Genomic DNA, 57,671 nt, shown 5'->3' on the forward strand with positions numbered 1-57,671 from the left:
GCCCCACCGCCCCCCCCGCCGCGCCCGCCCCCCCCCCCGGCCCCACCCGCCGGCCCCCCCGCCCCGCCGCGGCGGCCGGCCGGGCCGAGCCGGCCGTGACCGGGGCTGTCGGTGCCTACGGCGGCGGTGCCGACGGCGGTGGGGCGGACGGCGGTGGGGCCGGTGCCGGCGGGGTGGCGGCCGGTGTCGTGCCGCGGCGTACCGAACTGCTCGCGGCGCTGCTGGTCGACCTGACGGGCGCGCTGGCGAGGTTCGACGCCGACCCGGCGGGCGCGCGGCCCGCCTACCGGGAGGTGTGCGCCACCCTCGGCCGGGACGTCCGGGTGGAGCTGCCCGGCGGCGAGACGGTCGTCGGCACCGCCACCGACGTCGACGAGGCCGGCCGGCTGGTCGTCTCCGGGCGCGCCTTCAGCGCCGGTGACGTCGTCCACCTCCGCCCGGCGCGCGAACGGTGAGCCGGTCCCGGCCCGCGCGGGAGCCGGGGCCCGGGCACGTCTCGAGCGGCGGCGGACAGGGATCAATCCCGACGAAACGGTCGGTAGGGGGCCTTGTCCGCCGCGCATCGGTGCGATGATCGGCAGGTGGGCTTTCCCGAGGACATCCTGACCGACGACGAGATCGTCGTGCTCGACCTGCACCCACACTGGATCCGGCTGGTCCGTCCGGCGGTGTGCGCGGTCGGAGTGCTCGGCCTCGCCGTGCTCGGCGTCTTCTTCGCGCCGAACGGGGCGGCGCAGAAGCCGCTCCAGTACCTGGTGCTGATCGTCGCGGTCGTCGCGCTGGTCTACCTGAGCGTGCTGCCCTGGCTGCGCTGGATCACCACCCGCTACGTCATCACCAACGAGCGGGTGCTGCTGCGGACCGGGGTGCTCACCAGGGCGGGCCGGGACATCCCCCTGGTCCGGCTCAACGACGTCTCCTTCCAGCACACGCTGTTCGAGCGGCTGGTCGGGTCGGGCACGCTGACGATCGAGAGCGCCGGCGAGCGCGGCCAGGTGGTCCTGGCGAGCGTCCCGCACGTCGAGCACGTGCACCAACGCCTCTACGAGCTGCGCGAGGGCTCGCCCGGCCCCACCGGTTTCTAGCGCTCGGCCGTCCGCGGTCGCCGGTCGCCGTCGCCGGTCGCCGGGACGCGTCCCTAGGGCTTGGTGAAGTCGCGCCACCAGGCGATCAGGCCGGCGGGGTCGGTGGACGAGGCGGACAGCGCCGTCTGGTCGGCCGTGACCGTCCAGTAGATCGCGAACGTGCCCGCGGGCGTGCCGGCGGCGCCTCGGTCGCACAGGAACGTGCCGAGCCGCCTGGTCGAGCGGCCCCAGGTCTCCGTGCTCGGCTCGCCGGCGGCGCAGCTGCCGACGTCGTCGACGGCGCCGGCTCGCCGGTCGGCGTCCGCGGTCAGCGTGGCCGCGTCGCGGTAGTGCCGCGCGACGACCTGGGCGGGCCCCGGCTCACCGTCGACGACGAGGGTCTGGCAGACCACCGCCGCGTCAACGCCCTCGTCCGGGCCGAGGCCGTCACCCGGGGGCTCGGTCACCCGCTCGGCCGGCGCCGGCACGCAGTCGCGCACCCGCAGCGGTCCGAGCGTCGCCACCAGCGACCGCTGCGCCGGGGTCAGGCCGTCGCCCGGCGACGTGGCGGCGGCCGACGGCGGGTCCGCGACCTCGCCGGTCGCCGTCCCGGCGGCGCCAGGAGAGGCCCCGGAACCGTTCCCCCCGCCGGCGAGCACCCCGGCCGTGACGCCGGCGGCGACCAGCACGGCCCCACCGGCCGCCAGCGCGACGACGTGGCCACGTCGCATGCCCTTCCCCCTCGCTCTCGCCGCCGGACAGCTCTCGGCCCGTGCGACGCTCGCCGACCGGAGTTCGTTGCGCGAGGCGCCGTCCCAGGCCGGCCGCGGCGCCGCCCCAGGGCGCGTCCTACGCGGCCCTGGGCGGGGCGCTGGGGCCGTCGCCGCCTGGGAACGGCTGGAAGTCGGTCCACCAGTCGTACAGCGCCCGCGGGTCGCGGTCGTAGGCGAGGAAGGCGACCTCGTTGGCGTCCATGCTCCAGAACAGGAACTGGTAGCCGTCGCGCGGGTGGCAGATGACCGTCCCGCCGGGCCGGGACCCGGCGCCGGTGTCCCACTGGAAGACCTCGCTCCCGCCGCGTTCGCACCGCCCGCCCTCGGTGATGCCGCCGACCCGGGTGGCGACGTCATCGCGCAGGGCCCCCCGGTCCCCGTAGCCGTAGGCGGCGATCGTCCGGCCGTCCGCCGTCTGGCAGAACACCGCCGCCGTGATCCCGGCGCCCGCCGGCTCGGGGTTCGGCTCGCAGGCGCGCAGCTGCGCGGGGTCGAACCGGCTGACGAGGTCGCGTTGCTCCGTGGTCAGGTTCGGGCTGCCCGGCTGACCGGGTCCGGTCGGGGTGGGGGCGGCGACCGTCGCGGGGGCCGGCGCCTCACCGCCGGACGAGAACGTGACCGTCGCGAGGCCCGTGATCGCGGCGGCGGCGAGCACGGCGGCCGTGACTACGAGCGCCACGGTCCTGCCGCGGCGGGGACGCCTGCCCGGCGAGCCGGGCGCGCGCGGCGGCGTGGCCGCCGTGGGGGTCATCGGTGGCGGACCTGGCCAGGGCGACGAGCCGGCGGACGGCCAGGCGTGCCTGCTCGGCCCGCCGGGCCACGCGGCGGGAGCGGGCGGCACCGGCGTGGGCGCGGGCGGCCCACCGGCCGGTGGGCCTGGGCGGACCGGCGGAGCCGGGCTGGCCGCCGGGGTCGGACTCACCGTCGAACTCGAACCCGGTCTGGCGGCTGAACCCGCTCTGGCGGCCGGTGGGGGCGCGCCGCCGGCCGGCGGCAAAGGCCGGGGCTTCGGATTCAGGTCGCCCCGCCCGGGTGGCGGCGTGATGTCGGCCCAGTCGCCAAGGGCGGTCCCGGCGCTCGGGTCGTCGAACCGGGGAACGCGGTGGTCGCTGGCTGGGCTGGCGGGCCCCGGGGCGTCGCCGGGGCCGGCTCGGCCGTCGGGCCGGGGCGGCTGGTCGCCGGACTGAGCTGGCACCGTTCCTCCCGCGGGTCACCCGCGGCCGCGCGCGGTGGCGAGTCAGGGCTTCGGCCGGGCCGGCCGGGCGTCCGGCCCAGCCGGCGCCGGCCAGGTCACGTTGTCGCTGGCAGCGGTCACGCCGGTCCTGGTGGCCGCCGCCGATGCTGGCCGGCGGCCACCGGCTCCGGTCTCACCGGAGCATGACCTTCGTGGCACGGGCTGTCAGCCCATTCCCTCGAAGTTGGTCCACCAGCTGTAGAGGGTGGCCTCGTCGGAGTCCTGGGCGTAGAAGCCGGTCAGCTGGTCGTCATACGTCCAGTACATGAAGTAAGTGCCGTCGTTGAGGTGCCCGCACAGCAGGGCGCCCTCGTCCACGTCCGGGGTGTCGTCGTAGTTCCAGGTGCCGACCCGGTCCATGCCGTCCTTGCAGTCGCCGGTCTCCGAGATCTGCGCGCCGCGGGCCTCGACGTCCCGGTTCAGGGCGTCGGCGTCGAAGAAGCCGAGGGCGTAGACGCCGCGGCCGTCGTCGGTGGCGCTGCACAGCACCGCGGCCTCGATGTCGGCGTCCTCCTGTTCGGAGGCGCTCTCGCAGTCCTCGAGCGAGTCGGAGTTGAGCCGGTCGACCAGGTCCTGCTGGGCGAGGGTGAGCCCGCCCGCCGCCGTGGGCGGCGGGGTCGTCGGCGGCCTCGTCGTCGGCGGCGCGACGGTCGTCGGCGGCGCGGTGGCCGGCGCGGTCGACCCCACCGGCGGCGTCGGGCCCACGACGTTCTTCTTGTCGTCGCCGCCGGACAGCGTCACCACCAGCACCACGACGAGGATGACGAGGACCACGCCCGCCGCGATGCCCCCGATGAGCAGGTTGCGGCGGCCGTTGTTCCCCGGCGGCTGCGGCGGCTGGCCGCCCTGGTAGCCGCCGGCGTAGCCCTGCTGCTGGCCGTAGCCAGGCTGGTTGTAGTCGTAGCCGGGCTGTTGGCCGTACCCCTGCTGGTCGTAGCCCTGCTGCTGGGGCTGCCCGTAGGCGCCGTAGCCGGGCTGGGCCTGCTGGCCTTGGCCGTAGTCGTAGCCGGGCTGCTGGGGGTAGCCCTGCGTCTGCTGGTAGCCGGGCGCGGGGGTGTAGCCGGGGGCGGGCGTGTAGCCGGGCTGCTGGTACCCCTGCCCGCCGTAGCCACCCGGGTCGGGGGCCTGCGGCGGCGAGTAGCCGGGCGCCGGGCTGTAGCCACCCTGCGGGTAGGCGGTGGTCGGCGGGTAGCCGGGGGCCGGCGTGCCTGGGCCGCCGGGCCGGTTCGGGTCGGCGGCGCCGCCGCCGGCGAGCCTGGTGACCTCGTCCGCGTTGTCCGCCGGCGCTCCGCCGGCACCGGGCGCGGGTGGGGTCGGCCCATAGGGCGACCGGCCCGGCGCGGATCCGCCGACGAGCTGGGTCTCGGCGTCCGAGTTGTCCGGCCCGTAGCCTGCTGGATGCATGACTTTTCCTCCCAAACGGTCCCCGGATGCCCACTCCCCAATCCGGGGCCGGTGTCCGATGTTAGGAGGTCCTGCTGGCTTGTGGCACCTCGCGGTCGCTTGTCGGACATGGAAGGTCGCTCGTCCGACAGAGCTGGCGGCGATTTTCCGAGTTGATGACGTTTCCGCCGGCCGCGGCTGCCCGGCGACCGGAGAGCGGGTGAACATCGTTTCGCTGGGTTTCGGGACCCGCGTGGGCGACTCCGGGGCGCCTGAGGTGGCAGGGTGTCGCACCCCTGGTCGGCACGTGGACGGTCCGGCGTGGGGTAGCGCCGGTAGGTGAGCGTGCCGACGAGAACGCGGATCCGGTTGGTGACGCGTTATCCGACCGATTGCGCGGCCGTCGCCTCGTGACGGCGATCGGCACGGCCCCGGGGCCGCTCGCCGAGAATTTGGGGCCTGTTATTTTCCTCACGCCGGGATGTTCTCTCGTTGCGCCGGATGTGATTTTTCCGCGAAGTGTGGCGGGGGTGAGCACCGCGGTCGCGGCCGGGAACGCCGACGGCCCGCCGGCCAGGTGGGCCGACGGGCCGGTGGGTGGGCGAGCGTGGTCGGGACGAGCGTGGCCGGAAGCGGCCCGATGGATGGGCCCGCCAGTGGCCAGCAGGCCCCGACGCGAGGTCGAGGTGCCCGGCCGGCCGCCCGGCGACGTCGTCACGGAGCCGTGTCATCGGGAGCCATGTCACCGAAGCTCCGTCATCGGGAGCCACTTCGTCGGCCGCGCCGACGTCATCGGTCACGTCATCGGTCACGTCGACGGGACCGTGGGAACGGGACGGTGTCGTCCGTGGGCGACGCCGTCAGTGGCTGGCTGGCTCCGGAACGCGGGCCGGCCGCGCGGCGGCGGTCTCGGCCACGCGCGGGTGGTCCGGGTGCAGGAAGACCCAGCGCTTGTAGGCCCAGAAGCGGAACACGGTGCCGAAGCCGGTGCCGAGTACGTTGCCGAAGAGGTTGAACGCGAGCGGTCCCTCTAGATGCAGCACGTACTTGGCAAAACCGAGGCAACCGAGCGCGATGCCCAGACCAATGGCGTTCAGAATGATGAACAGAACGTACTCACGCCGTACGCCGCTGCGGGCCCGGTGGTTGAAGGACCAGTTACGGTTCCCGATGTAGGCGACAGTCGCCGCCACGATCGTCGAAATGATCTTCGATGTGAACTGGCCCATCTCGAAGTGCGAGTGGCACAGGTTCGACACCAGGAAGTCGACGGCGTAGGCGACCGCGCCGACGATGCCGAACTTGCTCATCTCCCGAACGAGCGTCTGTAGCCGGGAGGGCCGTGCCCGATGCCTCACCGCACGCGGCCTTGGTCGATTTTTCCCACCAGCCGAGACTACCGACGCCGTCCGGCGGGCCATCGACTGCCCCCGGCGGCGCGGCGGCGCGGTGGTCCCGTCCGATACAGAGCTGATCGGATCAAGAGCGGACGGCAAGAATCCTCCCGGTCATGGGGGCGGGTGGTGTCCAGAACGGTGTGCCCTTCCTTGCTGTCGGTGACACTGCTCCCCTCGTCCCGAACCGGGCCCTCGGTCCGCGCCTCCTCGGGCGCTTTGCCCGGACTTACCCGCTCCGGCCGGCGCGCCGCGGGCGCCACCGGTCCTCGGAGGTTGCCACGGGCTCGTCCTTCTCGCGGGCATCCACCCCCGCGGCGCATGAGGGCCCGGCGCGTCGCCGCGCCGTTGGCCCCCGGGTTCCTGAGACCAGAATCCAGCTGTGTCAGCGTGACAATGAGCACCCCGCGTGGCAACCCCGGGCGCTGTCCTGGGGACGCGTCGCCGGGGCATCCTCGGGTGAGGCTCGCCGGGGCATCCTCGGGTGGGGATGGAAGCAGACCGGCGCCGGCCAGCCGACGGAGAGACGGGAGGCCTGATGACCACCGCCGACCAGACCACTGCCGACCAGAGCACCGCCGCCCAGAGGGCCAAGGAGATCGTCCGTACGGCGCCGGCCCAGGGCGCGGCGGCGTCCCCGGCCGTGCCGGCGGCGGCGGTCACCGGCCCGGAGACGACGGCGACCGACGAGCTCGTGCGGCGGGCGCGCGGGTTCGCCAGCCGGCGGGCCGCGGCCGGCCAGGGCGAGGTCCTGCCCGCTCCGCCCGCCCTGCGGGTGGCGGTGCTCGCCTGTATGGACGCTCGCCTCGACGTCGCCGCCGTGCTCGGCCTGCCCGAGGGTGCCGCGCACGTGATCCGCAACGCCGGCGGGGTGGTGACCGACGACGCGGTGCGCTCGCTCGCGATCAGCCAGCACGAGCTGGGTACCCGCGAGATCGTGCTGATCCAGCACACCCGGTGCGGCATGCAGACCATCACCGACGAAGGCTTCCGCGACCTGATGGAAAGCAGGACCGGCAGCCGCCCGGAGTGGCCGGTGCTGGCGTTCCGGGACCTCGAGGAGAACGTCCGCGAGTCGGTCGAGGCCCTGGCCGCCTCGCCCTACCTGCGCCAGTCGACCTCGGTCCGCGGCTTCGTCTACGACGTCGCCGCCGGCTCCCTGCACGAGGTGGCGGCGGCGCGTCCCGCCGCGGCGGGCGACCGCCAGACGGCCGAGGGCTGACTCCGCGACGCGGTTCAGCTCTCGGCGGCCGCGTCGAAACGCAGCCGGCGCACGCCGGCGGGTACCGGCCGCGCGGTGCCGCAGACGGCCGTCACCCGTTCCGTCGCGATCCGCCGGGCAAGCGCCGCGTCGTCGAGGTTGCCGTCGAGGTGGCGGCACAGCACCACCGAGGCGCCGGTCACCAGCGGCCCGAGCACCGCGCTCAGCAGACCCTGGGCGCTTGCCGGGCCGGCGGTGGCCAGCAGGCGGTCATCCGGGCCGAGCCCGGCGGTGACGGCGGCCAGAGCGGCGTGGGCGAGCAGCGCGGTCTGCGCCGCGGGCGGCCTCGGCGCGGCGAACCGGTCGCCGTGCGCCGGCACCTCGGTGGCGAAGTCGAGGACACCCGCGACCGGGTGGGTCATCCGCGCGCCGAGCGGGCGCAGCGACAGGGCGATGACCTCGTCCGCGCCCAGGGCCAGCGCCGCCTCGATCCGGCTCTCCGCGACGAACAGGGCCGCCAGGTCGCCGGCGGGCTCGTCCGTGGCGCCGGCGGGCTCGTCCGCGGCGGCCTCGGTCCCGACCAGCACGTCGAGACCGGCCGACCAGGCGGCCAGCAGGACGACGACGGTGAGCCAGTGCGCCGGCAGGTCCACCCCGACCCGGTCACCCGGCCCGAGCCCCAGGGTGTCGACCAGCAGGTTCGCGGTCTTGGCGACCCAGTTGTCCAGGGTCGCCCCGGACAGCTCCACCCGCTCCCCGGTGGCGTCGTCGTAGAAGGTGACCATCGGGCTCGCCCCGTCGGTCCGCAGCCGGGCCGCCAGTGCCGCCGCCACCCCCGGGTACGGCGCCGCGAGGCCCGACCCGTCCACTCCGGGCGGCACCAGCAGCGTGTCGGCCGGTGTCAGCCGGAGCTCGCCGCCCGTCACGGCATGCCCGCCGCGCACGGCGACGGGGCGGGCAGCGGGCGCGGCGCCGGCTCATGGACCGCCGCCCGCGCGGGAAGCCCGTGACAGCACTGGTACGGGACCGGAGAACCTGGCATCGCTCGAACGTATCGGGCGCCCCCGGTTCCGGGGTCGTCAGGCCAGTGGCACGCCGTCAGGCCGGCGCACGGCGCGTGGCCGTCCGTGCCCCGTGCTCGGCGTCCCGGTCTCGTTCCCCCGGTCTGGCCGCGTGTCGGGTCAGTACGTGCAGGAGGTGTCCGTTCCGGGGCCGGGTCCCGCCGGTGCGGTGGCCGCCCCCCCGCCGGTGGCCGCCCCGGCGGCCGGGGCCGCGCCGGCCGGCGCCGCGGACGCGGCCGGGCCCACCGCGGGCGCGGCGGCCGCGGGGCCGGCGCCCTGGACGCCGGTGAACGAGGAGCCGATGACGAGACTCAGGCCGCCGCCGGACAGAGCGGCGTCCTCGACGGCCAGCGCGCCGGGGATCCGGGTGACCAGAGCCTTGGCGGCGCCCTCCTGGCCGGCCGGGTAGCGCACTTCGGTGGCGGCCTGGGTGGCCTCGCCGGTGCTGGCCTTCATGACGCCGCCGAAGCCGAGCGCCTTCAGGTCGGTGACGGTCTGGCCGGCGAGCCCGTCGCGGCCCGACGAGTTGACGACCGTCGCGACGCTGACCTGGGCGGGCTCGACGACGGGCGCGTCGGCGAGCGCCGGATCATCCTCGGGCGCCGGGCGCATGGGCGCGAGGATGGTGTTCAGCTCGTCGGTGTTCACGAACAGCACGTTGCCGTGGTAGCCGATGGTGCCCTTGTCGTCGGAGGCACCCTCGGACGGCAGCGGGACGTGGGTGGGCACGGTGATGAACTTGACCTTGCCCGGCCCCAGCTGGCTCGCCCGCTTCGCGAGCGCGAGCATCGTCTTGTTGTCGAGGTCCCACTGCAGCGACTTGCCCACCGCCGCGACCAGAGAGTTGATCTTGACTGGGTTGCTCAGGACGCCGGAGCTGGTGGCCTTGGCGAGCAGCTTGGACAGGAACTGCTGCTGGCGCGCGATGCGGTCCTTGTCGCCGTCGGGCAGGCCGTGGCGCTGGCGGACGAAGGCGAGCGCCTGCTCGCCGTTGACGTGGACGGTTCCCGGCCCGCCGACCCAGCCGCTCATCGGGTCGTTCGTGTTGGTACTGACCCGCAGCCGCCCGGAGTCGTCGTTGAAGCGTTCCTTGTGGGTCGACGGAAGGACGCAGACGTCGACGCCGCCGATGGCGTCCGTCATCTGCTTGAAGCCGGCCAGGTTGACGGTGATCGTGTGGTCGATCTTCAGCTGGGTCAGGTGCTCGAGCGTCCTGATCAGGCCGGGCACGTCGGCGTAGTTCAGGACGTTGGTGACCTTGTCCTTGCCGTCGGCGGGTGTGCCCTGGTAGCGGGTGCCGTCCTCCTTCGCCGGGACCGTGACCAGCGTGTCGCGGGGGAACGACAGCAGCGTCACCGAGCCGTCCTTGTCGAAGTGCGCGATGATCGTCGTGTCGGACCGGATGCCGACGACGGAGCTGCCGCCGTACTGGTCACCCGTGCCGTCCCTGCTGTCGTCACCCAGGAGCAGGATGTTGAGGTTGCCGGGCACCTCCGCCGGCCGGTCTCCCTCGACGTCCCAGTCGCGCTGGGTGACGTTCTTGTCGAACTGGTTGTAGAGGAACCAGCCGACCGAGCTGAGTCCCAGCACCAGTACGGAGAGCAGGGAGAAGCTCGCCAGCGACAGCCGCCGCAGTGAGGAGCGGCGTCGCCTCGGGCCGCGCGGGTCGAGTTCCGGAGGCAGGGTGGGGCGATCCAGGGTTGCGCGGCTCACCGCGGTGCGGCCCTCCTCGACGGTCGGGACACCAGACGGACCTGGTGGATCGGTTCGGGTCGGGGCAGGCCGGCTGATCGGGCCGGCGGGCATGCCCACGGGCGGCCGCGTGCCCCCAGCGCGCGCGGCGCGGCCCCCGTTCCGGCGCGACGTGGGCGGAACGGGCCCAGCTCAGTGTCTTTCCGGCCTTCTGGGCCGCCGCCCGCTGCGTGGGCGGCCCGGGGGCGGTCTTGCGAGCTTAGTAACAACAGATGAAGGTTGCGTTGTCGATACGCAACGTGACGGTCTGGGCGCGGTGGTGGCCTCCCGTGCGCATCGGACCCGTGCGCGCAGGTGGGCGGGGTGCGCGGGGGTCCGGGAGGCGGCGGCTCTCGGTGGTGGCGCTCGCCGTCCGCGCGCGAAGCCGGGTAGGGGCAAACGTCCCGGACTCCACGCTCTGTTGTTGCCGGCTGGTTGGTAGCCGGATTTGTGGTTCCAATTGTGTGCCATCGTCGGGTGCTTCGGCGGGTGGCGGTGGTAACAGTCTTCCGCGCCAATCCCGGATCCGGTGGCGCGCCAGATGCTGGCGGTTGGCCGGCCGCCCGGCCCGGGCGGCGCTCAGTACGTGCAGGAGGTGTCGTTCCCGGCGTCCGGGGGCGGGGTCGTGGCGGTGGGGCCCGCGCCCGCTCCGGGCTGCGCGGACGAGGTCGCGCCGGGTGTCGCGGTGCCCGCGCCGGCGCCGGTGGCGTCGTCGACGCCGGTGAACGAGGACCCGAGCACGAGCTTCAGCCCGGTGCCCGCGAGGGCGGTGTCGGGGACGGCCCGCGCGCCGGGGATCTTCCCGGCGAGGGTCTTCGCCGGGCCCTCCTGGCCGGTGGGATAGCGCACCTCGGTCGGGGCCTGGAGGGTGGTGTTGCCGGTCTCCATGGCGCCGACGAAGCCCAGTGCCGCCAGGTCCTTCGCGGTCTGGGCGGCGAGCCCGGAACGGCCGGAGGCGTTGACCACGGCCGCGACGCTGACCTGGCTCGGGTCCACCGGGGGCGCGCTGGCCAGCGTCGGGTCCTCCTCCGGCTCCGCACGCATCGGGGCGAGGATCGTCTCCAGGTCCTCGGTGTTGAGGAGCAGCACCTCGCCGTGCGGGGGGATGTTGCCCCGGTCGTTGGTGGCCCCGCCCTCCGGCGGCATCGGCACGTGCGTCGGCACGGTGATGAACTTGATCTTCCCGGCGTCGAGCCCGCTGGCCCGCTTCGCGAGCTCGACCAGGCCTTCCGCGTCGAGGTCCGTCTGCATCGACTTGCCGACCGCGCCGAGCAGAGAGTTGATCTTGACCGGGTTGCTCAGGACGCCGGAGCTGGTGGCCTTGGCGAGCAGCTTGGACAGGAACTGCTGCTGGCGGCGGATCCGGTCCTTGTCGTCGTTGGGCAGGCCGTGGCGCTGGCGGACGAAGGCGAGCGCCAGTTCGCCGTTGACGTGGACGGTTCCCGGCCCGCCGACCCAGCCGCTCATCGGGTCCTTCGTGTTGGTGCTGTAGGCGTTCGCCTCCTCGACCCACTCCTTCTTGTTGCCGGGAAGAACGCAGACGTCGACGCCCCCGATGGCATCCGTCATCTGCTTGAAGCCGGCCAGGTTGATCGTGATGACGTGATTGATCGCCAGGCCGGTCAGGTCCTGCATGGTGGAGACCAGGGTGGGCAGGCCGCCGTAGTTGAGCACCTCGGTGAGCTTCAGCTTCCCGTCCCGGGGGATGCCCTCGGCGCCGTCACCACCGACCGTCACCAGCGTGTCGCGAGGAAACGACAGCAGCGTGAGCGAGCCGTCGGCGTCGAAGTGGGCGATGATCGTCGTGTCCGAGCGCATGCCCTGGACCGCGTCGCCGCCGTACTGGTCGCCGGTGCCCTCACGGCTGTCGTCACCGAGCAGGAGGATGTTCAGGTCGCCGGGGACCTCGGCGGGCTTGTCGCCACCGCCGTCCCAGTCCTTGAGCCGGGTGATGTTGCCGTCGAGCTGGTGGAAGAAGTACCAGCCGACCGAGCTGAGCAGGAACACCAGCACCGACAGCAGCCCGAAGCTGGCCAACGAGATGCGCCGCAGCGATGAGCGGCGCCTGGTGCGAGGGCTCAGCCCCGGCGGCAGCGGACGTTCCATGGTCACGCGGCTCACCAGCTGCAGCCCTCCTCGCTGGGTCAGGACGACCCGACGGGCGGGGCACCGGCGGGTACCGCGCCCGGCGGGGCGCGGGCCCGGCCCGTCGGGTGGGCACGAGGTCGCCGTGTCCGCCTGGCCTGGGGTCGCTCCCGGATGGGCGAAGCCGGTCCGGGAGGTCGGGTCGCGCCGTCCGCGTGGTCGTCATCGAGATAGACGCCTCGCGTCGCCTGGACGTTGGGTTTGGTGGGGTCTGCTTAGTAATAGCGGACACATGCGGCGTTGTCACCGCATACGGCGCCGTAATGGCGCGCACTGGGCGTCACCCGCGTGACACCCGTCGCCGGAGACGCGCGGCCGGCGCGGCGGTGAACGCCGGCGGCGGGCCGCCGGCCAGGCTCACCGCGGCGCGGCTTCCGGCGTATGGCGGCGCGCGGCCGGGCTCACGGGCGGAGAAGCGGGCGTCCTTCGCGTGTGGGCAGTGGGGCGGGCGGGCGTGCCCGGCCGGGCCGGTCCCTGGCTGCCACGTCGGTGGGCGCGGCCGCTGGGCCTGGCGGCAGCCGGGTCAGTAGGTGCAGCTGCTGGTGAGCTCCGCGGCGGTCTGCCCGGAGCGGACCGGAGGCGCCGTGCCGGCGCGGCCGCCGGCCGTCGCCGAGGGACCGGTCCCGACGCCCGTCGCGGAACGGTCGAGGCCGGCGAAGCCGGTCCCCAGGATCAGCGTGACCCGGCCGGCGCGCAGCGTGGGGTCGACGGCGATCCTGGCCCCTGGGACGACCGCGGCGACCGCGCGCGCGTCGGCCTCCCGGCCGGGCGGGTAGCGCACCTCGCTGCCCCTGAGCGCCGCGCCTGTCCAGGTCTGCGCGGTCGTGGCCGCGAAACCGGCCGTGGCCAGCCCGTCGGCGGTCTGGTCGGCCTGGCCCGCGACACCGGTGCCGTTGTAGACGTCGACCCGTACCGCCGAGCGATCCGACACGGGTCCGGCGGGGACGCCGGCGGACGGAGGCGGCGAGCTTTCCGGCGCCTTCGCCCCGCGCAACGGGGCGAGGAAGGCGTCCAGCGTCCGCTGATCGTAGATCTGGACGGAGCCGTACACCGGCAGTTCGCCGAGCTTGTTCGCGCCCTCGGCCGGGGTCGGGGGTCGGACCGGGATCGTCTCGAACCGGATCTGGTCGGCGCGCAGTCCGCGCAGCCGGAGCGCGAGCCGCTGCAGGTCGTCGATCGTCGTCGAGTTGTCGACGGTGAGCGACCCCAGCGCCGCCCGCAGGAGCGCGTCCAGACGGGCCGGGCTGGTCAGCACCCCGGAGCTGGTGGCCTTCTCGAACACCGCGCCGATGAACTGCTGCTGGCGGTGGATCCGGTCGAAGTCGCCGTTCGGCAGCCCATGGCGCTGGCGGACGAACGCGAGCGCCTGGTCACCGTCGAGATGGTTGACGCCGACGGTCCCGGACCACCGGGACCACGGGTCGCGCAGGTTCGAGGTGCGGCCGTCGGGGAGCGCCCGTACACACACGTTCACCCCGCCGAGGGCGTCGGTCATCTGACGGAAGCCCTCCAGGTCGACCGACACGTAGTGGTCGATCCGCACGCGGGTCAGCCGCTCGATCGTCATGGTCAGCAGCGACGGGCCCCCGGTGGTGATCGCGGAGTTCAGCTTGCCCCGGCCGTGGCCGGGGATGGCGACGAGGGTGTCGCGGGGGAAGGAGACCAGCGTCGTGGTCCCGTCCGGGGCCAGATGGGCGATCATCGTCGTGTCGGACCGCTCGCCCTCGACGTCGCCCTGGTTCTGGAACTCGTCGCCCGTGCCGGTGCGGCTGTCGGAGCCCACGAGCAGGAAGTTCACGGCGCCGGCGTCGTCGTCGGCTGGCCGCTCGCCGTCCAGGTCGAGCTTGATCCGGGAGATCTGGCCGTCGAAGTACCGGTAGACCGTGTATCCACCGACGGCGACGACGAAGAGCAGCGCGGACAGCACTCCTGCCAGCACGGTGAACGTGCGCCGCCTGGCGCGGCCGGCGTTTCGGCGCGGAGCGCGGGGATCGAGTTCGGGGGGCAGCGTCGCTGAGGACTCCGCGGGGGGCCTTGGCGGTGCTTCCGTCACCGTGGCAGCACCTCCCGCTCCGCACGGGTGAATCCCCGAGCAGCGTTGTAGCCCTACGAACTCATGTTGACACTCAACGTACCCGTTTGCGGTCGCGCGTATCCGCCGCCCCCGCCTCGATGAGGGCGACGGTTCCATGTGAGGACGCGTGGGCACGGAGCAGACGCGCGGGAGCGCGGGAGCGCCCCAACGCGCGAGCCCGCGAGGGGCCTGCCGGCCCGCCGAACCCCTAGGACGAGACCGCCGGCTCGGGAGACCCACCGGCGGCCGCGACGGCCGGCTGGGAGACGGCCGCCGCCGGCGGCTCCCGGTGGTCGCCGTCGCCCGGCCGCCCCGGCCAGTCCCGGCCCGCGCCACGGGAGACGGCGACCAGCGTCAGCGCCACGAGCGCGGCCGTCACGATGAGGATGGCCCAGGTGACGCCGACGGGGAACGGAGCCCAGCGGGCGATCGCCGCGGCGGCGTCGGGGACGCGGGCGGGAGTGAAGGCGACCTCGCGGCCGAGCCAGTAGTAGCTGACGATCGCGAGCAGCGCGAACGCCTGCATGAGCACGGCGCCGGCCAGCATCACCAGCGGCGTCCAGCGCGCCCGCCGGCCCAGCAGCCAGGCCAGCCCCGCCGCGGCCACGACCGCGAGGCCGACGATGCCGAGATAGAGGTAGCGGCCCTGCACCGCGATGCCGCGGGTGTACCGCTCGTACTCCGCCCAGCTGCGCTGCCCGACCGTCATGTACGCGAACGCGGCCGGCAGCAGCAGTACCGCGGGCGTCAGGAGCCGGGCCAGCCGGGCACGCCGCGCCGGCCGGCTCGTGGCCGTGGGCTGGGCCGGAATGGCCGGAATGGCCGGGACGGCTGGGTCCGGCGGCCCTCCCCGCCCGGCGAGGCCAGTGGCGAGGCCCGTCCCGGCGAGGACCAGGACGACGACCGTGGCCGCGACGATCGCGACCGGGGTCAGCTGTGGCGGCTCGAACATGCCCAGCCCGGCCCAGAACCGGTTGAACATCGTCTGGACGAAGTACCACAGCCAGGTCCAGAACGAGTCGGGCAGCAGCAGCGGCTCGCGACGCGGCGGGTTGGTCGCCCAGCCGTTCGGCTGGAGCGCCCCGTAAAGCACCACGTTGCGCACCCACCACCAGCCGCCGGCGACGGCCCCGATGCCGAGCGCGACAAGCGCCGGCGTCCAGGGAAGCGACGCGGCGACGGCACGCAGCCGCCCGCGCGCCGTGAGATCCCCGGCCGGCGCCGGTCGCCCCTCGCGGGTCCGCCACCACCCGGCCAGGTACGCGGCGACGACCATCGCCGGCAGCGGCAGCGCGGTCCCCTTGGACAGCAGCGCCACCGTCAGCCACGCCCCGGCGAGGGCCGCGGTGCGCAGCCGGCGGTCGCCGCCCAGCACGCCCGCGAGAACGAACGTCAGCGCGGCGGTGGACAGCATCAGGATGCCGTCGTTGTTGAACGACGAGCCGACGCGCGAGAGCCCCGGAACGGCCAGCGGCAGCACCGCCGCGCCCCGCGCGACCGCCTCCGACAGCCCCAGCCGGCGCGCCGTCGCCCAGGCCAGCAGGGGCAGCGGCGCGACCAGCAGCATGTTGAGGACGCGCAGGACGTAGACCTGCTGGTCGTAGGCCCAGTCGTCGGCGGACAGCGCCCACAGCAGCCCCGCGCCGGCCGCGTAGACCAGCGGAGGGTGCTGCACCATCTGGTTCGACAGCCGGCCGTCGGTCACCCCGTCGGGGCCGCCGAGCTCGTCGAACGAGCCGCGGTCGGGGCGCGCGGTCGGGGTGATCTCGGCGAAGGACTCCGCGCCCCGCCGCTTGCCGCCGGACTGGAACATGTCCTGGTACGCGCCCCGGTCGAAGTCGTCCGAGGTCGCGGCGACACCCTTGGACAGCATCTTCTCGCCCGGCCCCGGCCAGCCGTCGCCGTTCTGCAGCCCGTAGACCATGTCGACGTGCTGCGCCTCGTCGTAGCCGGCCCAGGTCGGATAGATCACCGAGTAGGTGGCGAGCAGCGCGACGTGCAGTGCCGTGATCAACAGCACAATGGCGGGCAGCCGGCGGGCGAGGCCGCCCACCGCCGCGAGCGCCCGGCGTGGCCGGGGCGGTTCCTGGGGCATGCCGATCTGGCTTACGCCGTCCGGGTGGCTTGCGCCTGGGGCCGGCGCGCTCCGGTTCGGAGCTGGCGCCGCCGCCGCGTCGCGTTGGCCGGCGCCGTCAGGGGCGGCCTGCTCCGTGTCGTCGGCCGCCCGGTCGGCGGTGTCGGTGCTTTCGCTGATCGTCGGCTCCGTGGTTGCCTGCTGCCGCGGCCAGGGTGTGGCCCGCGCATCCAGGTTCGGCCTCTGGACCATGTCTGGTAATGACCGTGTCTGGCGCTGACCGTGTCTGGTTGGCCTGGTATGGACCGCACCCGCCTGCCCAGCCTAGACGAACGGATCCCGCGCTCCCGTCGGCGGGCGGTGGGCTCCGCGTCACCCCCTCCCGGCGATGTGCCGCCGCCTCCCGGCGATGCGCCGCCGGCTCCCGGCGATGTGCCGCCGCCTCCCGGCGATGTGCCGCCGCCTCCCGGCGATGTGCCGCCGCCTCCCGGCGATGTGCCGCCGGCTCCCGGCGATGTGCCGCCGCGGCCGGCGGGTGGCCGGGAAGACCGGCCGCCGCGCCGTCAGGTCGGGCGAAGCCCGGCATCGGGGGGTCCTGGGACCCGGAGTCCGCGCCAGCGGATCCTTGGGAGAGGTTTCGCGGGCGGCGTCGCGGATCGTCGGGAAGCCACCGGTGGGCAAACGGGACGGCCCGTCTCGGTGCCGAGCCGAAACCTGACGTGGATGCCGGGTTGTGCGCCGGTCTGCCAGACTGCGAACCGTGCGCGTACTCGTGATCGGTTCTGCTGGCCAGGTCGGCTCCGACCTGTGCGGGCTGCTCGCCGCTGATCCCCGGCTGCCGGCCACCGCCGGGCTGACCCGGGTCGAATGCGACATCACCGACCCGGCCAGGGTCCGGGCGGTCATCCGTGACCAGGCAAGGCCGGCGAAGATCCAGGGCGGGCTGACCGTCGTCAACACGGCCGCCTGGACCGACGTCGACGGCGCCGAGTCCGACGAGATGGGCGCCTACGCGGTCAACGCCGCCGGGCCGGCCCACCTGGCCGCCGCCTGCGCGGAGGCCGGCGCCACGCTCATCCACCTCTCGACCGACTACGCCTTCGACGGCACCGCCGACAAGCCGTACGAGGTCGACGACCCGACCGGGCCGGTGTCCGCCTACGGGCGCACCAAGCTCGCCGGCGAGCAGGCGGTCCTCGCGCTGTGCCCCTCGGCGTTCGTCGTCCGCACCGCCTGGGTGTACGGCGCGACCGGGAAGAACTTCGTCAAGACGATGGCGCGGCTCGCCGCCGAGCGCGACGTCCTCACGGTCGTCGACGACCAGCGCGGCTCGCCGACCTGGTCGGCGGACCTGGCCGGCGGGCTGATCGAGCTCGCGCTCTCGGACGCCTCGCCGGGCATCTACCACTACACCAACGGTGGCGACACCACCTGGTTCGGCTTCGCTCGGGCGATCATGGAGGAGCTGGGCGAGGACCCGGCCAAGGTCCACCCGACGACGACGGCGGCGTTTCCCCGGCCCGCGCCCCGGCCCGCGTACTCGGTGCTGTCCACCCGCCGGTGGATCGACGCGGGGCTCACCCCGCCGCGGCCGTGGCGCGACGCGCTCGCCGCCGCGTTCGCCGCCCACCGGGCCGAGCTAGGGCGGTCGGCTCAGGGTCGCTAGCGCGACCCGAACCTCCCAGATCGCTGACCTCCCAGATCGCTGACCTCCCAGATCGGCTCCGCCGATCCGGCAGGAACCCTGTCGCCGATCCGGCAGGAACCCTGTCGCCGATCCGGCAGGGACCCCGGTCGGGGCGCTGAGCGACCCGACCATTCTGGTACCGGGTCGGCCTGTGAGACCGGGGTCGGTCCTAGTCCCTGGTCGGGATTATGGGCGGGTTCCGCCGGCCGTCCTGGAGCGGCCGGCGGGGCGGCGTCGCGCTGGGAAACGGGTTTGCCCGTGCGGAGTAACGTCATGGTCGTGACCGCGCAGACCGAGAGCCCGCTCCCGTCGGGCCGTCCCACCCTGGTGGCGGTCGCCTGGCCGTATGCCAACGGCGCACCGCACCTCGGGCACATCGCCGGCGCCTACCTGCCGGCCGACATCTTCGCGCGGTATCAGCGAATGGTCGGCAGCCGGGTGCTGATGGTGTCGGGCTCGGACGCTCACGGCACCCCGATCACGGTGCGCGCCGACGAGGAGGGCATCAGCCCGCAGGAGGTCGTCGACCGCTACCACCCGATCTTCCTGAAGATCTGGGAGCAGCTCGGCATCTCGTTCGACCTGTTCACGTCCACCCGGACGGACAACCACACCCGGGTCACCCAGGACGTGTTCACCCGGCTGCGCGAGGCCGGCTACATCTCCGTCCAGGAGACGACGCAGTTCTACGACCCTCAGGCGGGGCGGTTCCTGCCGGACCGGTACGTCCTGGGCACCTGCCCGTTCTGCGGGTACTCGGACGCGCGCGGCGACCAGTGCGAGAACTGCGGGCGAACCCTCGACCCCGACCAGCTGCTCGCGCCGCGCAGCCGGTTCACCGGCGCGACGCCGGAGCAGCGGGAGACGGCGCACTTCTTCCTGCGCCTGTCGGCGCTGTCCGACCAGCTGCTGGCGTGGCTGGAGAACCGCAGGGGCTGGCGCCGCCATGTGATCAACTGGTCGGTCCAGTTCGTCAAGGACGGGCTGCACGACCGGGCGATCACCCGTGACCTGGACTGGGGCGTGCCGCTGCCGACGGACGAGCTCGGCCCGGGCAAGCGGATCTACGTCTGGTTCGAGGCCGTCATCGGCTACCTGTCGGCCAGCAAGGAGTGGGCGGCGAACATCGCCGGGGACCCGGAGGCGTGGCGCGCCTGGTGGGAGAACCCGGACGCGGCCGCGTACTACTTCGTCGGCAAGGACAACATCCCGTTCCACACCGTGATCTGGCCGGCGATGCTGCTCGGCTACGGTGGCCTGAACCTGCCGACCGACGTGCCCGCGAACCAGTACGTCACGTTCGGGGGGGCGAAGGCCTCCAAGTCCGCCGGGGTCGGCCGGAGCGTGCCCGAGTACCTGGAAGTGCTCCAGCCGGACGCGCTGCGCTACGCGTTGGCGACGGTGCTGCCCGAGCAGAACGACACCGAGATCTCCGACGCGGACATCATCCGGCGCATCAACGACGAGTTGATCGCCAACTGGGGCAACCTCGTCAACCGGGTCATGGCGCAGATCAACAAGTTCTTCGACGGCGTGCTGCCGGACGTCCCGGCGCCGGCGGAGCTCGGCGGCGCGCACGCCGAGCTGTTGGAGAAGGTGGACGCGGGCCTGGCCCGGGTCGCCGACCTGCTCGGCAAGGTGGAGCTGCGCGCCGCGCTGCGGGCCGCGATGGAGATCTCCAGCGAGGTCAACCAGTACCTCTACCGCGAGGAGCCGTGGAAGACCGTCAAGGTCGACCGGGACGCGGCCGCGGCGAGCCTGGCCACCTCGGTGCAGGCGATCGCCGGCATCGCCGTCGCGCTGGCCCCGTTCCTCCCGTTCAGCACCGAGCGGCTGGCGGCCGTGCTGGGCGTGGACCTCGGCGTCTGGCGCCGCCAGCAGGTCCCGGCGGGCCGCCGCCTGGAATGGCCCGGCGCCCTGTTCACCAAGCTGGACCCCAAGGCGCTGGATCTTCCCAGCTAGCGCGTCCCGACTGCCGCGCCCCCCACCTCATGATCGGCGATAGTGCCCTCGGGAGGTCGTGAACTGGCGATGTTCACGACCTCCCGAGGGCAGAAACAGCGATCATTCCCGGCGCCGGCGCCGGCGCGGCGGCCACCGGGCCGGTCCCGGCTACGACGCTCCCGTGGATCATGTTCCGCGGCTCCGGATCGCCGGACGGCGTACACATCCGGCGATCTTCGCCCCACCCCGCCCCGGTCTCCTCGATAGATCGCCAGATCCGTACGAGATTCGGCGACGAAACGGGCAGAAATCGCCGGACGGCGTACACATCCGGCGATCAAGGAAGTCGCCAGGCCCCCAGCAGGCCAGTGATCATCGGATGTGTACGCGGATCGGCGGTCGAGCGACCCCGGCAAGATCCACGGGAAGGACCCTAGGGTCGCGCCACCGCCTGAGGGGCGGGGTGGGACTCGGACGCCGACGGCTCGGGCGACGCGTCCACCCGGTCCGGTGCGGCCTGGCCGGGGCTGCCCGCCGCGGCGTGCCTGGTCGAGCGCATCTGGAGCTGGGGGAGCGCCCACGCGAGGAGGAAGGCCACCGCGGCGATGGGCGCGGCGACCCAGAACGCCACGTGGAGCGAGTCGGTGTAGGCGGTGGCGAAGCCGTCGCGCAGGTCCGGCGGGAGGCCGGCGACGACCTGCGGGCTCACCTCGGACGTGGAGAGGCCCTCGGGCAGTGGGGCGCCGTCGAACGCGGTCGTCAGCTTGTGGGCCAACTGGTTCGCGAAGATCGCTCCCAGGATGGCCGTGCCGAACGAGCCGCCGATCGAGCGGAAGAACGCCGACCCGGACGTGGCTGCCCCGAGATCGCGGAACTCGACGGAGTTCTGCACCGACACCACCAGCACCGGCATGACCCCGCCCAGGCCGAGACCCAGCAGCAGCATGTAGACGACGAGCTCGGCCGACGCCATGTCCGGGCTCAGCCGGGCGGCGAGCAGGACCAGCGCCAGGGCCACCAGCGCGGTGCCGACGATCGGGTAGGGCTTGTATTGGCCGGTCCGGCTGACGATCCGGCCGGTGATGGTCGACGAGACCAGCATGCCGCCCATCACCGGCAGCAGGTGCAGGCCGGACGTGGTCGGCTCGACACCCTTGACGACCTGCAGGAACAGCGGCAGGAACGTGATCGCGCCGAACATCGCGAAGCCCGAGATGAACCCCATCGAGTTCGAGATGTTGAACACCCTGTTGGCGAACAGGCGCGGGGGCAGGATCGGTTCGGTCACCCGACGCTCGACGAACCCGAAGGCGACCAGCAGCACGCACCCGCCGACGACCAGGCCGATGCTCGCCGCCGAGTCCCAGGCCAGCGTCGTCCCGCCGAGGCTGGTGAACAGCACCAGGGAGGAAGCGGCGCCGGCGAGCAGGACGGTGCCGAGGTAGTCGATCGACCGCTTCACCCGGTTCGGGCTGGCCGGCAGCACCGCGGTGACGATCATGAAGGCGAGCGCGCCGATGGGCAGGTTGACGTAGAAGACCCAGTGCCAGCTCAGGTGCTCCACGAACAGGCCGCCGAGCAGCGGCCCGATCACCGAGGCCATTCCGAACAGGCCGCTGAAGACCCCCTGGTAGCGGCCCCGCTCCCGGGGAGACAGGATGTCGCCGATGATCGTCTGGGCGCCGATGATCAGCCCGCCGCCGCCGAGGCCCTGTAGCCCCCGGAAGGCGATCAGCTGGCCCATGTTCTGGCTCAGGCCCGCCAGCGCGGAGGCGACCAGGAAGAGGATGATCGCCGCCTGAAAGAAGATCTTGCGGCCGTACAGGTCGCCCAGCTTGCCCCAGATCGGGGTCGAGACCGTCGAGGCGAGCAGGTAGGCGGTGACGACCCAGGACAGGTGCTGCGCGCCACCGAGGTCGCCAACCATCGTCGGCAGCGCCGTCGCCACGATCGTCTGGTCGAGCGCGGCGAGCAGCATGCCCGCGCCGAGCGCGGTGAGGATCAGCCCGACCCGCGTCCCGCCCGGGGTTGCCACCGGGGCCGTGTCGGCCGACGGGCTTGCCGCTGTCATGGTGGTCTCCTTCGGGCGGGTGGCGGACGGAGCTGGCTGGCGGGCGCGCGTGGGGCGGCCCGGCTCAGGGGCCGGCCGTGGCGGCGGGCCGGGCGGCGGGCGCCGGCGCTGACGGCTCGGCCGGTTCCGGCGGGGGCAGGCCGCGGGCGAGGCTGTCGAACCCGGCACGCAGCTCCGCCGCCAGCCCTTCGGCCGTCGGCTCCACGCCGCGCTGCCAGTGCGTGATCACCGCCCGGACCACGGCCATCGCCGTGAAGACGAGCGTTCTCGGGTAGGGGTGCTCCTCCGCGGACACGCCGAGCCGCTCGGCGATCACCTCGGCGAGCCGGCGCTCGAAGTGCCGCCAGGTCGCGGCGTGCGCGCCGGACAGCTGCGGATGGCTGTGGTGCATCTGCACCCGGGCCAGGTGTAGCTGGGGGTTGGCCGTCTTGCGCTCCAGCCGGGCGGTGAGGACCTCGGCGAGGGCGGCCAGCGGCGGCTGGTTGGCCAGCCGGGCGCGCAGCACGACGCAGGTCTCCTCGATCTCGTCGTTGTCGATCCCGACGAGCGCGTCCTCCTTGGACCGGAAGTAGTTGAAGAACGTGCGCGGGGAGACGTTCGCGGCCTCGGCGATCTCGTCGACGGTGACCCGTTCCAGCCCGCGGTCGGCGACCAGCCGGACGGCCGCGTCCCGGATCGCCTGCCGCGTCTGGCGCTTCTTGCGCTCACGCAGTCCCAGCTCGCCGGGCTGGGTCACCCCGGCGGGCGCCGTCGCGTCCAGCACTTCCATCGCCGCCACCTCCTCCTGGCCTCGTCCGTCCGCTCCGACGCCGCCGGCCACAGATCGGAACCGCCGGAACGTGCGTGCCCTACAAGTTTGCTGTCTCTACAGTTTTGCGGCCACTGAAGATATTCCGGCGGACCGTCCGGTGATCGGTGGTTCGACGACGCGGACATCCGCGCGGACGTCGGCGAGGACGGCGGCACGGACGTCGGCGCGGACGGCGGCGTCGAGCCCGTCCGCGCCGGCCGGCCGCCGGCTCTGGGTGACGATCCGCGCGGCCGGGATGGTGTTCGCGGCCGTTCCAGTGCCGGTGGCGACGGCGACGGCTGGGATGGCAGTGGTGGTCGGGACGGCGGTGGTGGTCGGGACGGCGGTGGCGGTCGGGACAGCGGTGTTGGCCGGGACAGTGCTGGTCGTCGGGACGGTGGTGGCGGCGGCCGCGGTCTCGGTGGTCAGCGCGCGGGCGTCGAGGCCGGAGGTGGCGCGCATCCGCAGCTCCGGGAGCAGCCAGGCGGTCAGGAAGCCGAGGAACGCGACCGGCACCGCCATCAGGAACACGACCTGCAGCGAGTCGGCGTAGGTCTGGACGAAGTCGGCGCGCAGGGCCGCGGGCAGGGCGTTGATCATCTTGGGGCTGATATCGGAGCCGCCCGTCCCGGCCGGCAGCGCGGTGGTGCCGGCCAGCGCGTGCGTCAGCTTGTCGGTGAGCACGTTCGCGAAGATCGTGCCGAACACGGCGGTGCCGAACGAACCGCCGATCGAGCGGAAGAACGTCGCCCCGGAAGTCGCCGCGCCCAGGTCGCGCGGGTCGACCGCGTTCTGCACCGACAGCGTCAGCACCGGCATGACCATGCCGATCCCGACTCCGAAGACGAACATCGACAGGCTCAGCCGCGCGGTCGAGACGTCCGGGCTCAGCAGCGAGAACAGCGCCGCGCCGACGGTCATCAGGCCCGCCCCGACGATCGGGAACACCTTGTACCGGCCCGACGAGGCGATCAGCCGGCCGGTGGTCATCGAGGCGAGCATCATGCCGCCGCTCATCGGCAGCATCTGCAGGCCGGACACGGTCGGGTCGATGCCCTTGACGACCTGCAGGAACAGCGGCAGGAAGATGATCGAGCCGAACATCGCGAACCCGACCACGAAGGACAGCACCCCGGCGACCCGGAACACCCGGATCTGGAACAGCCGCGGCGGCAGGATCGGCTCGGCCGCGCGCCGCTCCACGAACCCGAACAGCACCAGCAGCGCGAGCCCGCCGGCCGCGAGCCCGATGCTCGGCGCCGAGGCCCAGGCGATCGTGCTCCCGCCGAGGCTGGTGAACAGCACCAGGCAGCTCGCGGCGGCGGCCAGCAGCGCGCCGCCCAGGTAGTCGATCCGCTTGCGGGTCCCGGCGCGGACCGTCGGCAGCACGATGGTGACGATCGCGAGCGCCGCCGCGCCGACCGGGACGTTCACGTAGAAGAGCCAGTGCCACGACAGGTGGTCGACGAACAGGCCGCCGAGCAGCGGCCCGAGCACCGACGACGCCGCGAACAGGGCGCTGAACACGCCCTGGTAGCGGCCCCGCTCCCGCGGCGAGACCACGTCGCTGATGATCGTCATGGCGCCGACGATGATCCCGCCGCCACCGAGGCCCTGCAGCGCCCGGAACGCGATGATCTGCGTCATCGACTGGCTCAGGCCCGCCAGCACGGAGGCGACCAGGAAGATGACGATCGCGGCCTGGAAGAAGACCTTGCGGCCATAGAGGTCGCCGAGCTTGCCCCAGATCGGCGTTCCAACGGTCTGCGCCAGCAGGTACGCCGTCACCACCCAGGACAGGTGGGCCGCGCCGCCCAGGTCGCCGACGATCGTCGGCAGCGCCGTCGCCACGATCGTCTGGTCGAGCGAGGAGAGCAACAGCCCGGCGCCGAGCGCGATCACGATCAGCCAGATCCGGCGGCCGTCGACGGGAGGCTGCGCGGCGGAGGCCGGCGCGGCGCTACGTGACGAGTTCATGGGCGTTGTTCTCCCGTTCCTGCCTGGGGCGGTGCATGATCGTCGGCACCGGAGGCCGCGTCGGGTCAGGGCGCCCGAGGGCAGAGGCTCGCGCCGGGTCAGGCGCGGGGTGCCGAGGCCAGGCAATCATGCGTCCAGTACAACTTTGCTCTCTCTACAAGTTTGCAGTCCATGCAAAGATTCCCGCTCTGCAAGGAGAGTGATGTGATCCGAGTCACTGGCCGCGCGCTGCCCGTCCGGCGCCAGCGGAGTGAAGGGGTAACGGGACCACCACGGACGGACACGACGTCGGTGGGTCGAGGCGGCGGTAGCGGGATCGCCTGGGACACTTGACCGCGATGGCGACGCCGACCGATCCCTCCACCGCGCCCGCGCCGATCCCGCCCGCCGCCGCGGCGGCGGCGCCGTCAACGCCCGATTCCGCTGGTCCGAGCGGGCCCGAGGATCGGTCGCGGCGAGGCGTACCGAGGCGCCGGGCCGGCCGCTGGGCGCGGCGGCACGCGCTGTTCGGCGCGCTCGCCGCGGTCGCGCTCTCGGCGCGGGCGCTGGTGGTGCTCGCCTACCAGCCGGCGCTGATGTACTTCGGCGACTCGGGCGCCTACCTCGACCAGGCCTGGCACGGGCTGTGGCCGGGTGACTGGCGGCCGTCCGGGTACCCGATGTTCCTGCGGCTGATCCGCGGCGAGGAGCATCTCACCCGGCTGGTGCTCGTCCAGCACTCGCTGACGTTTCTCGTCGGCGTCGCGACGTACGCCGTCGCGCTGCGGGTGGTTCGCCGGCCGTGGGTCGCGTCGCTGTGCGCGGCACCGGTCCTGCTCTCGCCCTGGGTGCTCGACCTGGGCCAGTTCGTCCTCGCCGAGACGCTGTTCGGCGCGTTGACCGCCCTCGGGCTGCTGCTGGTCGCGCTGCCCGGCCGGCCCAGGGCCTGGGCCGGCGCGCTCGCGGGGCTGCTCCTCGGCGCCAGCCTGACGATCAGGACGGTCGGCTACGGGCCGCTGGCCGTCGGGTTCGTCGTCCTGGTCGCGACGGCCGTGGCCACCACGGCCCGGTCGCGTGGCGGGGACGGCGGCGGTGCCCGCGCCACGTCGCGGGTCGTGGCGGTCACCCTCGCGTACGGGGTGGCCGCGGCGGCGCCGGTGTGCGCCTACAGCGGCTGGAGCCTGTCCGAGGGCAAGGGCTTCTCCGTCTCGGCGCACTCCGGGTACTTCCTCTACGGCAGAGTGGCGCCCTTCGTCGACTGCTCCGTGATCCCGGACTCCAGGCCCGACCTGCTGACGCTGTGCGACCCGCGGCCGGTGTCCGAGCGCACCCAGCCCGACACCTACCTCTGGCCCGCCGACTCGCTGCTGCGGCAGGGGCATCCGCGCATCCCGAAGGGCCGCGAGCAGCTCGCCGAACAGTTCGCCGACGAGGTGATCCGGGCGCAGCCCTGGATGGTGGTCTCCACCGCCGGCGACTACCTCGTCGGCTACTTCTCCCCGACCCGGCACGAGACGTCGAAGACCTCCCGCGCCGACACCTGGGAGCTGCCGAACACCATCACCAACGTCCTGCCCGACGACGACCCGCGCTCCGCCGACGGGTACTTCATCACCACCAGCCTCGACGAGGACCTGGCCGGCCTGCTGCACGGCTACTCGAAGACGAGCTACGCCCCGATGCCGCTGGTGGCCGCGGGGCTGGTCGCGGGAATCCTCGCCGTCCCCGTCGCCCGGGCCCGGCGCCGGCCGGGACCGCCACCGATGTTCTGGCTGACGGGAGCCGGTGGCCTGTCGGTGCTGGCGCTGTCCGCGCTGACGGCCGGCTTCGACTACCGCTACCTGGCCTCCGTCATCGGCGTCCTCGGCGTCGCCGCCGTCCTCGGGGCCGCCAGCCTCGCCCGCGCCCTGCGCCCGGCCCGCGCCGCGGCCGTCGTGTCGCCGGCCGCCGTGTCCCCAACCATCGCCAGCGTGGAGGCCGGTGCCGCAGGCATGGACGCCGGCGCCGATGGGGCCGTCCCGGCCAGCGCGGTTCCCGAGCCCGCGGCGTCGCGCCCCGCCGACCTGCCCGACCCCGCCGACCTGCCCGGCGATTCAGGCGCCGACGCCCTCGCGGGGGCCGAGATCGCCGAGGGGCAGCCTAGCGGTGCCCGGCGCTAGCGCGTCGAGGTTCCGGCGGCCGGGCTGGCCGTCGGCTGCGGCCCTCGGGGCCCGGGGACTGTCAGGATGAAACTGGCCTCTCGGGCGGTTGGGGCAATAAGTGCAGCCCTGAGCGCGCAGTGGTCCGGTAAGCGCGGGTCGGCGAGCGAGGCCGGTTGAGCCGGGCAAGCCGTAGTTCATGGCGGCAGTCGGGCAGCGATGACGGGAGGCCGAATATGCGGGTGGCGTTCCTCGGAATGGGCAAGATGGGCCGGCTGATGGCCGCCCGGGTGCTGGCGGGCGGGCACGAGCTCACCCTCTGGAACCGGACCCCCGGCCGGGCCGGAGAGCTGGTCGCCGCCGGCGCCCGGGAGGCCGCCTCCGTCGCGGACGCGGTCGCCGACGCCGACGTGGCCGTGCTGATGCTGTACGGGCCGGAATCCGCCGGCGACGTGATGGAGTCGGTCCACGTCGCCGCCCCGGCCGGCCTCCTGGTGATCAATGCGACGACCGTCGGGCCCGAGGCGGCCCGGGAACTCGGCCGGGCCGCGTCCGCCGCCGGGCTGCGTTACGTCGACGCCCCGGTCGTCGGCACCCTCGGCCCGGCGCGTGAGGGCAAGCTGAAGATCCTCGTGGGCGCCAGCGAGCTCGACCTCGCCGCCGCCCGCCCCACGCTGGAGCTGTTCGGCGACCCCGAGCGGATCGTCCGGGTCGGCGACGTGGGGGCCGGCAGCGCGCTGAAACTGGTCGTCAACCTGAGCCTCGCCGCGGCTACGGCCGCCATCGCCGAGACCCTCGCCCTTGGCACGGACCTCGGCCTTGACCGCCAGGTCGTGCTCGACGAGCTCGCCGGCGGCTTCCTCGGCGGCATCCTGGGCTACAAGCGGCCGATGATCGAGTCCGGGGACTTCACGCCGCCCGCGTTCACCGTCGAGGCCCTCGCCAAGGACGTCCGCCTGGCCATCCGGGCCACGCCCCGGCCGCTCGGCATCGCGCAGGCCGTTCTCGACCTGACCGGCCAGGCCGCCGACCGCGGCCACGGCGAGGCTGACTTCTCCGCCATCGCCGACCTGCCGCCCCTCGACGCCGCGGCCAGCCCGACCACCGGCACCGCCGACCCCGCCCGCCGCCCCTACAGCACCCAGGCCTGAGGCCCTTGCGCGGACCTTGTGCCGGTCGCTTGACCAAAGGGGATGACCGCATGGCCAGGTAGGCCCATGCGTTCTCCGTTGGGCCAGCCGCTAACGTCTCTTTGGGCGCATTGGCCGTGAACGACGCCGGCCGCCCTTGATGGATCGAGACATGGGTGGGCACGGCGGGGGCGGGGCGCTTACGGCGTGACCGGGGCCAGAGCGCCGATCGGGACAACGGGGCCGGGCAGGGCGGCGAGCAGGCTGACCGGCCCGGGCAGGGCCCGCCGTCCGGACGTGTCCGGCGGCGAGACGGCGAGCGCGGCCGGCGTCGGCCGCGGACGCACGGCCCCGCCGGCCCGATGGGCGGGCCGCGTGCGCGCCGCTGGCTGGTGGCCGGCGTCATCGGGGCGAGCCTGGTGTTCGCCGCGCTCGCCTCGCTGACGGCGCTTGCCACGCCGCCGTTCAGCAGCGCCGACGAGGCCCAGCACGCCTCCTACGCCCTCGACGTCGCGGACGGCACTCTTCCGCTGATCAGCACCCCGGTCCGGTCCCGCATCCCTGGGATGCCGGGTCTGCCGGCCGGCTGCGTCGTCACACCCGACCGGGCGAAGGCCGGTCTCGCCGCCGCGCGGGCGACCTGGCTGGACGACTCCCGCCAGCGGCCCGTTCCCAACTCGGTCGCCCGGGAGATCGCCGCCGCCCCGGGCATGCCGGACTGCGCCCGCGACCTGATCAGGAGCAACACGGCTCTCACCTACACCGCGAACCATCCGCCCCTCTTCTATGGGCTTCAGGCGGTGCCACTGACGATCGGCATCGATCACGGCCACCCGATCGGCGGCTTCCGGGCCGCGCGGCTGCTCAATGTCGCGATCGGCGTCGCCGCGCTCGTCGCGGTCGCCTGGCTGGTACGGGAGCTGGTCCCCACCCGGCCCGATCTCGCCGTCGCCACCGCCGCGCTCCTGGGCACCGTCGGCATGTTCGTGAACTCGAGCGCGCAGCTCTACAACGACGCGTTGGCTGTCTGCACGATCATCGCGGCGCTGGCGGCCACCGTCGCGCTGCTGCGTCGGGGCGGTTCGCCGGCGAGGCTGGCCTGCTTCGGGTGCGCGGTGCTCGCCGCCACCGCGACCCGGGCGAGCGGCCTGCTCGCCGCGGCGGTCCTGTTACCGGCCGCCGGCCTCGCCGTCACCCTGCACACGGCCCGGTTCCCGCGCGCGACCCGCCCCCGGCGCCAGGCGGCGCCTCGCGCCGACGGCCACACCGATCCGGGCAACCCGGAGACGGAACGATCCGCCAGCCGACGCGAGGCTGGCGGCCTGGACGAGACCAATGCCCCCGTGCTGGCGCCGCCCGCGGACACGGCGGCCGGGGCGCCGGTGGGATGGCGACGGCGGATCGGTTACGGGGTGGCGACGGCGGCCGGCGGCGCCGCGCTCGTGGCCGGCGGGATCGGCTGGTGGTACTGGCGCAATGTCCGCCTCTACGGTGACCCGACGGCGAGCGGCCTGATCGCCAGAATGTTCCCGATCGAGGAGGAGCCGCTCTCGTCCGGCGAGGTCCTGACCTCGCGCACGTTCTGGTGGGCGATCTACCGCGGCTTCTTCGGCCGTCCCCGGCTTCTCGTCGCGGACGGCCGGGACCTCACCCAGATCCCGAAGATCATCCTGTGGGTGCTCGCGACCGGCCTGGCCCTGGCGGTGCTGCGTCGGGTCGCCCGCTGGTGCGCGGCCCGCTGGGCGGCCCGCCGGCCGCGTCCCGATCGGCCGGCCGGCTGGACGGCCACCTCCCGGGCGCGGGAGCCCGACGTCTCGACCACGACGTCGACCATGGCGTCGACCATGACGCGTCCGTCGCCCGTCTCCCCGGACACCGCGCGGGTGCGCCCGCGAGAGGCGCGGACGTGGCGAACGGCGGCCGCGCCGGCCGCGGCGTGGCTGGTGACCGCGCTGCACGTCGCGGTCGTGGTCGCCACCCTGATCGGCTACGTCGCCAGCGGAGGCGCGTGGTTCGCGCGTTACCTGCTGCCCGGCCTGCCCGTCGCGGCGCTGCTGCTCGCGATCGCGCTCGGCGCGCTACCGGGCGCCCGCCGCGGCCTGCCGACCGTGCTCGCCGTCCTCGCGCTCGCCGGAACCTGCGTCCTGATGTCCGAACGCGAAATCGCCTTCAAGCACCAGGCGCTGCGCCCACTCGGCGTTCGTGACCGTTTCGAGAGCGCACTGACGATGAGCGGCTTCGGCGCCCCCACCACGATCCTGTGGATTCTCGGAACCGCCGCGGCCGCCGGCTTCGCCCTGCTCGCCACCGCGATGTGGTTCCTCTCCAGCGGGGCCGTCCCGCGCTGGCCCCTCCCCAGCCTCACGCCGCGCCGTCGCGTCCCTGCCCCCTACCGCCCCAGCCTGGCCGAGGCCCTGGCCGCCGACCGGCCGCCGGGCCTTGGCCGCCCCGGGGGAGCCACTCGGCGAGAGTCTCCGGATCCGGCCGCCGATGCCGACGGCCAGCCGCCGCGTACCGCGGTGCGGGCGCTGTGAGCATCCAGGACCCGCGTCGGCGCATGCGACCAGGTCAGGGCGCCGGTCGCTAGATTTGCCCAAGCCCGGCGTCGATACCCATCGCCGGGCCGTGCGGCCGAAGGGCCGCGCCGGAGGGCCGTGAGGCCGGAGGGCCGTGCGGCTGGAGGAGGAGAGGGCGGACGTGCGGATCCTGCTGCCGCCGAGTGAGGCCAAGGCCGCCGGGGGCGACGGGCCTTCGCTGCGGGCGACGGGGTTCGGCGACGGCCCGCTCGCCGAGGCACGCGTCCGGGTGACGGCCGCGGTGGCCGCCTTCTGCCGGGACGCCCCGGAAGCGGCCGTCGCGGCGCTGCGGCTGCCGGCCACGAGCGCCGCCGCGGACCTGGCCGCGAACGTCGGGATCCTGGACCTGGCGACGATGCCCGCGCTCGACCGTTTCACGGGCGTGCTCTACGAGGCGCTCTCACCGGCGACCCTCTCGCCGGCCGAGCGGGCCGTGGCGGACCGGGCCATCGTCGTGTGCAACGCGGCGTTCGGCCTGACCGGTGCGACCGAACCGATCCCCGACCACCGCGTTCCCATGGCGGCGACCATTCCCGGCCTTGGCCCGGGTGGCGGCCCCGCCGGGCTTGGCACCTTCTGGCGTGCCCTGCTCGGCCCGCTCCTGCCCGGGCTCCTGCTGGCCGGCGGCCCGGACGAGGTACCGCTCGGCGAGCAGATCGTCGTGGACCTGCGCTCGTCGGACTACGCGACGGTGCCCCGGCTGTCCGGTCCGCTACGGGCAAACACCGTTCCGGTGCGCGCGCTGACCGAGAAGCGGGTCGGCCGGGGCTGGGTGCGCCGTCCGCTCAGCTACCAGGCGAAGCAGGTGAAAGGCCTGCTGACCAGGTCCTTGATCCAGGCGGAGGCGACCGGACGTCCGCTGAAGACGATCGACGACCTGGCCGAGATCGCCGCGGCCGCGGGCCTCGGCGTCGAGCGTGGCGGCACGGCCGCCGCGCCCACCCTCGATGTGATCACCAGGTGGGATCCGGCCCCCTCCGGCGCTTCCGCCGGCGGGAAGTAGATCCCTTGTCGTCTAGCGTCCTTTCCCAAGTAGTACTTCGTTAGGTTGCTCTGACGAGCGCGAACGCGGGCCGGGCGGCCACAACGAGCGCGATCATCCTCCCGCAGCCATGCAGGTCACAGGGCCGGGCGAGTGACCGTCTGACCCGCACGTCGGTCTTGGTCGCACGACCTAACGAAGCATTACGAGCGTCCTTCGCCGAGGATCAGGATTGTGTCGCCCGTCCGCCGATTGCATACATCTCCAGGCGTTCTGCTTGGCTCAGCGGGCCAGGCCTCGGAGCAGGACGGCGAGGCCGCCGTGGAACTCGGCGTCGCGGGTGATGGCGTTGGCCACAGGCCCGCTTTCGGCCAAGAGCGGGAAGTCTCCGGCTGCGGGGGTGCCGGGGGCGGCGGCCAGGGCGTCGAGGCCGGACGGGCCGCCGAGGTGTTCGAGCTGAATAGCGCCGATGGCGTAGGCAAGCAGCGCCCGTAGGGCGATCACGCGTTGTTCGCCGTGGATGCCGGCGGTGGCGAGGATCGCGAGCACCGTCTCCGACCAGCGCATGATCGCCTGGGACCGGTACCGGCGAGTGAGCGCGAGGGGCACCGTCGAGGGATGGGTGCCGACGGCGTCCCGTAGCCGGCGCGCCATCACCGTGAGCTGGTCCTGCCAGGACGCCCCCTGGGCGGGCGCGGGCGGATCGGTGTCGATCTCGCCGAGCACGGTCTCGACCACCAGCGCCTCCAGTTCGTCCCGGTCCTTGACATACCGGTAGAGGCCCATGGTGCTGACCCCGAGCTGGGTGGCGACGGCCCGCATGGTCAGCCCGGCGAGGCCGTCCCGGTCGACCACGTCGAGGGCGGCCGACGCGAGTTGCGGCGGGGTGAGCGAGGGGCGACGGGGCATCGGGATAGTCCAGGGGTCATGGCGGTGGATCGCACGGACGGGTTGACAGCGTACAAGCTACGCCTACGCTGGTAGGCGTAGCTTGTACGCCTACAGGTGGAGCCTCGATGTACACACCACGCAACCTTGTCCGGCCCGGCACCCTGATCGCCGCGCGCGAACTGCCGGTGGTCTCCGGGCACCCCGTGCCGGTCCCCGACCCGGAAGGATTGCTCGTCCACCTGCAGTTCCGCCGCTTCGCCGGCTGCCCGGTGTGCAACCTGCACCTACGGTCGGTCGCCCGCCGGCACGCGGAGATCGAGGCCGCGGGTGTGCGCGAGGTCGTGGTGTGGCACTCCTCGGCGGACGAGCTCGCGCGCTACACCGCCGAGCTGCCCTTCGCGGTAGTCGCGGACCCCGACAAGCGCCTCTACACCGAGTTCGGAGTCGAGTCGAGGGCACGCGCGCTGCTGGACCCCCGTGCCTGGTGGCCGATCGCGCGCGGGGTCGTCCGCTCGGTCTGGGCCGTTCTGCGTGGCAGGGAGCGTTCGCCGGGGCTGCGCCCACACGGCGGCAGCCTCGGGCTACCGGCGGACTTCCTGATCGCGCCGACCGGCGAGGTCGTAGCCGTGAAGTACGGCGAGCACGTCTACGACCAGTGGTCCGTCGACGAGCTGCTCGACGCGGTCTCGCGCCGGGGCATCTTGACCGTGGCCAGCTGAGCCGCGGCGCGGTCGGGGCGGTCGGCGCCGGGTCCGGCCATTCCGAAGACGGCTCTCAGCTTCCCGTAGATCATGGTCCGTGGGCCCGAACCGCCGATCCGCGTACACAATCAGCGATCTTCGTCCCGTCCCCGCCTGGTCTCCTTGGGAGATCGCCAGATGTGTGCGAGATTCGGGGATAAAACGGACATAAATCGCCGAATGTCGTACACATCTAGTGATTAAGGAAGGTGTTCGGCCTCCCGCGAGTCCATGATCGCCGGATGTGTGCGGGAATTGGGGGTCGAGCGGCTTTTCAAGATCTACGAGAAGGCTCCTGGCGGTGTTTGGAAGATCCGGCCGACGTGCTCCCGGTCCGGAAAGGCTTTTCAAGATCCAGAAGAAGGTTCCTGTCGGTATTGGCAGCCGGCCAGGCCGCCGAGGTCAGCTCGGGCCGAGCTGGCGGAGGCGGGCGGCCAGGAAGTCGCGTTCGACCGCGTTCTCCGTGAGGGCGAGAGCCTCCTCATAGGCGAGGCGGGCGTCGGCGACCCGGCCCAGGGCGCGCAGGAAGTCCGCGCGCGCGGCGGGAAGGTAGCCGTAGCCGGCGAGCTGGGGCTCGGCGGCGAGCGCGTCCAGCGCGGCCAGGCCGGCGGCCGGGCCCTCTCCGAACCCGACGGCGACCGCCCGGTTGAGCGCCACGACCGGCGACGGCCAGCGCCGCGTGAGCAGGTCGTAGAGGCCGACGATCTCCCGCCAGTCGGTGTCCTCCCAGCTGGGCGAACCGGAGTGCACCGCCGCGATCGCGGCCATCAGCGGGAACCGGCCGGGCAGCCGCCCGGGGCCCGCGCCGGGCCCGCGCCGGCGCAGCGCCTCGCGGACGAGGGCCACGCCCTCGTCGATCGCGGCCCGGTCCCACTGGGCGCGGTCCTGCTCGGCGAGGAGCAGCAGCCGCCCGTCCGGCCCGACCCGCCCGGCGGCGCGCGCGTCGGTCAGCAGGACCAGCGCCAGCAGGCCGGCGACGTCCGGGTCGTCGGGCAGCAGCAGGCGCAGCATCCTGGCCAGGTCGAGCGCCCGCTCGACCAGGTCGCGGCGGACCAGGTCGGCGCCGGTGGGCGCGGTGTGGCCGGTGGTGTACAGCAGGTGGACGACGGTGAGCACCGCGTCGATCCGCTCGGGCAGCTCGGCGGCCGGCGGCACCCGGTAGGGGATCCTGGCCGCGGCGATCTTCTTCTTCGCCCGGGTGATCCGGGCCGCCATCGTCGGCTCGGTGACGAGGAACGCCCGCGCCACCTCGGCCGTCGTCAGCCCGCACAGCAGCCGCAGGGTCAGCGCCACCCGTGCCTCGAGCGCCAGCGCCGGGTGGCAGCAGGTGAAGATCAGTCGCAGCCGGTCGTCGGCGGCCCCGGCGACCACGGGAAGGTCGTCGAGGCCTCTGACCGGGCGGGGACGCCCGGGCCGGTCCGCGGGCCCGCCGGGCGCGGCCGGGCCGACCATGCCCGGCCCTGCCGCGCCCAGCCCGACCGCGCCTGGCGGGCCGGACCGGGGCGTCGGCCAGCGAGCCGCCGGCCAGCCGGACGGCGTGGCGGGCGTGGCAGGTACTTCCCCTGGTCCCGCCGCCTCCTCCAGGCCTGGCTCGTCCTCCGGCCCCGGTTCGGTCGGGTCCTCGACGAGGAGCGGAAGGCGGCGGCGCAGGTTGGCGTCGCGGCGCAGCAGGTCGATGGCGCGCCGCCGGGCGGTGGTGGTGAGCCAGCCGCCCGGCCGCGCCGGAACCCCCTCGGTGGCCCACGCGGTCAGCGCGCGGGCGTAGGCGTCCTGGACGCACTCCTCGGCGAGGTCCAGGTCGCGCGTGACGCGCACCGTCGCGGCGAGCACGAACGCCCACTCCCGCCGGTGCGCGTCCGCGACCGCGGCGGCCACCTGGGCGGCCGCGGCCGAGCCGCGGCCCGGATCGGTCGTCATCTCGGGTAGGCCGTCATCTCAGATGGGTCGCTATCTCAGATCGGTGATCATCTCGGGTCTGTGGTCCTCGAGTGCGCCTGCCACCCGATCAGGTATCTGGTCGGGCCATACAGGTCCGGCTCAGTCGAAGGTCATGATCGGCCGGACCTCGACGCCGCCGAAGAACGCCGGGACGTCCTTGGCGATCGCGATCGCCTCGTCCAGGTCGGCGGCCTCGACCAGGTAGTAGCCGCCGAGTGCCTCCTTCGTCTCGGCGAACGGCCCGTCGGTGGTGGTGAAGCCGCCGGCGCCGTCGGATCGGACCGACGTCGCCGTGCTGACCCCCTGCAGCGCGTTGCCACCGCGCAGCGCCGCCGCGTGCTTCTCGCCGAACGCGTTGTGCGCCGCCATCACGCGCCCGTAGACGGCCTCGCCGCCCGTCTCGTAGTCGGACTCGTTCTCGTAGATCAGAATCAGGTACTCCGCCATCGGGTGACTCCTCATCTCGTGGGCGGCCACTCGGGCCCTTCATCTACCCGACGAGCGGCGCGAGCTGGATCGACACCGCTCCGACGAGAAGTTTCCCGGCTTTCCGGCCCCGGCCGGGTCAGCGACGGCCGACGGCCCAGACGAAGGCGTGGGCGTCGCGGTCGCCGGCGGTGGCGGTGCCGGCGACGTCGCCTCGGGAGTTGAGCGCCGAGGCCGCGCTGGCGTCGAAGCCGGGCGGGACGCCGAGGTCGGTCAGCTCGACCCCCCAGGCGGGCGGGGGGTCGCCGCCGCCGGGGACCGGGCTGGTCAGGGCTCGGGTTGCCTTCCAGACGACCGCGTGGGTCGTGGTCGCGGCCGGGGTGCCCGGAGGGGATGGCTCCCCGCCGGTGGGATTCGTGGCGCCGATGGTGGTGGTGGGGCTCGTGGCGGCGGTGGAGAAGCCGGCGATCTGGCCGGCGTCGTTGATGGCGCCGGCCTCGCTGTGGTCGCCGGCGAGGACGCCCAGGTCGATCATCGTGCCCTGGTCCCAGAAGAAGGCGTGCACCTCCTCGGTCGCCGTGGCGGAGTAGCCGACGACCTGGCCGTGCTCGTTGACGTCGGTGGCGAAGCTCGACCGGCCGCCGAGCGTCCCCAGGTCGGTCATCCGGCCGTCCTCCCACAGGAACGCGTGGGTGTCGCCCGACGGCGTCAGGCTGCTGCCGACGACCTGGCCGCGCTCGTTCAGCGCGGCGGGGCGGACGAAGGCGGCGGTGTCCGGCCGTGGGTCGAGGCTGCCGAGGTCGGTGAGCCGGGCGCCGTCCCACAGGTAGGACCTGGCCGCCGAGGGGCGGCCGGCGCCGCCGTACTCCGCCCAGCCGATGACCAGCCCCTCGTTGTTGATCGCCTGGCCGTACTGCTTGGTGGCGCCGGGCAGCGCCGGGACGCGCACGACGATGCCCGATGCCGCGGTGACGGGGCCCGCCGCCGCGGTGGCGACGACGACCGTCGTGCCGTCGTCGATCAGCACGTCGCCGCGGTCGTTGAGGTCCTTGCTGGTGCCCGACGCCGTCGGGCCGACGGGGATCGCCGGGGCCCCGGGCCCCGGCCACACCACCGGCTGGTAGCGGCCCTGTTCGGCCGGTACCGCGCCGGCCACCTGGCCGCCGGCGTTGACCGCCGCGACCATGACGGGCGTCCCGGACGGCGACCCGGCGACCGGCGGCAGCTCGTGGACGGTGCCGTCGGCGAACAGGAAGCCCCGGCCGCCCTCGACCCGGTAGCCGGCGACGTCGCCGTCGTCGGAGAGGCCGGCGACCGTGACCGGGCCGTCGCCGTCGCCGCTCGCGTCGATCGCCGTGGCCGCCCCGCCTGTGCCCCCGCCCTCGCCGGGGCCCGGCCCGGGCTTCGGCGGCAGGTCCGCGCAGCCACCCACCGCGAGCGGCCCGACGAGTCCGGCGAGCAGAACGAGCACGGCGGCGCGGCGCCTGGTCCACGGCGGCCTGGCCGATCTCATACGGCCATGGTCCACCGCCGATCGCCGTCCGTCGACGGCCTCTTCCGCTGGGTGTCCCTCCCCGTGACCAGCGGGAGCCTAACCGGACTGCGCATTCCGGATCGGCTGCCGGGGTCGTTAGCTTGTGTTAAGCAAGTATGCGGCCGCCGCGAGCAGGACCGGAAGACGGCGCGGCGAGATCGGAAGACGGCCGGAGGGAGCAGCACGAGATGATCGCGGGGCCGCCCGTACCAGCCAGTTCGGCCACCCCGGCCGCCGACGACGGCGCCGGGCCGACCGCCGCGCGGGGCCGCCACTACGGCGTGATCGCGCTGTCGAACACGACGCTGGGCGTCCTGATGGCGACCATCGACGCCTCGATCGTCATCATCTCGCTGCCGGCGATCTTCCGGGGGATCGGGCTGGACCCGCTGGCGCCGGGCAACATCGGCTACCTGCTCTGGCTACTGATGGGCTACATGGTGGTCATCGCGGTCCTGGTGGTCTCGCTTGGCCGGCTCGGCGACATGTACGGCCGGGTCAGGATCTACAACGCCGGATTCGCGATCTTCACCGTCTCGTCGGCGGCGCTGGCGCTCACCCCGTTCACCGGGTCGAGCGCCGCGATCTGGCTGATCGTCATGCGGGTCGTGCAGGGCGTCGGCGGCGCCATGCTGACGGCCAACTCGGCGGCGATCATCACGGACGCGTTCCCCGCGCACCGGCGCGGCACGGCCCTGGGGATCAACCAGGTCGCGGCCCTGTCCGGCACGTTCATCGGGTTGGTGCTCGGTGGTGTGCTGTCCGAGTGGCACTGGCGCGCGATCTTCTGGGTGAACGTCCCGATCGGGATCGTCGGCACCGTCTGGGCATACATCAGCCTGCGTGACAACGGCCGACGGGTCGTTGCGAAGATCGACTGGTTGGGCAACCTGACGTTCGCCATCGGTCTCACGGCGGTGCTGGCCGGCGTGACCTACGGCATCCAGCCCTACGGCGGCCACATGATGGGCTGGACCAACCCGGCGGTGCTCGCGGCGCTCATCGGCGGCGCGGCGATGCTCGCGACGTTCGCCGTCGTCGAGACGCGGGTCGCCCAGCCGATGTTTCGCCTGACGCTGTTCCGGATCCGGGCGTTCACCGCTGGCAACCTGGCGCTGCTGCTGAACGCGATCGCTCGCGGCGGCCTCCAGTTCATGCTGATCATTTGGTTGCAGGGCGTCTGGCTGCCACTTCACGGCTATGACTACGAAGAAACCCCGCTTTGGGCCGGTATCTACATGCTGCCGCTGACGATCGGTTTCATCACCGCGGGTCCGATGTCCGGAGCGCTGTCGGACCGGTTCGGCGCCCGGGTGTTCTCGACCGGCGGCCTGACGCTGACCGCCGTCGGTTTCTTCGGGCTGTTGTTCCTGCCGATCAACTTCGACTACTTCGCGTTCGCCGCGCTGCTGGCGCTCATCGGTATCGGCTCCGGGCTGTTCGCGGCACCCAACACAACGGCGATCATGAACTCGGTGCCGGCCTCGGCCCGGGGCTCGGCGTCCGGTATGCGCAGTACCTTCTTGAACTCGGGCAGCGTGCTGTCCATCGGCGTGTTCTTCTCGCTGATGGTCGCCGGCCTGGCCTCGAGCCTTCCGCGGACGCTGACCGACGGGCTGACCGCGCGCGGCGTCCCCGCGGACGTGGCGGCCGACGTCGCGGCCCAGCCCCCGGTTGGCAGCCTGTTCGCCGCATTCCTCGGCTACAACCCGATTGAGACGCTCGTCGGCCACGAGACCCTGAGCACCCTGCCACCCGCTGACGTCGCCGAACTGACCGGAAAGCAGTACTTCCCGGAACTGATCTCCGGCCCGCTGCACGACGGCCTGGTCATCGTCTTCAGCCTCGCGATCGCGATGAGCCTCGTGGCCGCCCTCGCCTCCCTGCTCCGCGGCGGCCGCTACATCCACGCCGACGAGCCCACCGAGCTCTCAGGGGCCACCGAGCTTTCAGGGGCCACCGAACTCTCGGATGCCACCGAACTCTCGGGAGCCTCCGCCTCGGCGACGTCCCTGCCGGCGCAGGCCCCGGCTTCCCGGACGCCGGTCGGCTCGCCCGTCGCCCCGCGCTCCCAGGATCAGCCGGACGGGCCGCGTCATCGGTGACGCGGACGGCCTGACCGATCCTGGAGCCGCGGGAGTCAGGAGCCGGCGGCGCGGCGGTAGACGGCGGCCGTCAGGGCGGCGGTGCGGCGCCAGGTGAACGCGCGGGCGTGGCGGCGGCCGATCTCGCGCGGGTCGGCGTCGACGGCGCCCGACCGGCGGACGCCGCCCAGGCCGTCGGACAGGCCGGCGTAGCCGCCGTCGATGACGTCGAGGAGGGCGTCGGCGAGACGGTCGACGTCGGTCGGCGGGACGAGGCGGACGGCGGTGCCGACGACGGGAGCGGTCACCTCGCGCACCGCCGGGATGTCGGCGGCGATCACCGGGGTGCCGGCGGCCAGCGCCTCCAGGGGAGGCAGGCCGAAGCCCTCGTAGCGGGACGGGAAGCACAGGGCGACGGCGCCGGCGACGGCGGTACGCAGGTCGGCCTCGCTGAGGTAGCCGGCGCCGTGGACCGCCCCGGCCGGCAGGCCCGCCGTGTCGAGCGCCGGGCCCCAGCCAGGCGGGCCGACGAGCACCAGCGGCGGGATGTCCGGATAGGTGCCGTGCAGGCCGCGCAGCGCGGACAGCAACGTGCCGAGGTTCTTACGCGGCTCGGCGTTGCCGACGAACAGCAGGTAGCGCTCGGGGAACCCGCGCTCGCGCAGCCATTCCGGCTTCGGCGGCGCCGCGTCGAACCAGCGGCCGTCGACGCCGAGCGGGGTCGCGGTCACCCGGTCGGGGTCGAGCCGGTAGGCGGCGATCACCTCCTCGGCGATGGCCTGGCTCGGGGTGATCACCGCCGCGGCTCGGCGCAGGCCACGCGGCACGAGCGTCGCGTAGCGGGCCGACGCCTCGCTGACCGTGTCCGGGGTGCGCAGGTAGGACAGGTCATGGATGGTGAGCACGCCACGGGCGGCGCGCAGCGGCGGGAGGACGAAGTTCGTGGCGTGCACGACGTCGGCGTGGCCGACGAGCAGCTCGGCGGGGAGCCGGTCGCCGCGAACCCACGACTCCTGGAGCAGCCGCGCCGGCGCTCGCCGCGCCACCGAGCCGACGCCCGGCGGCAGCGCCTCGGCGAGACCGGCCAGTCCTCGCCAGGTGAACGCGGTGGCGGCGAGGTCCAGCGAGCGGGCGGGAGCGGCGAGCGCCGCCCCGGCGGGCGGGCGCCCGTTGCCGGCCCGGGCGGCCAGCGCCGGCCCGGTCGGCCCGTCCGGCCCCGCGGCGCGGGGCGAGCGGGCGCCGGCGGAGGCGCCAGCCGCGTCGACGGCCCCGCTGCCCGGGGCGAGCGCGCCGAACTCACGGATGAGCCCGAGGGCCTCGTCGCCGACCAGGTCGGCGAGCGCGGCCAACAGGTTCTCGACGTAGCGCCCGACGCCGGTCCGTTGCCCGAGCAGCGGGGTGGCGTCGAGAACCACCCGCAGTGGCCGGGGTTCCTGCCGGATCCGGGACTCCTGCCCGATCGGCGCCGCCGATCGGGCAGGCTCGGAAGCCGACCCGGCAGGTCTGCCCGCGTCCGCGCTCACCTGTCGCCTACGTTCTGGCGCCCCACGGACGCCCGGTCAATGTGATGGGAGGCCGAGCGCGGCCCTGCCTGCCTCAGGAGCGTCAGCCTTCGTACAGGTGGTGGCGCGCGGCGATGGCCCGCCAGCGCTCGGCGAACGCCGCGTCGGAGAAGCGCTGGGCCTGGGCCGCCGCCTCGTCGGCGAGCCGCTGGCGAAGGTCGTCCTCGGTGGCGAGCCGGCGGGTGAACGACATCAGCTGGGCGGGTTCGGTCCAGCGGAAGCCGTCGATGCCGTGCCGGACGATCTCGCGCTGGCCGGCGCGGTCGATGACCACCGGCACGCAGCCACCGGCCATCGCCTCGACGGTCGTCATCCCGAAGTGCTCGGCCGTCCACGGCCGGCGCCGCTCGTCCTCACCCCAGCCGGTCGCGGACCAGAAGACCGACGCCGTGGACACCAGCTTCTCCACGTCGGCCCGTGGCGCGTTCGGGTGCACCTCGACCGGCAGGCCGTGCGCCGCGTCCTTGACCTGCTTCACGTAGGGCTTCTGCGAGTCCTCCATGCCGCCGACGACGTGCAGCGTCCAGCCGGGCAGGTGACCCGCCTCGTGCAGCTCGCCGAACCACTCGACCATCTCGAGCTGGCGCTTGGCGTGCCCCAGGCCGGGGGCGAAGAACCGGCCGACGGTGACGATCGTGCGTTCCCGGACGGGCGCCGGGTGCAGCCGGTCGACCTGGATCGGCGGGTAGAGGATGTCGGCCTCCTGCCGCCACATCCGCCGGATCCAGGTGCGGGTGTAGTCGGAGTTGGCCATCACCACGTCGTAGCGGTCCAGCCAGGCCAGGTCGTGCGGGTCGCGCAGCAGCCAGGGGAAGCGCAGCGCCACCTTGGCCAGCGGGCTATCCGCGACGTCGGAGATCCGCGGCCGGCTGATCGCGAAGCCGAGTTCGCGGATGTCCGCGGGGCCTGGGGTGAAGGTGTCGCAGAGCAGCGTGATCTCGATGCCGACCTCCGTGTCGGGCAGCGGGATCTCGTGCGTGGCGAACTCGGCGCCGACGTCGATCTTGGCGAGGGTGTCGCCGCCCGGGCCGACGACCCGCAGCGAGGTGCCCGCCGGGGCGCCGGGGCGGCCGAAGTCGGCGCGCAGCGTCCGCTGGGTGCCCGCCGAGATCGCGAGCACCGCCTTGCTGGACGACCAGCGCCACTGCCGGATCTTGCCGCCCTCCGGCGGGAACCAGCCGGTGCCGAAGTCGATGGCCGGGCGCACGCCGCGCAGCAGCGGGCCGGCGGAACGGACCGCCGCCTTGCGCCAGGCGGCCATGTCGTGGTCGAACGGGGTCGGGAAGAAGCACAGGTAGGCGGCGCGGCGCGACCGGGTCGGTATCCGGCTCATGTAGGAGCCGTTGACGAACAGGTCGTACTCGGTGGACAGGACGGACAGGTCCTCCTCGCCGCGGTCCGGGATCCGGACGTAGCGGCAGCCGGACAGGTCCAGCCCGAGGTGCCGGCCGACCTCGGCGAGGTCGATGTCGGAGTGGCCGAGGATGTCAACCTCGGCGCCGTCTGCGGCGAGAACCTGGGCAATCATGCCGTTGTGGCGCTCGCCGCCGCCCATCGAATGCCAGAACCGGTTGTAGACGGCCGCCCGCACCCGCCGCCCCAGGCCGGTGGTCGCCGGCTCAGGGCTCGGCGTGGCGCCGACGGCGGCCGGCGCCGGGTCGGCCCCGTCCGTGTCGGCCTCGTCGGCGCCGGTCCCGTCGGTGGGGTCCGCGCCGAGCGCGTCGTCCGGGGCGCCGTCCGCCACCCGATAGGCGTCGGCGAGTGCGCGGATGTCCGTCACCGGGCCGCGGAGGGCCGGCTCACTGGCGATTGGCGGGTTGCCGGTGGCCTCGTCGCCGGTGGCCTCGTCGCTGGTGAGGTCGTCTCTGGTGAGGTCCTCACCAAGGTCGTCGTCACCAGCGCGCGCCTGGGCGGCGGTGGGCAGTGGAACGACCAGGTTCGGCACTCCCCGCTCCGGTACGGATGGTGTCGGCAGGGAGCCGATCTGGAAGCCGACGTGCCGGCGTTCGCCGGCGAAGCCCGAGTACGTCATGAACGCCCGTTCGGACGGGTGGTCCGGACGCACGGGCGCGGTCGGGTTGACGAGGCCGTCCTGGTCCTCGTCCGGACCGGCCGGCTCGCCGGCCGCGGACGGCTCGTCGGCATGGGCCGCCGCGGCCCCGACGACGGACAGGCGCACCGGGGGCTCGTCGACCGGTTCGAGGACGTCCTCGACCAGCTGGTCGCCGTCAGGGCTTCCGTCGACGGCACCGGCGGTGCCGACCGCGCCGACGGCGTGGGCTCGCTCCGGGCCGTCAGCCGTGGCGAGGTCCTCGGCCGTCGTGAGCTCGTCGGCCGTCGTGAGCTCGTCGGTCGTTGTCAGCTCGTCGGCCGTCGCGGGCTCGTCGGTCGCCGTGAGGTGCTCGGAGCCGTCGGGGGCCCCGAGCGCGAGCTCCTCGGGCGGGACGCCCGCGGAGCCGTCGTACGCGGCGAGGTCCGCGTGGCCGCCCATGCCGACGACGTCGTCGACCGAGGCGACCGGCGGGAAGTCGCCGCCCACGGGGAACTGGCCGGCGCCAGGCGGCTGGTCGACGCCGAGGTGCCGCGCGTCTCCGAAGACTCGCGCGTCTCCGAGGATCTCCGCGTCTCCGAGGATCTCCGTGTCGCCGAGGACCAGCCCGTCGTCGAAGACCTGGCCGTCGTCGAAGGCGCCGACGGCATACGGCGCGTTCTCGTCGACGACGCCGGCGTCCCGCGCGAACACCCGACCGTCGTCGAACGCGAGGTCGCCGGCGTCGATGGTCTCCGCGTCGACAACGGTGGAGTCGACAACGGTGGAGTCGACGACGGTGGCGTCATCGAAGGCAAGGTCCGCGGGAACGAGGTCCGCCGCGGCGGGGTCGGCGGGAACAGGATCCAGGAGGGGGCCATAGCCGCCGTCGAGGCCGGGCTCGTCGAGGCCGCCCGGCGAGACGAGGTCGTGGACGCCGGCGTCGAAGCCGAAGCCGTCCGCGGGGCCGGCCTGCTCGGCGAGGAGGCTGTCCGGGGAGGGGAAGGGCGTGAACTCCAGGTCGTCCAGCGGGTCGCGCCCGCCAGGGATCGAGCCCTCCGCCGGGCCGCCGGAGACCGGGATGCGCTCGACCGGCACCCGCTCCGCCGGCGTCTGCCCGACAGGCTGGGCGTCGGGGCCGTCGGTGAGGAATCCGAACATGCCCGCTCGCGAGATCGTGCTCGTGTCCGGCTCGGTGAACGCGGGCGTGCCGGCGGCGGGCGGGTCGACGCCGAAGCGAAGCTGATCGGGAAGGTCCGGGAGGTCGCCGGTCTGGGAGGTGCGTGGCCAGAACAGCTGGTGACCGGTCAGGAGGTCGTCGGTCCGCGTCGGCTCGGCGGCGAGGCCGGCCGCGAGGTCCTCGGGAAGGTCGTCGGACAGCGGGTCCCAGCGGGTGCCGCCGTCCGGCCGGTCCCGCCGGGCCACGACGTCGTCCGCGCCGGCGCCGGCCGTCACCGCCGACGGTTCGGCCGCGCCGTGCTCGGCGTCCGCGCCGACGGCCTCGGCGGTGCCGGCCTGGCCGGCGCCGAGAAGGTCCAGCGGCGCGGGGCCGTGGCTTGGCCGGGTCTGCTCGGTGTTCGGGCCTGGCCTGGTGTGGACCTCGGCTCCGGTGCCGGCGAAGGGGGCCCGGTCGGGCAGGTCGATCGGCCGGCCGGTGGCGCGGTCGATGACCTGGCCTTCCATCGGCGCCGCCGGGCCGGTGGCGGCCGGCGTGGCCCGGACCGTCCCGGCGGGACGGGCTCGGTCGGCTCGGTCGGCGGGGCGTGCCGGCGCGAGCGGTTCCAGCAGGTCGTCCGCGCCGTGGGCCGCCGAGGCCCACGATGACGCCCGCCGCGGCGACGGCTCCAGCGGCGGGAGCGGCTCGAGATCGCCGAACGGGTCCAGCCGCCGGGCGAACGCGTCGGGGCGCGGCGTGTCCAGCGGTGCCGGCCGGGCGGACTCGTCCACCCGGGTGGGGCCGTCCAGCGGGGACAGCGGCTCCAGGTCGTAGGAACCCAGCCGGCTGAGGCCCAGCGGGTCCTGCGGGTCGAAGCTGATCGGCTCGCCCGCCGCGGGCGGTGGGGGGAACGGGTCCAGCCCGAGCGGGTCCCCGCCCCGCGGCTCGGAGCGGGCCGTCCATCCCTGGCCCGCCGCCGAACCGCCCCGGGCCTCGTCGAACCCGCCCTGCTCGAACGCGCCCTGCTCGAACCAGCCGTCGCCGTCGCGGCTGGCGTCGTGGCCGTCGGGCTCGCGCCGGCCGGAGCGCCGGCCGTACTCGTGGGAATGATCGGTCATCGCGCCACCAGCCAGTCCTGCAGCGAGCGTCGTCGTTCGCTGGCGGTGCGGCCGATCTCCCTCCGCCGCGCCGCCATGGTCGGGAACAGCCGTAGGTAGGAGCCGATCACCTTCAGCCGCAGCAGCGTCGGCCGCACGGCTGGCCGGCTGCGCGACCGCCACGCCTGGCGCAGCGTACGCACGGCGATCGACAGCGTCGTCACCGGGTAGCGGGCCACCGCGGACACGGCGAGCGGCAGCGTCGCGTCCTTGGTGAGCATGAGCAGCCGGTTGCGGTCGGTGTGGAAGACGAACAGCGGGGACCACTCGACGCTGGAGGCCGAGTGGACGTGCCGCAGCACCGCGCCCGGGACGTAGCGGATGCTGTAGCCCCGGGAGCGGATCCGCCAGGACAGGTCGGTGTCCTCGTAGTAGAGGAAGAAGTCGTCGTCGAACCAGCCGAGGTCGTGGCCGAGCGCCGTGCGCATGGCCATGCCGTTCCCACAGGCGGTGAAGACTTCCTCCGGGTTCGAGAACTGGCCGGTGTCGACCTCCTGATAGCCGCGGTCGGCGCCGTAGCCGTCGCGCAGCACGATCCCGCCGACGTTGTTGATGACGTCGACGCGTGGAGCGGTGTCGTCGATGGTCACCGAGACGGTGTTCGACTCGGTGCCGGCCACCGGCAACGCGGCGAACCGGGCGGCGCCGCCGTCGGCGGCTGCCCAGCCGGGCCCGCCGTCGGCCGGACCGGAATGCCCATCCCAGCTGAGCATGACCGTCTTGGCGGTCTCGGCCGCCCAGGTGAGCCCGAGCCGGACCTGGCCGGACTCGGGCACGGGGACGAGCAGTTCGCCGCTGCCGCGCGTCCAGAAGAACGGGGCGGTCGGCGGCCCCTCGGCGCCGAAGGTGAGCTTCTCCCAGAGCACCTCGCGCAGCACCTCGCGGCCGTTGACCGTCACCGAGGAGATACGCACCCCGAGCGAGCGCGGGTCGTGCGGGCCCGGGGAGAAGGTCGGGGTCTCCAGCCGCAGCCGCAGGAAGCGGGGCAGGAAGACGACCTTCCCGGTGACCGCGCCGAGCTTGTCGCCGCCCGGCTGGTCGAACGGGGCGAGCAGGTTGGCCAGCCAGTCCGGCTCCGGCACCGCGTCGTTGTTCAGCAGCACGGCGTAGGTGGTGTTCACCTGGTGCAGCGCCAGGTTGTTGCCGCCGGCGAAGCCGAGGTTCGCCGGCGACTCGATCACCCGCACCCACGGGTAGCGCTCGGCGAGCAGTGCCCGGGAGTTGTCGCTGGACGCGTTGTCGACGACCCAGGTCTGGAACCCGAAGGCGGTGTTCTGCTTGGCGACCGCGTCCAGGCACGGCGGCAGCAGGTGCGCGCCGTTCCAGTTGACGATCACGATGGTGACCAGCGGCCGGTCGCCCCAGCCCGAGCCGGGCCGGCCGCCGTCCGTGTCGCCGAGGGCCGGGACGGCGGGCCCCCGGGTCTCTCCCTGGTCGGCGGACCCGGTCCGGGAGGCCCGTGGAGAGGTCCGGTCGGGCGCGGTGCGGGTGCTGACGGTCACGGCGCCGCGCGGCTCGATGTCGGTGTGGGTCATGCCCTTGGCCTCGCCTCGTAGCTGACATGGACCAGGCCCTCGGCGTGTGAGCCGCTGATCCCGAACAGGTCGTGGAAGCGACGGGAGGTGATCAGCTCACCGGTCGTCGGGTCGACGACCTCCACCCGGACGGCGAACGCCCCGAGCAGCGCCGGAAGCCGGTCGATGGTGAAGTCAAGGAACGAGAAGCCCGGCGTGATCGGGATTCCCCCCGCGGGGGTCTCCATCACCCAGATCGGGATCTCGTGCTGGCCAACGGCCACGCAGCGCACACCGACGCGCGGCGGGCAGCCCGCGGAGGCCTCGATCCCGACGGTGATGGTCAGTGGATCGCCCGGATCGTAGGAGATCTCCGTGGGCCCGCCCGGCGTCGAACTGTAGGTGACCGTCTCGGGCCGCACGGTGGCCTGGCTGAACGCGCCCGAGCCCTCGGTCGGCGAGCTGCCGAGCCGCTGACGCAGCAGCTTGGTGCCGATGGCCGGTGCGCCGTCGTGGATGACCCGACCGGACTCGAGCACGACGACCCGGTCGCACATGTTCTCGATCAGGTCGAGCGAGTGGGTGACGAACAGGATCGTGCGGCCCTGGGAGCGGAACTCGTCGATCTTCGCGAGGCACTTGCGCTGGAACGCCTCGTCGCCGACGGCGAGCACCTCGTCGACGAGCAGGATGTCCGGGTCGACGTGCACGGCGACGGCGAAGCCGAGCCGGACGTACTGGCCGGACGAGTAGTGCTTCACCTCGTCGTCGATCTTGTGGCGCAGCTCGGCGAAGTCGACGATCGAGTCGAACAGCCGGTCGGTCTCCCGCTTGGTCAGGCCGAGCAGGGACGCGTTGAGGTAGACGTTGTCCCGGCCGGACAGCTCGCCGTTGAACCCGGCACCCAGCTCCAGCAGCGAGGCGATACGGCCGTTCACCTCGACCCGGCCGCTGGTCGGGCGCAGGATGCCGGCGAGCACCTTGAGCAGGGTCGACTTGCCGGAGCCGTTCGCGCCGGCGAGGCCGACGGTCTGCCCACGGCTGATCTCGACGTTGACGTCCCGCAGCGCCCAGAAGTCCTCGCCGGACAGGCCGCCGCGTCGGACGATCATCTCCTTCAGGCTGGTCGCCCGCTTGTGGTAGGAGACGAACTTCTTGCTGACGCCCTGCGCTCGGATCACGGTCGGTCCCGTCGCGCCGGTGCCGCCGCGCGCGCTCGCGCCGCCCGTGGGCAGCGCGCCGGCGCTGATGCTGGCGTTCGCCCCGTTGCCGCCGCCGGCGGCCGGGCCGGCCGGACCGGCCGGGCCCGTCGTCGTGGTGGCCGAGGGGGAGTACGAAGGAGAGGTCTGAGCCACTAGAGGTCCTCGGCGAAGTCGGCCTGCAGCTTGCGGAACACCCAGATGCCGAGTCCCAGCACGGCCAGGGAGACCGCGCCGGCGGCGGCCAGGTGCTCGAGATAGAACGCGTAGCCCGGGTCGGCGAGGATCCGCAGCGTCGAGCCGTCGGCCTTGGTGGTGGTGGCGTCGATGTAGAGGGCCCGCTGGAAGGTGGCGACCACGATGGCCATCGGGTTGAGCAGGTAGAGCCAGGTGTACTCCTGCAGCCGGTCCTGGATCATCCCGAACGCGTAGACCATGGGGTTCAGCCACATCCACCCCATCAGCGCCACCTCGACGAGGTGCGGCGTGTCCTTGAACCGGACGGACAGCGCCGAGACCAGCATCGCCATGCCGATGGTGAACACCAGGGCGACCGCGCCGGCGGGGACCAGCAGCAGCAGCCCGCCGCCGAGCAGCGGGTAACCGAGCGCCGCGATGAGCACGACCAGGACCAGCAGCTGGAGCACGAAGTGCACGGCGGCGAAGCCCACGGCGGACAGCGGCAGCACCGGCAGCGGGAAACGGACCTTCTTCACCAGGTTCGCGTTGCCGACGACGCTGCCGCAGGCGGTCGCCACACTGTGCGCGAACGCGTTCCAGACCAGCAGCCCGGCGAGGAAATAGATGCCGAAGCGCGGGACGCCCGACTTGAACACGACCTGGAACACGAACGTATAGACGACCAGCAGCAGCAAAGGGTTGGCCAGCGACCAGGCGAAACCCAGCGTGGAGCCCTTGTACTTGACCTTGAGATCCTTGCGGATCAGGCTGGCCAGCAGCTCCCAGCGGACCCGGCTCTGCGCCCGCGACCGCCTGGCCAGCGGGCCGTCGGCGGCGTGCCGCGGCCCCGAACCTGGCCGGCGTGGCGGCGGGGTCCTCACCGGGGGAGATCCTGCCGGCGGCATCGGGGGCGACCCCGCTGGTGGCGCCGGGGACGCGTCGGCCGTGCCGCCCGGGGTTCCCGCTGGATCGGCTGCGCCGATCTGGGAGGTCCGGTCAGCGGCGGGGCCAGCACCTGCGAGCTGCACTCCTCGGCTCCTCTTCGACCCTCTACGACGCCGGACCATGGACGTCGCGGAACCGCCACCCGCCATGGGAGCGGCCCCGATTGTTGTCCCGATCGTGCCATGGTCCCGGTTGGGTCCGCCGAGGCGGGTGACGCCCGATTTGATGCTGGTGGTGTGCCGCGCCTCCGTCACCCCGCGGACCCCCCGGATCGCCGACTCGCTGGATCGGCGAGCCGATCCAGCGGGGACCCTGTCGCCGATCCGGCGGGAACCCGGGCACCGGCGCCGCACCGGAACAGCATGGCGGGCGCACGGCTGGCCCACCGCCCGCGGTGCCGCCCACGCCGGTGGGCGGAGCCTGGGAGGCGGTTCATAGTATCGGGGCCCGCTTGCTCCGGCACCGGTCGGCGGCGGAGTCCCGAGCCAGCCAGCTCGCCGGAGACCGCCCGCCGCTGGGCCCGCCGTCGCACGGCTTCACGAGATTGTCGACCGGGGGGTGACCAGGCTGTTCACCGACGCGCCGCTGGCCCACGTCTGGTCGCATCTGGGGTCGGGTGGCGCGGACGCCCTCGTCGTCGACGTGTTCGACACGTTGCTGTGGCGGCTCGTCCCCGAGCCCGCGCACGTGTTCTGGCTGCTGGGGGAGCGGCTGGCGGCCGCGGGCCGGCTGCCGGGCGGCGTCACAGCTGGCCAGTTCGCCCACCTGCGGATGCTCGCCGAGCGCGACGCGCGGCGGCGGGTGCTCACCGCTCGCGGCGGCTCCGGGGGCGGCGCGGACGGGCGGGGCTGCCCCCGTCTCGACGAGGTGTGGGCGCTGCTGCGCCCCGCGCTGCCCGGCGCCGGCGAACTCGACTACCTGGTCGAGGCGGAGCTCGCCGTGCTGCGGGCGGCCCACCGGGTCGACCTGGCCGCCGCCGAGCTGGTGGAGCTCGCCGCGCTCAAGCTGGGCCTGCCGGTCTACCTCGTCGCGGACACCTGCCTGTCCGCGGCCCAGGTGGAGCGGCTGCTGGCCCGTCCCGAACTCGCCGGCGTCCCGATCGCCGGGGTGGTCACCTCCGCCGACGTGGGGGTGGGAACGGTGGACGGCCTGCTCGGGCACGTGCGCGCCGCCCGGGCCGGCGTCGGCCCGGCGGGAACCGCGGGCGCGTCCACCTGCCGCCTGATGTACGTGGCGGGCGATCCCGTCACCGGCCAGGGCCCGGACCCGCGGGCGGCCGGCGCGGCCGGGCTGGCGGGCGGGGCCGGGCCGAACGTGATCGTCGTCCGCCGCGGCGAGGCGGCCGCCGGGCTGCGTGCCACGCTGGCCGCCGAGGGGCTGCTCGGGGACCCGGACGACGCCATCCCGGTCGACCCCGAGTACGGCGACTTCGGGCTGACCGCGCTGCGCGCCCGGGCCCTGCACCGGGCCGACGCCGCGGCGGTCCCCTCGGCGCTGCGCCGGTTCTGGGACACCGGGGCGGCCGTGTTCGGCCCGGTGTTCACCGGGTTCGCCGAATGGGTCGTCGAGCGGTCCCAGGAGCTCGGCGCCGCCGAGGTCTTCTGCGTGATGCGGTCCGGCGAGCTCGTCGCGAGCCTGCTCGCCGGACCGGGCCGGGACGCCGGCGTCACCGCCCGGCCGCTGTGGGCGTCGCGCGAGGTGTGCGCGCTGGCCAACGTCTTCGACGCGTCCCCGGCGGAGCTGCGGGCCTTCCTCGCGCACGCCGGCGCGGGCCCGGCCGGCGGCCGGGCCTGGCGGGCCGACTCCCGGACCTCCCAGCAGGCTCCCCCGATCGGCTTCCAGACCTCCCCGATCGCCGACCTCCCAGATCCGCTTCGCGGATCCGGCGGGAACCCTGCCGCCGACCGGGCGGGGACCCCGGATCGGGCGGGGACCTTGGGCTTCGCCGATCCGGCGGGAAGCCCGGTCGGCACCGTCGGCGCGCTGCTGCGCCGGCTGCGGGTCGACCTCACGGCCGTGCCCGGGATCTCCGCGCTCATGGGACGCCGGCTCGACATGCCGGCCGGGCTGCTCGACGAGGTCCTCGACGAGCTGCTGACGACGCTGTCCGGGGACGACCGGGTCCGCGGCGAGATCGTGCTCGCGGCCGAGCGGCTGCGGGAACGGTTCCTGCGCTACCTCGACGAGCGGCTGCCCGACGGAGGGCCGGCGGTGCTCGTCGACCTCGGCTGGGACGGGGCCACCCAGGTGCTGCTCGCGCGGCTGCTGGCCGCCACCGGCCGGGAGGCCGTCCCCGTCGGCCTGTACCTGGCGACCGGCCCGGCCGCGCACGCCCACCGGCTCGCCGGCCACCGGATGGAGGGCTACCTCGCCTCGGCCGGTCAGCCCGCGCGGCTGGCCGGCCAGCTGCTGCGCGCCCCGGCGGTCGTCGAGCAGGTGGCGATGGCCGACGTCGGCGCGTTGGCCTCGTTCGACGAGACGGGGGCCCCGCTGCTGGGTCTCGGCCGGGCCAGTCGCACGCAGCTCGCGCAGCGGGCGGCCGCCCAGGCCGGCATCCGTGCCTTCCAGGACGAGTGGCTGCGTCACCGGCGCGCCGAGAACGCCGACGGTCTGGACAGCGCGTTGCCGTCGCTGTGCGGCGACGGGGCGCGGCTCGCGCTGTTGCGCACCCTGACCCGGTTCGTCGCCCGCCCGACGGCCGCGGAGGCCTCCGCGTTCGGCGCCTGGCGGCACGACGGCGAAGCGGGCGCGGCCGGCGACGCGGACCAGGGTGGCGCGCCAGGGGTCTCCGCCGGTGCCCGATCGGCGGCAGGGTTCCCGCCGGATCCGCGAAGCGGATCTGGGAGGTCGGCGAGCCGGGAGGCCGAGGCGGCCCCGGCCGAGCGGGGCGGGCGTGGGCTGCTCCCGGCCGAGCTGATCCGCCGGGTGCCCTACCTGAGCCCCGCGGGGCTGGCCGAGCTGCCGCTGCGGGAGGCGGCCTGGCCGGCGGCGGTCGCCGCCGTGGCCAACCGGCCGCTGGCGCTCGTCACCGAGCTCGCCGCCGCGGCCGGGGTCGACCCCCGGGAGCTGTCCGCGCCGGCCGCGGCCGGCCCCGTCGAGGTGTACGTCGACACCGGCGCCGACTTCGCCCATGGGCCGAAGGCCACCGCCATGCCGTACGCCGGCCGGGACGGGCTGTCGCTGGTGCGGCTTCGGGTCGACGCGGTCGGTGCCCGCCGGGTCCGGGTCGACCCGGCCGGCCGGCGAGGCCTGTTGCGGCTGGACTGGTTGACTCTCGAGTTCCACATCGTTGGCGCCGGCAAGCCCCGCAGGATCACGATTACGGCGTTCGAGGGCCCGGGTTCGCTCGAGTCCACCCATTTTGAAAACGGCAGTATCGCGGTCGGCGGCGCCGGCGGAACCGGTTTGGATAACCGTGGGCGCGGTGTTGTTCTGGGGCTGGTGGGGCTTCGACTACTACAGCCCAACTTGGCTGAAATCCTCGACGACGACCCTCAGCTGGTCTACAACCTGGTTTTGCCTGGCATGCCTGAGTTGGGCGGCACGTACGCGATCGACGTCGAGTTCGCCTTCGGGTGGATGGGGATCCGGGGGGACCCCGTGGTCGCCCCCGCGCCCACGGCGGCGGACCCGGGTACGGGGCCGCAACTACCCCGCCGGGCCGCCCGCCGGGTGATGCGACAACTGGGAGGCCTTCGGTGAGCGACACGGCGACCGGGGGGGCGGTGGGCGAGCCGGGCGGGTTGCCGATCTCGCCGTCGGCGCTCTCCGCCCGCCCCTACGTCCGCTCAGCCACCGCCAGGACCGGGGCCCCCACGCCCCCGGCCCCGGACCAGCCCGCGGGGCCCCCGGGCCCGGGGGAGGGCGCGCTGCGCGCCAGCTTCGCCGACCTCGCCTCCGCCAGCCCCAGCGGCCCCGCCGCGGGGGAGCTGGCGGTCTACAGCGGCGGCCCCGGCCTGGTGGCCTACGACCCGGCCGCGGCGGCCAAGGGGGAGCCGCCGCTGCTGCTGCGCTCCGTCGTCGACCTGCGGGAGGTCTGGCTGCCGCTGCTCGCCGCGGCGACCGTCCGCAGCATCAGCCTGCTCGGCACCGAGCGCGGCGCGACGACGGCGCTGCTCGTCGAGCTGCTGCGCTCCAGCGGCGGCGGCCGCCTGCTCGTCGCCGACCCGGAGCCGGGCCGTGTCCCGCCCGCCGGGCGTGGCCTCGACATCCAGGTCGTCCGGGACCGAGGTGCCGCCGCCCTCGACGGGCACACCCCCACCGACGCCTACCTCGTCGACGCCGACGCGAACTACGCCACCGTCCTCGGCACGCTCGGCGCGATCGACGACGCGGTCCAGGAGTTCGGCCGCACCACGTTCCCGCTGGTCGTCGTGCACGACGTCGGCTGGCCCACCGGCCGGCGCGACCAGTACACCGCCCCCGACCGGCTCACCGACGCCGACCTCCAGCCGCACTCCTGGGACGCGGGCGTCACCCTGGCCTCGCCCGACGCGGTCGTCGGCCGGGGGCTGCGCGGCGACGGCGCCTTCGCCTGGGCGCTCGCCGAGGGCGGGCCGCGCAACGGGGTGCGCACCGCGGTCGAGGAGTTCGTCGCCGGCCATCCCGAGCTGCGGTTCTTCACCGTCGCGCCGGTGTTCGGGCTCGGCATCGTCGTCGACCGGCGCGCGCCGTACGCGGCCAGGATCGCCGAGCTGCTCGCCCCCTGGGTGGCCAACCCCCTGCTGGTCCGGCTGGAACGCAACCGGCTCGACCTGTACCTGCGGGTGGTCGCGCTGCGCGACGAGGCGCTGGCCCTCGCCCGCCTGCACCACGCCGAGCTCGAGCGCCTCGAGGTCGAGCGGCTGCGGCTGGTCGCCGCGGACATGGAGAAGACCGACCGGATCGCCGAGCTGGAACGGGCGCTCGCGGCCGAGCGGGCGGCGACCGCCGACGCGCTCAACGCCCGGCTCGAGGAGCCTCGCCTGGTCGCCGCCGCCCGCTCCGCCGACTCGAAGCTGCGGGCCCGGCTCCGCCGCGGCCCGAGCCGCCTCGAGCAGGCCAGGGCCAGATTCGCCGAGGAGGAGCGCCGCCGGCGGGAAGCGGGGGAGACCGACGCCACGGGCGGCCCGCTCGCCCTCCCGCCCGGGGAGACGGCCAGCCCGGGCCGCGGCGGCGCGGCCCGCGCGTTGCCCGCCGGCTCGGGAACGGCGGCCGGCCCGGGAACGACGGCTGCCGCTCCGGAAGAGGCCGTGGGCCTGGACGGCGCCGGGCCTGGCCTGTCTCGTCCCGGCGGTCACGGCGGCGGCGCGGACCTGCTGGCCGACGGCCGTGGCGAGCCCACCCCCGGGCTGTGGACCCCCGACAGCCGGGGGCCCTGGCCGCCGCCGCCGAGCTCGGCGGCGTGGGCGCCGCCGCCTCCTGTCCCGCCCGCCGCGGGCTCCGGCGGCGTGCTCCTGACGCCGCCAGGCCCCGCTGTGCCGCCCGCCGGGCCGGCGCCAGGCCTGTCGCGCCCCGTTCCGCCACCTCCGCCGTTCCCACCCCCGCCGTCCCCGCCCTCACCCCCGCTGTTCCCGCCCCCTCCCGGTGCTGGGCCGCCCGCCCCGCCGCCCGCCGCCCCGATCCATCCCGGCCAGCCGATCCCGGCGGGCCAGGCGCTCCCGCCCGGCTCGGCGGTCCAGCCGGGCGCGCCGGGCCAGCCGGCCGAGCTGGGCGCCCCAGGGCAGCCGCCCCTGTTCGACCGTTCCGGTGTCCCCATGCGGCGCCGGCTGGGTGGCTCCTTCATCGCCGACCGCCGGGAGCCCCGCCACCGCGCCCCAGGCCGGCACCACAACCCCGACCGCCCTGCCTGACGGGATCCACCGGGCCGGCGGCCGCGGGCAGGTGAGCGGCTCCGACCGTGGATCCGCCGCGACCACGGGCGCGGACCTGGCGCGTCAGCAGACCTGGCGGTAGGGGATCGCGGGCAGGTAGCGGCGCCACCGGGTGGGGTCCAGCTGGTGGGCGTCGCCGCGGCAGGCCGTGGCCAGCAGGGTGGGGTCGTCCAGCGGTGTCACGCGGGCGATGTGGTCGGCGGCGGCGGTGATCAGGGCCTGGCCGTCGGGGGTGAACGCGACGGACTGGACCCAGTCGGTGTGGCCGGCGAGCCGGCCGGCGGAGGTGGGCTCGCCGGGGACGGTGAGATCCCAGAGGTGGACGGCGCCGTCGCGGCCGGCGGTGGCCAGCGTCCGGCCGTCGGGCGCGAAGGCGAGGGTGAGCACCCAGTCCAGGCCGGCCGAAAGCGTCGCCTCGGCGCGGGGGTGGGCGGGGTCGGTGACGTCCCACAGCCGGGCGGTGCCGTCGTAGCCGCCGGTCGCGAGCTGCCGGCCGTCGGGGCTGAAGGCCACTGCCCACACATAGTCGCTGTGGCCGGTGAGCGTCGCCTCCGCGCGGGGCCGGCGCGGGTCGCTGACGTCCCAGAGGCGCGCGGTGTGGTCGGCGCTCGCCGTCGCGAGCGTCCGGCCGTCGGGGCCGAACGCGACCTGCCGGACCCAGCCCGAGTGGCCGCTGAGCACGCCCAGCTGGGCCGGGCGCGCCGGGTCGTGGACGTCCCAGATCCGGGCGGTGTTGTCGTGGCCGGCGGTCGCCAGCCGGGCACCGTCGGGGCTGAACGCGACGGAGACGACGTAGCCCTCGTGGCCGCGTAGCGTCGCGACCCGGGCCGGGTGGGCAGGGTCGTGGATGTCCCAGAGGATCGCCGTCCGGTCGTGGCCGACCGTCGCGAGCAGGTTCCCGCCGGGGCTGAACGCGGCGGCGGTGACCCACCCCTCGTGCCCGCGCGTGACCGCCAGCGGCCTGGGAATGGCGGGCCGGGAGAGGTCGGTCAGGTCGGCCAGCGCCCACAGCCGGCTGGTGCCGTCCGCGGAGGTGGTCGCGGCGAGCCTGCCGTCCGGGCTCACCGCGGCGCCGAGGACCGAGTCGGTGTGGCCGGTCAGGTTCGTCGCCGCCGTGTCGGCGAACGAGGTGCGCAGGCTGGCGCGGGTGGCCGGGCTGGGGCTGATCCGGAACGCGGCGAGGCTGAGGCGGGCCGCGAGCTCGGGGTCGGCCGAGCGGACCTGGTCGGCGGACTCGGCGATACCGGCGGCGACCGTGGCCGGCGTCGGGCTCGGCCCGGGCTGGTTGCGCAGTACCACCGGGATCAGGATGATGATCAGCATCAGGGCCAGCAGTGGCATGATCAACAGGGAGGCGTGCCGGATCCGGTCCCGCCAGACCCGCGCCGGCCGCCCGTCGGTGGCGTCCACCGGCCGCGGGGTGGGGCCATCCCGCGAGGCGAGGTCCTCGGTGTCGGCGCGGGGGCGGAGCTGGGCGCGCAGCACGGCCGCGAGCCGGGCGCGTCGGCCGCGGGCGGCGTCGGCCGCCCTTTCCGCCTCCGCTGCTCCTGCCTCGAAGCCCTCCGCCTCCGCCCGCCGCGCCGCGATCCCTCGCGCCCTGGCTCTGCGCCCCTCCGATCCCCGCGCCGCGGCACCGCCGGTCGCGGGGCCGTCGCCCGCGGCCTGGTCGCCGCGCGCCGTCGGGATGCCGCCCGCCGCCGCGGCGCCCGGGCCGGTGGCGGGCTGGGCGCCGCCGGCGCCGGCCTGGTCGGCGGCCTCCGGCGGCCAGCCCTCGGAGGCCGCGTGGTCGTCGCCGGAGTGCCCGCCGCCCACGGCGGCGTCGGCTGGCACCTCGCCGGGGGTGCCCCGCGCGGGCTGGGCCGGCAGGGTGCCGGCGCGGATGGCGCGGCTCACCGCCGGGTCGGGGTGGGTCGGCGGGCCCATCCCGACCAGGCGCAGGAACAGCTCCTGCGCGGTCGGGCGCTCGGCCGGGTCCTTGCTCATCGCCTGCGCGACGATCGGGCGCAGCGCGGGGCCAAGGCCCTCGAGGTTCGGTTCCAGGTGCACGACGCGATACAGCTGGACGGGCGTCGGCCCGTCCCCGAACGGCAGCACGCCGGTGCCCGCGTAGGTGACCAGGCCACCCCAGGCGAAGATGTCGGCCGCCGCCGTCACCGGCTGGCCGTTGGCCTGCTCCGGCGACATGAACGCCGGGGTCCCGATCCGCAGGACGTCGTGGCTGAGCACGCCGTGCGCGTCGGCGGCCCGGGCGATCCCGAAGTCGATGACCCGCGGGCCGAGGGCGGAGAGGATCACGTTCGACGGCTTGAGGTCGCGGTGCACGAGGCCCGCCCCGTGGATCGCGGTCAGCGCGGCGGCGACGCTCACGGCCAGCCGTTCCAGGTCCCCGGTGCGCAGCGGGCCGCCGGCGAGCACGGCACGGGTGAGCGTCAGCCCGTCGAGGTACTCGGTCACCAGGTACGGCGGCCCGTTCGGCGGGTCGACGACCTCCAGCACCTCGGCGGTGCAGAACCGGGCGACCCGGCGGGCCACGTCGGCCTCGCGCAGGAACCGCTCCCGGAACTCGGGCAGCTGGGCGAGGTCCGGCCGGATCATCTTGATCGCGACCAGTCGCAGCTCGCCGTCGATCCCGTCCGGGCCGACCACGGCCGGCCCGCCGATCACGGCCGACCCGCCGGCCGCCTGCCCGGCCTCGATCGGCCCGATGCCGAGGTAGACGGTGCCCATCCCGCCCTCGCCGAGCCGTCCGATCAGCTGGTAGTCGCCGAGCTCTTCCGGGTCGTCGTCCGTGAGCGGCTCGGCGGCGACCGCCCCCATCGGATGCGTCGGATGGGTCGGCAGGGTGAGCCCGCCCCGGGTGGGCACCGTCAGCGGCTGCTGGGCCGGAAGCGGGACGGTCGGGAGCGTGCCGGACGGGTTCTCCGCGGACTGGTTCTCACCGCCCGGGTTCCCGCCAGACCGGTTCTCGCCGGGCGGGGCCTCGCCGGGGCGGGGCGCGCTGGGCGAGGTCGCCTGGACGGCGAGCGCGTGCTGCTGGTTGCGGCGCACCGATCCCC

34 protein-coding genes and 1 pseudogene are annotated in these 57,671 nt (G+C 74.4%); 13 read left to right on the top strand and 22 right to left on the bottom strand.

The features are described from left to right. Both I6A81_RS43205 and I6A81_RS11225 read left to right on the top strand, forming a co-directional pair. Positions 1-455, top strand: a pseudogene (locus tag I6A81_RS43205) (hypothetical protein); the annotation flags it as partial. A 126-nt stretch (positions 456-581) separates the two neighbouring features. Then, positions 582-1,085: a PH domain-containing protein gene (locus I6A81_RS11225; protein WP_203002577.1), complete on the top strand. Its 504-nt coding sequence runs from the start codon at positions 582-584 to the stop codon at positions 1,083-1,085. A gap of 53 nt (positions 1,086-1,138) precedes the next feature. On the opposite strand, the gene I6A81_RS11230 is transcribed toward I6A81_RS11225, so the two are convergent. From I6A81_RS11230 to I6A81_RS11245, 4 genes are all read right to left on the bottom strand, one after another. Continuing rightward, complete coding sequence (locus I6A81_RS11230; protein ID WP_203002576.1) at positions 1,139-1,795, bottom strand: hypothetical protein; 657 nt, start codon at positions 1,793-1,795, stop codon at positions 1,139-1,141. A gap of 118 nt (positions 1,796-1,913) precedes the next feature. Then, entirely contained in the window at positions 1,914-2,588 is a 675-nt protein-coding gene (locus I6A81_RS11235) for a hypothetical protein (protein WP_203002575.1), read from the bottom strand. 648 nt (positions 2,589-3,236) lie between these two features. Then, on the bottom strand, positions 3,237-4,475 hold the full coding sequence (locus I6A81_RS11240; protein ID WP_203002574.1) for a hypothetical protein: 1,239 nt from the start codon (positions 4,473-4,475) through the stop codon (positions 3,237-3,239). Positions 4,476-5,314: 839 nt separating this feature from the next. Beyond that, the gene (locus I6A81_RS11245; RefSeq protein ID WP_238428918.1) at positions 5,315-5,764 is read right to left on the bottom strand and encodes a GtrA family protein; all 450 of its coding nucleotides are present in this window, start codon (positions 5,762-5,764) and stop codon (positions 5,315-5,317) included. Positions 5,765-6,386: 622 nt separating this feature from the next. Between I6A81_RS11245 and I6A81_RS11250 the strand changes: the two genes are divergently transcribed. Beyond that, positions 6,387-7,070: a beta-class carbonic anhydrase gene (locus tag I6A81_RS11250; protein WP_203002573.1), complete on the top strand. Its 684-nt coding sequence runs from the start codon at positions 6,387-6,389 to the stop codon at positions 7,068-7,070. 14 nt (positions 7,071-7,084) lie between these two features. On the opposite strand, the gene I6A81_RS11255 is transcribed toward I6A81_RS11250, so the two are convergent. The 5 genes from I6A81_RS11255 to I6A81_RS11275 form a co-directional block, all read right to left on the bottom strand. Then, entirely contained in the window at positions 7,085-7,975 is an 891-nt protein-coding gene (locus tag I6A81_RS11255) for a TIGR03089 family protein (protein ID WP_203002572.1), read from the bottom strand. Between the two features lie 255 nt (positions 7,976-8,230). After that, entirely contained in the window at positions 8,231-9,823 is a 1,593-nt protein-coding gene (locus tag I6A81_RS11260; protein WP_203002571.1) for an LCP family protein, read from the bottom strand. A gap of 597 nt (positions 9,824-10,420) precedes the next feature. Next, complete coding sequence (locus I6A81_RS11265; RefSeq protein ID WP_203002570.1) at positions 10,421-11,962, bottom strand: LCP family protein; 1,542 nt, start codon at positions 11,960-11,962, stop codon at positions 10,421-10,423. A gap of 547 nt (positions 11,963-12,509) precedes the next feature. Next, on the bottom strand, positions 12,510-13,925 hold the full coding sequence (locus I6A81_RS11270; RefSeq protein WP_307874586.1) for an LCP family protein: 1,416 nt from the start codon (positions 13,923-13,925) through the stop codon (positions 12,510-12,512). 343 nt (positions 13,926-14,268) lie between these two features. After that, positions 14,269-16,386, bottom strand: coding sequence for a glycosyltransferase family protein (locus I6A81_RS11275; protein ID WP_203002568.1), 2,118 nt, complete (start codon positions 16,384-16,386; stop codon positions 14,269-14,271). Between the two features lie 520 nt (positions 16,387-16,906). On the opposite strand from I6A81_RS11275, the gene rfbD reads away from it, so the two are divergent. Together rfbD and metG are read left to right on the top strand one after the other, a co-directional pair. After that, complete coding sequence (gene rfbD / locus I6A81_RS11280) at positions 16,907-17,800, top strand: dTDP-4-dehydrorhamnose reductase (protein ID WP_203002581.1); 894 nt, start codon at positions 16,907-16,909, stop codon at positions 17,798-17,800. Positions 17,801-18,094: 294 nt separating this feature from the next. Further along, the gene (gene metG, locus I6A81_RS11285) at positions 18,095-19,783 is read left to right on the top strand and encodes a methionine--tRNA ligase (RefSeq protein ID WP_203002580.1); all 1,689 of its coding nucleotides are present in this window, start codon (positions 18,095-18,097) and stop codon (positions 19,781-19,783) included. Between the two features lie 415 nt (positions 19,784-20,198). On the opposite strand, the gene I6A81_RS11290 is transcribed toward metG, so the two are convergent. The 3 genes from I6A81_RS11290 to I6A81_RS11300 all read right to left on the bottom strand — a co-directional run bounded on the left by I6A81_RS11290 (position 20,199) and on the right by I6A81_RS11300 (position 24,603). Beyond that, positions 20,199-21,836, bottom strand: coding sequence for an MDR family MFS transporter (locus tag I6A81_RS11290; RefSeq protein WP_203002567.1), 1,638 nt, complete (start codon positions 21,834-21,836; stop codon positions 20,199-20,201). A gap of 64 nt (positions 21,837-21,900) precedes the next feature. Further along, positions 21,901-22,605 (bottom strand): TetR/AcrR family transcriptional regulator, encoded by a 705-nt coding sequence (locus I6A81_RS11295; RefSeq protein WP_203002566.1) that lies wholly within the window; start codon positions 22,603-22,605, stop codon positions 21,901-21,903. A gap of 96 nt (positions 22,606-22,701) precedes the next feature. Then, positions 22,702-24,603 (bottom strand): MDR family MFS transporter, encoded by a 1,902-nt coding sequence (locus I6A81_RS11300; protein ID WP_238438182.1) that lies wholly within the window; start codon positions 24,601-24,603, stop codon positions 22,702-22,704. Between the two features lie 338 nt (positions 24,604-24,941). Between I6A81_RS11300 and I6A81_RS11305 the strand changes: the two genes are divergently transcribed. The 4 genes from I6A81_RS11305 to yaaA all read left to right on the top strand — a co-directional run bounded on the left by I6A81_RS11305 (position 24,942) and on the right by yaaA (position 31,429). Next, positions 24,942-26,741, top strand: coding sequence for a hypothetical protein (locus tag I6A81_RS11305; RefSeq protein WP_238428916.1), 1,800 nt, complete (start codon positions 24,942-24,944; stop codon positions 26,739-26,741). A gap of 215 nt (positions 26,742-26,956) precedes the next feature. After that, positions 26,957-27,871, top strand: coding sequence for an NAD(P)-dependent oxidoreductase (locus I6A81_RS11310; protein WP_203002565.1), 915 nt, complete (start codon positions 26,957-26,959; stop codon positions 27,869-27,871). Positions 27,872-28,212: 341 nt separating this feature from the next. Continuing rightward, entirely contained in the window at positions 28,213-30,384 is a 2,172-nt protein-coding gene (locus I6A81_RS11315; protein ID WP_203002563.1) for a hypothetical protein, read from the top strand. A gap of 163 nt (positions 30,385-30,547) precedes the next feature. Then, complete coding sequence (gene yaaA, locus I6A81_RS11320; protein ID WP_203002579.1) at positions 30,548-31,429, top strand: peroxide stress protein YaaA; 882 nt, start codon at positions 30,548-30,550, stop codon at positions 31,427-31,429. Positions 31,430-31,690: 261 nt separating this feature from the next. On the opposite strand, the gene I6A81_RS11325 is transcribed toward yaaA, so the two are convergent. Further along, positions 31,691-32,317, bottom strand: coding sequence for a TetR/AcrR family transcriptional regulator (locus I6A81_RS11325; protein ID WP_203002562.1), 627 nt, complete (start codon positions 32,315-32,317; stop codon positions 31,691-31,693). Positions 32,318-32,424: 107 nt separating this feature from the next. On the opposite strand from I6A81_RS11325, the gene I6A81_RS11330 reads away from it, so the two are divergent. Next, a complete protein-coding gene (locus tag I6A81_RS11330; RefSeq protein ID WP_203002561.1) occupies positions 32,425-33,018 on the top strand; it encodes a peroxiredoxin-like family protein in 594 nt (197 codons plus the stop codon). A gap of 423 nt (positions 33,019-33,441) precedes the next feature. On the opposite strand, the gene I6A81_RS11335 is transcribed toward I6A81_RS11330, so the two are convergent. The 3 genes from I6A81_RS11335 to I6A81_RS11345 form a co-directional block, all read right to left on the bottom strand. Beyond that, complete coding sequence (locus tag I6A81_RS11335; RefSeq protein ID WP_203002560.1) at positions 33,442-34,956, bottom strand: RNA polymerase sigma factor; 1,515 nt, start codon at positions 34,954-34,956, stop codon at positions 33,442-33,444. 120 nt (positions 34,957-35,076) lie between these two features. Continuing rightward, positions 35,077-35,424, bottom strand: a complete 348-nt coding sequence (locus I6A81_RS11340; protein WP_203002559.1) for a YciI family protein — start codon at positions 35,422-35,424, stop codon at positions 35,077-35,079. Between the two features lie 118 nt (positions 35,425-35,542). Continuing rightward, complete coding sequence (locus tag I6A81_RS11345; protein WP_203002558.1) at positions 35,543-36,916, bottom strand: hypothetical protein; 1,374 nt, start codon at positions 36,914-36,916, stop codon at positions 35,543-35,545. 209 nt (positions 36,917-37,125) lie between these two features. On the opposite strand from I6A81_RS11345, the gene I6A81_RS11350 reads away from it, so the two are divergent. After that, complete coding sequence (locus I6A81_RS11350) at positions 37,126-39,042, top strand: MFS transporter (RefSeq protein ID WP_203002557.1); 1,917 nt, start codon at positions 37,126-37,128, stop codon at positions 39,040-39,042. Between the two features lie 35 nt (positions 39,043-39,077). Here the strand turns inward: I6A81_RS11350 and I6A81_RS11355 are convergent, their stop codons facing one another. The 5 genes from I6A81_RS11355 to I6A81_RS11375 all read right to left on the bottom strand — a co-directional run bounded on the left by I6A81_RS11355 (position 39,078) and on the right by I6A81_RS11375 (position 48,723). Continuing rightward, the gene (locus tag I6A81_RS11355) at positions 39,078-40,442 is read right to left on the bottom strand and encodes a glycosyltransferase family 4 protein (RefSeq protein ID WP_238438183.1); all 1,365 of its coding nucleotides are present in this window, start codon (positions 40,440-40,442) and stop codon (positions 39,078-39,080) included. A gap of 184 nt (positions 40,443-40,626) precedes the next feature. Beyond that, positions 40,627-44,886 carry a glycosyltransferase gene (locus I6A81_RS45500; protein ID WP_307874589.1) on the bottom strand — a complete coding sequence of 1,420 codons (4,260 nt, stop codon included), beginning with the start codon at positions 44,884-44,886 and terminating at the stop codon, positions 40,627-40,629. Continuing rightward, positions 44,883-46,460: a glycosyltransferase gene (locus I6A81_RS11365; RefSeq protein ID WP_203006670.1), complete on the bottom strand. Its 1,578-nt coding sequence runs from the start codon at positions 46,458-46,460 to the stop codon at positions 44,883-44,885. The genes I6A81_RS45500 and I6A81_RS11365 overlap by 4 nt, the downstream gene beginning before the upstream one ends. Further along, positions 46,457-47,794 carry an ABC transporter ATP-binding protein gene (locus I6A81_RS11370; RefSeq protein ID WP_407661287.1) on the bottom strand — a complete coding sequence of 446 codons (1,338 nt, stop codon included), beginning with the start codon at positions 47,792-47,794 and terminating at the stop codon, positions 46,457-46,459. The genes I6A81_RS11365 and I6A81_RS11370 overlap by 4 nt, the downstream gene beginning before the upstream one ends. After that, complete coding sequence (locus I6A81_RS11375) at positions 47,794-48,723, bottom strand: ABC transporter permease (protein WP_203006671.1); 930 nt, start codon at positions 48,721-48,723, stop codon at positions 47,794-47,796. Before I6A81_RS11375 ends, I6A81_RS11370 begins: the two co-directional genes overlap by 1 nt. A 607-nt stretch (positions 48,724-49,330) precedes the next feature. Here I6A81_RS11375 and I6A81_RS43210 point away from each other — a divergent pair. Then, the gene (locus I6A81_RS43210) at positions 49,331-52,465 is read left to right on the top strand and encodes a haloacid dehalogenase (protein WP_238430675.1); all 3,135 of its coding nucleotides are present in this window, start codon (positions 49,331-49,333) and stop codon (positions 52,463-52,465) included. Next, positions 52,462-54,594, top strand: coding sequence for a class I SAM-dependent methyltransferase (locus tag I6A81_RS11385; RefSeq protein WP_203010171.1), 2,133 nt, complete (start codon positions 52,462-52,464; stop codon positions 54,592-54,594). The genes I6A81_RS43210 and I6A81_RS11385 overlap by 4 nt, the downstream gene beginning before the upstream one ends. Before the next feature lie 84 nt (positions 54,595-54,678). Here I6A81_RS11385 and I6A81_RS11390 read toward each other — a convergent pair whose 3' ends face one another. Further along, positions 54,679-57,663 carry a WD40 repeat domain-containing serine/threonine protein kinase gene (locus I6A81_RS11390; protein WP_307874592.1) on the bottom strand — a complete coding sequence of 995 codons (2,985 nt, stop codon included), beginning with the start codon at positions 57,661-57,663 and terminating at the stop codon, positions 54,679-54,681. Between the last annotated feature and the right edge of the window lie 8 nt (positions 57,664-57,671).

Origin of the sequence: Frankia nepalensis (genome assembly GCF_016786325.1) — a bacterium.
GTDB classification, from domain to species: Bacteria; Actinomycetota; Actinomycetes; order Frankiales; family Frankiaceae; genus Pseudofrankia; species Pseudofrankia nepalensis.

What these genes read in the sequence shown, in the direction of transcription:
- I6A81_RS11335 (WP_203002560.1), bottom strand. Translation starts at nt 34,956, where the DNA reads ATGACGACCGATCCGGGCCGCGGCTCGGCCGCGGCCGCCCAGGTGGCC.
- I6A81_RS11375 (WP_203006671.1), bottom strand. Translation starts at nt 48,723, where the DNA reads ATGCCGCCGGCAGGATCTCCCCCGGTGAGGACCCCGCCGCCACGCCGG.
- I6A81_RS11305 (WP_238428916.1), top strand. Translation starts at nt 24,942, where the DNA reads ATGGCGACGCCGACCGATCCCTCCACCGCGCCCGCGCCGATCCCGCCC.
- I6A81_RS11325 (WP_203002562.1), bottom strand. Translation starts at nt 32,317, where the DNA reads ATGCCCCGTCGCCCCTCGCTCACCCCGCCGCAACTCGCGTCGGCCGCC.
- I6A81_RS11330 (WP_203002561.1), top strand. Translation starts at nt 32,425, where the DNA reads ATGTACACACCACGCAACCTTGTCCGGCCCGGCACCCTGATCGCCGCG.
- I6A81_RS11300 (WP_238438182.1), bottom strand. Translation starts at nt 24,603, where the DNA reads ATGAACTCGTCACGTAGCGCCGCGCCGGCCTCCGCCGCGCAGCCTCCC.
- I6A81_RS11235 (WP_203002575.1), bottom strand. Translation starts at nt 2,588, where the DNA reads ATGACCCCCACGGCGGCCACGCCGCCGCGCGCGCCCGGCTCGCCGGGC.
- I6A81_RS11365 (WP_203006670.1), bottom strand. Translation starts at nt 46,460, where the DNA reads ATGACCCACACCGACATCGAGCCGCGCGGCGCCGTGACCGTCAGCACC.
- I6A81_RS11340 (WP_203002559.1), bottom strand. Translation starts at nt 35,424, where the DNA reads ATGGCGGAGTACCTGATTCTGATCTACGAGAACGAGTCCGACTACGAG.
- metG (WP_203002580.1), top strand. Translation starts at nt 18,095, where the DNA reads ATGGTCGTGACCGCGCAGACCGAGAGCCCGCTCCCGTCGGGCCGTCCC.
- I6A81_RS11250 (WP_203002573.1), top strand. Translation starts at nt 6,387, where the DNA reads ATGACCACCGCCGACCAGACCACTGCCGACCAGAGCACCGCCGCCCAG.
- I6A81_RS11345 (WP_203002558.1), bottom strand. Translation starts at nt 36,916, where the DNA reads ATGAGATCGGCCAGGCCGCCGTGGACCAGGCGCCGCGCCGCCGTGCTC.
- I6A81_RS11290 (WP_203002567.1), bottom strand. Translation starts at nt 21,836, where the DNA reads ATGACAGCGGCAAGCCCGTCGGCCGACACGGCCCCGGTGGCAACCCCG.
- I6A81_RS11295 (WP_203002566.1), bottom strand. Translation starts at nt 22,605, where the DNA reads ATGGAAGTGCTGGACGCGACGGCGCCCGCCGGGGTGACCCAGCCCGGC.
- I6A81_RS11310 (WP_203002565.1), top strand. Translation starts at nt 26,957, where the DNA reads ATGCGGGTGGCGTTCCTCGGAATGGGCAAGATGGGCCGGCTGATGGCC.
- I6A81_RS11315 (WP_203002563.1), top strand. Translation starts at nt 28,213, where the DNA reads ATGGGCGGGCCGCGTGCGCGCCGCTGGCTGGTGGCCGGCGTCATCGGG.
- I6A81_RS11245 (WP_238428918.1), bottom strand. Translation starts at nt 5,764, where the DNA reads ATGAGCAAGTTCGGCATCGTCGGCGCGGTCGCCTACGCCGTCGACTTC.
- I6A81_RS11240 (WP_203002574.1), bottom strand. Translation starts at nt 4,475, where the DNA reads ATGCATCCAGCAGGCTACGGGCCGGACAACTCGGACGCCGAGACCCAG.
- I6A81_RS45500 (WP_307874589.1), bottom strand. Translation starts at nt 44,886, where the DNA reads ATGACCGATCATTCCCACGAGTACGGCCGGCGCTCCGGCCGGCGCGAG.
- I6A81_RS11350 (WP_203002557.1), top strand. Translation starts at nt 37,126, where the DNA reads ATGATCGCGGGGCCGCCCGTACCAGCCAGTTCGGCCACCCCGGCCGCC.
- I6A81_RS11275 (WP_203002568.1), bottom strand. Translation starts at nt 16,386, where the DNA reads ATGGTCCAGAGGCCGAACCTGGATGCGCGGGCCACACCCTGGCCGCGG.
- I6A81_RS11230 (WP_203002576.1), bottom strand. Translation starts at nt 1,795, where the DNA reads ATGCGACGTGGCCACGTCGTCGCGCTGGCGGCCGGTGGGGCCGTGCTG.